Origin of the sequence: Acinetobacter sp. YH12027 (assembly GCF_013420085.1) — a bacterium.
In the GTDB taxonomy this organism is placed as follows: Bacteria; Pseudomonadota; Gammaproteobacteria; order Pseudomonadales; family Moraxellaceae; genus Acinetobacter; species Acinetobacter amyesii.
Window position 1 is genome coordinate 1 of the sequence record NZ_VOYW01000017.1, and the last position, 57,671, is coordinate 57,671.

The following is a 57,671-nucleotide window of genomic DNA, read 5'->3' on the forward strand; positions in this document are numbered from 1 at the left end:
GATTCATATTAAGCTTTACGAGGGCGTTGTATCGTCTGACGAGACGTGTATCAAGATGGGAGATATTAAATTGAAGAGCATGCTCTTCAATTTAACCCAAAACTTGGGATTTGTGTAGATACCTATGGTTACAAGGGGCTTAGCATTGAAAAAATATAGAGGAACAAATAATTTTAAATATTATTTGAAGTCATTAAAACCCACCCATCAAATGAGGGTACGCCTTAGTCTAAGAAATTAAAAAGCCCGGTAATTACCGGGCTTTTTAATTGGTTTTTTAGGAGGAAAGAGACGGGTTTGCTTTACGTTTAGCAGTGATAATATTCACCGTAATTGCGATGATGACCATGATAATGCCTACAATATCTGTAATGGTTTCTGGAATAATCATACACAGCGCACCCACACCTAAAAAAATACGCCAGAACCAGTTGAGATAAGTCTTGAAATAACCTTCAACTGCGGAGCCTAAAGCGAGAATTCCTATCACTGAAGTGACAGTAATACTCGCTATAGTTGTCCATGCAGGAAAGGCAAATTCTCGAGCATTGACTGCAACATTGGTGGTATCAATCATCAGCATGGCAGGGTTATAAACGAATAAAAATGGAACAATAAAACCAGCAAGAGAGAGTTTTAAGGCCTGAAACCCAGTGCGCATTGGATCACCGCCTGCAATTCCTGCACCAGCAAAGGCGGCAAGGGCAACTGGTGGGGTGATGTTTGCAAATAAACCAAAATAGAACACAAACATATGCGCGACTAATACAGGAATATCAAAGTTTGCGAGTGCTGGTGCTGCCATAGTGGCAGTAATGATATAGGCCGGAATAGATGGAAGCCCCATGCCTAAAATCATCGATGCAATCATGGTCAAAAATAAAGTTAGAAAGAGACTACCTGCACCTAAACTCATAATTGAAGAAGTCATTACTGAACCAAAACTTGTCAGACTTACTACGCCGATAATAATACCAACGACAGCACAAGCAGCCATCACAGATAATGATTGTTTGGCTCCATCAACGAGCGCATCTAAAATATCTTTTACGCCCATTCGTGTTGATTTTCTTATAGCTGCTACAAAGATGGTCAGGACGATGGTGTAGACAGCAGCATAGCTCACAGGAATATTTTGAAATAAGAAAAAGACCAGTGCCAAAATTGGAATAAGTAAATGTCCACGCTCTTTTAGAACTTCTTTTACTTTTGGTAAATCAGCTTTAGGTACGCCTTTCAGATCATCTTTACCCGCACGGAAATGAACTTGAGCCATGACGCCAAGGTAATACAATAAAGCAGGTAATAAGGCGGCTAGTGCAATTGTGCCATAACTCACGCCAGTTGTTTCGGCCATAATGAAGGCACTCGCACCCATGACTGGTGGCAAAATTTGTCCACCAACGGATGCACTGGCTTCAACGGCACCAGCAAAATTCTTGTGATAACCAATCTTTTTCATCAATGGAATAGTAAATGAGCCTGTACCAACAACATTGGCAACAGCAGTGCCATTAATACTGCCCATAAATCCACTTGAAATTACAGCAACTTTGGCAGGCCCACCTTGTTTATGTCCAGCCAGCGCCATGGCAAGATCATTGAACAATTTCCCCATACCTGATTTTGCAAGAAAAGCACCAAAAAGGATAAATAAGAAAATAAAAGTGACGGATGCACCAATTGCCGAAGAATATAAGCCTTCGGTTTTTAAATACATATGTCCGAAAATGTCGCTGATGGTATAAGGGCGAGTAATTAATCGATCTGGCAACCAATCAAAGTGACTGATAAATGTATAGGTCAGGAAAATTAAACTTAAAATGGGCAGCATCCACCCCATGACCCGGCGAGTTGCTTCTATGACTAATACCACACTCATAATTGCAAACGCGATATCTAAGGTATTTGGAATACCACCTCGAGTGGTCATAATAGATTGATATTCTTTCCATAAATATAAAAAACTGAAGATGGAAAGCAAAGCCAAGAACCAATCGAGAAGTGAAATATGCTGTCGGGAGCTTGTTTGACGAGCTGGATAGAGTAAAAAAATGAGTGCTAGGCCAATAGCGACATGGGCTGCACGCTGTATTAACTCAGGTAAAGGATTAAACGTAATAAATAAATGAAATAATGAATAAAAGATCGCTACAAATGCAACAAAGTAGGTAACAGATTTGCTCATATTGATTCGAGTAACAGATTCCCGATCAAATTTTTCTAATATGGCTTGTTGTTGTTTCTCATCGAGTTGTTCTAATACAACTTTATCTTCTTTGGAATTCATAGGCATTCTCCAATCCACCAAGACTTCCATTTGGGTTGATATTGAACCGAGATGTTGACCAAACTATAGTCTGGGTAACTTTGAAAAATAGACCAAATTTTTTGGTCAGCGAGGATCGTGCCTTGCATATTTCTAGAAATCACCCAGTTGATTTCATCTATATTTTGATTGACCCGCATTCTAATCACACCATTTTTTTGAAACTCAATGGGATAATTTGAGGGTGTACCTGCACCAAATGAAATCAAATCGGTGTGGCGCAGTAAAAACTTATTCTTTTGACGCTGATATTGTTCAGACCAAGCCGTCTTTTCTACTGAATGCTTCCACTGTAAATCAAATTGATCAGTTGAAATTTTGCATATATCAGTTTCAACTCTAACCTGCGTATACAGTGTTGGATAGCTAGCATAGATTAAGAAGAACAATATAAAAAATGCAGTATAAACTGCATTTTTTTGAAGCTTATTATTTTTTAGCCACTTCATCATAGTAGCGTTTCGCGCCTGGATGTAGAGGCGCTACAAGGCCTTGTTGAGCACCTTCAAGCGTGATTTCTGTTGCTGCTTGGTGTGAAGTTGCCAATTGAGGCAAACTGTCAAAGAAAGTTTTTGTTAGTTTGTAGACATCATCATCCGATATATCTGTGCGAACAACTAATGCATTTTTAATTGCGGCAGTTTGAATGTCCGCAGTATTGCCATATGTGCCTTTTGGAATAATCATCGGTAAGAAATAACTTTGATCTTTAGCTATTTCTTTGACTTTATCTGCATTGATTGAAACTAACTGTAGATCAAAGCTTTGTTGAAGTTCCATGAGTGATGAATTTGGAATGCCACTAGTCAGGAATGCTGCATCAAGCTTGCCACCTTTTAAAGCATCAGCGGCTTCAGCATAGCCTAAATAATCAACTTTAATATCTTTATAGGTGATTCCAAAACCATTCAACAGTGTGCGTGCATTTACTTCTACACCTGAATTTTGTGCACCCACAGCGATACGTTTACCTTTCAAATCTTCGATATTTTTGATCCCTGATTTTTTAGAGGTTACGATTTGTACGTAGTTTGGATAAAGCGCTGCGACTTGGCTGACATTCTCAACTTTACCATTTGCGAAACTTCCTGCTCCGTTCAGTGCTTCTGTTAAGCTGTCACTCATAACAAATGCCATTTCAACTTTATTCTGTTTGAGAAGGTTTAAGTTTTCGACTGATGCACCTGTAGTCTGAGTCTTAGAATTTACACCAAAAGTTTTGTTATAAATTTCTGCAAGACTCGTCCCAATCACATTGTAAGGTCCTGATGCTCCGCCAGTTGCAATGGTTACGAACTTGGTTTGAAGTTTGTCAGATGTAGCATTTTCTGCGCTTTTTCCTTCCGTGGTATTTTTTGAAGTAGATTGATCATTTGAGCAAGCAGTAATACACGCCAAAGTAACCGAGAGTAACGTGAGTTTTGTCCATTGGTTCATAGAAACGTCCTTTTACACATAAATTTTGAATATTGATTTGATGAGTTTTAATTTTAATTTCCACTACTCAATTGAACATAACTTAATCAATTATTTTTGAAAAGTATTTTTTTTTGATTTTTTAGTCTCCAATAAATAATGGTTATGCGTAAGAATGGCATGGAGCTATATCGTTTATTTTAATAATATTTTGTTACGTGTAAAAACTGTAGGGTATACATGGAATCATGTGAAATTTCTTTTATAAATATAAGTTCAAGATATTTCTTTGAATTGTAAGGTGCTCTGAATGACTGTTCAGCTAAGGTTTTGTTTTTCTATTTAAGTTACTGAATTTATAATTAAATAAGGAGTTTTTTATAAGCATTTCTATTTTTTATTTTGCTAATACGAAACAACTGAATTAATCTTCGCGGATTAAGTTTGAGGTCAAAGTATGATTTCATGGTTTTTTATTGGTCTAGTTATCAGTATTTTGTTAACGCCAGGACCAACCAATACCTTACTCGCATCTTCGGGTATTCAAGTTGGGCTACGTAAATCATTCCGACTCATTCCAGCGGAAGCCTTTGGTTATCTTATTTCGATTAGCCTATGGGGTTTTCTCATTGGTAAAATTTCCGTACATCTGCCTTTACTGCCGACCATTTTAAAACTGTTTAGTGCTGGCTATATTCTATTTTTGGCTATGCGATTATGGCGTACAGCAACTGTTGCTGAAAATTTTAATCAAAAGGGCATTCGTGCACGCGAACTCTTTGTTGCGACGTTATTAAATCCTAAAGCACTATTATTTGCATCTGCGATTTTTCCTGCATTGGCTTGGCAAAATGCGCAGTATTATGTAGCTCACATGCTGATCTTTTTGTTGTTGATCGTTCCTATTGCATTTTTTTGGACCTTCCTTGGTTCAGTTTTGGCATCGAATAAAATTAGTTGGCTCAATCAAGCCAATTTACAACGAACAGCATCGCTAGTCTTGGTTAGTTTTTCGATACCACTGAGTTATTCTGCGATTTTAAAACTTTAAATTGATTTGAAAATGACTAAATCCGCTTAGTTCGGCAAAGCTTATTTTCATTAAGTTGGATTTCAGTTAAAGTACCACGCAATAATTGATTTAAGTTTTTGGATAGAGATAAATGGCTATTAAGTCTGATCGTTGGATTCGCGAAATGAGCGAAAAACACGGCATGATTGAACCGTATGCAGAAAACCAAGTCCGTTATGATGAAAATGGCGAAAAGCTTATTTCGTATGGCGTGTCGAGCTATGGTTATGACGTGCGCTGTGCTCGTGAATTTAAAGTCTTTACCAATGTTCATTCAGCAATTGTTGACCCTAAAAACTTTGACGATAAAAGCTTTATTGATATCGAATCAGACGTTTGTATCATTCCGCCAAACTCGTTTGCACTAGCACGTACAGTCGAATATTTCCGTATTCCACGTAATGTGTTAACCGTTTGTTTGGGTAAATCAACCTATGCTCGCTGCGGTATTATTGTCAATGTGACGCCTCTTGAACCAGAGTGGGAAGGTCACGTGACTTTAGAATTTTCGAATACAACCAACTTGCCTGCACGTATTTACGCGGGTGAAGGTGTCGCACAAATGTTGTTCTTTGAATCAGACGAAGTGTGTGAAACCTCTTATAAAGACCGTGGTGGTAAATACCAAGGTCAAACCGGTGTGACTTTACCGAAAGCTTAATCCTTCGGATTTAGTTTAAAAAAAGCGGGCGAATTAGCCCGCTTTTTTGTTGGGTCATTCATCGGAAAATAGACCATTCGGTGGGGAAGTTTTTGCAATTGAGTAATTATTCAGCATAATAAAAAGTTAAGTGACTGGTCTATCACAAGTCTCCATTTAAGGAATAAATGGACAATAACATCAAAGCCAGTTCTCAGGAATAAATATAAGAGAGATGCAGAGCATCTGATAAAAGGAAGGTCGAGATGACTCAATTCACCCAGGCTAAGTTATTCCGCCAGAGTTGCTTAGCAGCCGCAGTCAGCATGTTTGCTGCACCATCTGTTTATGCGCTTCAAGATTTATCAGATGAAGCACTTTCAGCCACAACGGGTGAAGGTGTTGCACTCACTTTAGAAAATTTCAAAATGGTCTTTCAAGGGCCAAATGACCGTTCTACGGCTTCTAGTTATGCGTCTGGTATGGTTGATCCTGGGAAAAACGATACAGGTTTTATTCGGATTATTCCTACAGGTGAAAACTATGAACAATTAGGGCAGCGTGCTTACGATAAAATCTACAAAGCAGCTTATGTTGATGCTTATCAGCAAGGCCGAGTTACGGGCTATAACGGTGTTTATGACTCAACTTTTATAAGTTCTAAAAGCACTTATGAGACCAATAATGCTACACGAGTAACCAATGAAACCATCGCAACATATTCAACAGAATATCGTGGCCGATTAGTACAGTCTTATCTTGAATCACCAACGATGAAGGCATATTATGATCAGCGTTATGCAGATTATTATAATGGTTCATCGGCTGGCTTACCTTTTGAAAACGATGGCACAACGAAAGAATCAATTACACCGTTGTTAAAAGAAAAGTCTCAAGCTGCCGCTTTAAAAAATACCTATGAGATGATTGAGTTACTATACGGTAACAATAGTACGGGTAATTTACCTACTGGGTCTACGTTTTATAAAAATTATGTCTCAGGAAAAATTACACGTTCAAATCTTATTGATCCAACAAAAGATGCTCAGTTAAATGCCAAAGCTGCAGAAACCCTCAATCAGTTGGCAACGGACTATGCCAAGCTTGAAGCTCAAAAGGCGAGTGATTCAGCATTAGCAACGGTGAAGAAAAATGCTGAAATTACAGCAAAACAAATTGCCTCGACTGCGACCGTATCGAGTCTCAGATCGAAAGCAGATGTATTTATATATGGCTTAGCCCTGTCCAACAGTAAAGATAAAAATGGCAAAAGTTCATTAGCAACACGCTATACCGATCAAGGGTTTAATTGGGGCACAGCTGAAAATCCATGGCTTTTCCATGCGGGAAATCAAGATGTTGAACAATTTGCGGCAAATAATAAAGGAAATGTTGGTTACTTAGCCATTGAGGCACCATTAAAGAAAATTGCAGCAGATGATGCATCTAACAATATCAAACTTGGTTTGTGGATGGATGTATTTTCACGGTCTTTGAATTCAAGTAATGTTGTTGATCCGATTACCGGTGCGCCGACCAGTGGCTTGGATAAAGACTATCGTTTACGTACTCAAATTGTTGCGAATGGTTTGAGCTTCAATGGTTCACAAGTTCGAATTTTTCAAACCCTAAAATCAACCAATACCAATTACAACCAAACCTTGGGTTTAGCCAGTCTAATTCGTATTAACACCAACGATCGTGCTGAATCACTCAGTATTAATGATAGTGATTTGGATGCACGTGGTATACGTATTAGTACAGCTGCGCGCTCTGAACTGGATGATGGTACTGCAGCGACACCCGCTATGGATCGTTCTGTCGCTCCGATTTTCCATGAAACGGAAGGTCTATACTTATATAGCCCAAACATCAATTTAGTTTTAGGCAATATGTATCAGCCCTTTATTGTGGGGTCGGAAGGTCGAAATATTATTTTGGAAGTAACACGTATACCTAACGTGCCTTCAATTTACAGTAAAATTTATACCTACTATACAGATATCGCTGGTAATACCACAGGTACATCGGGTTTAACTGCTGCAGACTTTAAAGGTTCAACCTGTAATGTCTATAGTTGTGGCACGGAGTTAAAAGCAAACTCTTCAGATGCGACAGCACTATATCAAGGACGTAATGCAACACACAGTAGCATTGCGATCGGTACAGTAGAGCGCTTGCCTGGTAATCTGTTGAATGCAAAAAGTACGGATACTGCGACAGGTGTGGTGTTTAAAGGTGTCAATGGACAAAGCACGAATTTAGGATCTGTTGCCATAGATGGCGTATTGATTCAGCACTTAAAAATAAGAACAACAGGGCTGTAGGAGAAATCACATGTATAAAATTTTATGCGCTGTTGTTTGTGCTGCACTGACACAAACTCATGCAGGTTTAGTGTCTATGGATAATAGGGAACTTACCGCTGCAACCGGTCAAGGCGGTGCAGATCTCAGTTGGACGCTTTCATTAAACCATCAATACGCCAATGATATGTCGAAAAACAACATTTCTATCATGGATGCGAATGGTAAAACTACTCAGGCTTTTTATGGATATCAATGTTCATCCAATGAGTTTTGTCGCTTAGCTCTTGCACCCAATAATCATGTGGATGCAAATGGTAATAAGAAATGGTTGGTGTTTAAACAGTTTCAAGGAACGTTACAGATCGATCAATTTTCACTAGATGGTGTGACGATTATCAATCGTGAAGGTAATCCACAAACGGCTATGCAGTTGACATTTTATGATAATAAACCATTAAAAATTAGAAATTTAGGTTTTGCTACCTTGGCAGTAGAAACAGGTACGACAGGTAAGGAGGGGTATGAAAATACCAGTACTTATACGACCTATACTGAAAAGAAAGCGGACGGAACGACAACAACTTTAGCAGTACCTGATTTTGATCGTGGTGCAGAACAAGGATTTATGGGTGTTAATGTGCATGGCAATATGCATATGAGTGGAAAGTTAAACATCTTCAGTTTTAACTGCACTGGAAATGGTGCAGGTCGCTGTTAATCAGCTGTGACTGAATATAAGGATATAGTGATGAAAAAAATAACAACTTTAACGGCACTCGCAACCAGTATTTTACTTGCTCAACACACCTATGCTTTTGAAGCAATGACCGACGAAAGCTTGGGTGCAGTTACTGGCCAAGATGGTATTTCGATTACCCATGAAGTTTCTAGAGTCAAAGTCGATCAATTAAATTGGGTTGACCCAACCGACCAAAATAAGATGAAAATGGGTTTGCACAATGTGCAAATAGATGGTGTTGGGCAAAGCACCATTACATCAAAATTAGATTTTGATGTTGGGACTACGGATGCTGGTGTAGGCATGCGTATAGCTGCGAGTGTCAGCCCATTTACGGCTGTTGCACAAAATATTATGTTGCTGTGTCAAGGAACAACGTGCCAAACGCCTACACAAAATTTAGGTTCACTTACGATTGCAACATCTTCACCTTTAAAAGTATTACTTGAAACCAGCAATGGTCTATTTAACCGTAATGATACGGCGTATATGGAATTTCAATTGCAAAATGCCAGTATTAGTCATGGTATGAATGGACATAGCGTAACCTTAAAGGACTTTAACTTTAACTTTGCTGGTTCAGGTTATATGTATGTTGCAGCTGATGAAGGCATTGTTCTCACCACAAAATCCACAGGGAGCAAAGATCATACGGTCAATTTGGGGCGGGTCAAGGACACATCAGATGTGCATAGCTCACGTAGCGATGCCACAAACCCCGGCGTTAATATCGATCTACGTTACGGTACCGATGGTGGTGCACAGCGCAATTTAATTCGTATGGGAGTATCGGGTGCTGTCACTAATGCACGAGTGGCCTTAAATGCCAATCAAGACGGAATTAAAGATTTTGGTCTAGCAACGAAAGCTTCAGGATATGAGTCTGTTGGTTCAGGTGGTTTACATTTAGGAGTGCGCGCGGATTTTACTTCAAAGGATGATCCGAGTCTTGTTGCAGGTCAAGCACCGACAACCTTAGAAATTGGCCATACGGGTATTGGTAGTTATGCCATTGAATTTTCTAATTTAACGTCTTTAGTTGCTGATAAAAATGCCTATATTGATTTTGGCGATATTTATATCAATACCATTCAAGCCAAAAGCCTTGATTTTCTGGTAAATGATAAATTAAAAGCGACATTAGGCTTAACCAATAATGTTTTAACCCAGAATCTGTCAAATCAAACGGCGGGTGGAAATTTTGCACTTGTGGCGATTCGTGGTATGGATTTTCAGTCCATCGCGCGTACCGCACGATTTATTTCTGATAACTCAATTGCTGCAATTGCAAGTAATGACAACAGTTGGGGGATTGGTATCCCGATTTATAATATGAATGCCAATGTTGCATTATCAGAGAAAAAATACAGTTATAAAAATGCGGCTGAAAAATCAGGTATTGGCTATAACCTTGTAATGAGCACAGATGGTTATGGTGTTGATAAAAAAACAGGAACACCAAGTACAACTTCCATTATTTTGATTGATGGTAAAAAAGGTATTAATGGTCAAGAAGTCAATTATTATGCAGGCTTACGAAACATCAATGCCCTTATTCAATCTGATGGTGTGATTGGTTATGAAAATGATGGCATCTATGTACGTGCAGATAATTTATTGATTGCAGCTAATGCCGAGTTAGCGATTGGTCAACTTCCGGGTTCAACCTATAACTGTGCGACTACAGCTTCTGCCAAATGTGGGACTACAGTACCTTTAGATAATTTCTCTAAACGTGATGATGTGTTGACGAATATTGCGTTTAAACTTGATGGTAAAGGTGAGCTATTTATAGTACCGGGCCTAAATGACAGTGCAGAAAATAATTATTTATCTTTTCGTGGAAGCTTTGAATTTAAAGCATTAACAGATGCTGAAAAGAAAGATCAAAAAGTTATGGGAAGCTATTTAAGTTTGATGAATGAAGATGTAAATGCCAGCGGTGTCGTTTCAGCTTCAAGTATCAATATTAATAAAATGCAGGGCGATCTAGGTTTTGATGCTCGAATTAAAATGAAACAAGATTCGGTAGAGTTTGATAATCAGGTGAAATTCAATCCAACCAATAATATGTCTAAAGCGTTTCGTGCAGAAGTTTCGATGTTAACAAATGGCAATATGCAAAAGATGGCGGATATTGCCCTAACAGGTGGAACAATGCGAAGTACGATGGGGATTACTCCACGCTAGTAAAATTAAATCAATAACAAATAAATAAAATAACGAACAGGGAATTTGTTATGAAAAAGAAGTTAATCAGAGGTTTGATCTTCTCGACATTTGCGATGAGTAGCTTATCTCATGCAATGATGGCTTTAGATGATGAAAGCTTATCAAAAGTTGATGGTCAAGCATTACTCTCCATGGAATATACGCAGGGGTATAATTCTGTGGATGAGAGTGGACAAGCCGTAGACCAATCCAATGTCGGCTTTTATAAGCTTGGTTTAGAAGCTGAAATGGAGCTCAATGCCAATATTAAAAAGCTGCAATTGGGTTGTGGTGGTGCAAATGGCTCAGGTGCTTGTGATATTGATATCGATCATATTTCATTGAGTGGATTGCCTGTAAATAGCAATTATACGTCTGATGAACGTGCGGCAACTTCTGCTTTGTTGACCAATCCTTTTATCGAAATTGCAATTAAAGATCCCAAATCAGCTGCAACTCGTGAAGTGATGGGCTTTCGTCTGAGCGCTGAAAAAATTTCTGGGTTAATGACATTAGGTACAGAAAATAGTAATACACCCAATGGTATCAACACCTTTAGTGGGTATATGAAAACCAAAGCGTCTGCGGGTGTTGCAACAACTGCCGAGCGTGTGATGGACTATGCTTCTACGCAGCAATACATTGAAGGGGCTGTTAAGGGGACATTATTTGGTGCTGAAGTTGATCTACCGCTTCACTACAAATCAGATAATTATTCCTTTAATTTAAAATCAACCACAGCACCTTTTACAATTCCAGCCACTGTCGTGAGCGGGAATAGAATTAAGGATAATATTGCGGTATTAAAAGGCACAGGTACAGTTGATCGTCTAGATTTTAGTGGTCCATTAGAAGCTCAGATCTCTCTACTTGGGTTAAATATTAATTTGAATAAAGACGTAACAGGCTATCTTACTGGACTACAAACCGATATTACGGTAAATCAAAGTTTAGGTTTGATCCATGCACTTTATCTAAATAACCCTGCTTCGTTATCCTTACAAGCTCAAAAAATACTCTGGCCTGGTGCTGCAGTTGCAGCAGAAAGAGGGTGGTGGCTGGCGATGGAAGATGAGGTCGATTTGGGGAGTATTACACCTTCAGATAAAGTGGCGATTACGGATGAAGTGTTGAAACAAACGATCGCTGGAATTAACCATGACTTAAGTACCAATGTTCGTAATTGTGGAGATTTAATCTTTGGTTGTGTTGCAGGTTCGGCTTTAGATGTTAAAGAAATTAAAAACCCGTCATTAATTGATTTCCCATTAAACAATTTAAAACTTTCTGGACAGGAGTTTCGTTCTAACTGCTTCGGCGGGCTGAAATTCTGTTAAGGCTTAAAGTATTTAATATAAAAAAATCCCGCACTTAGCGGGATTTTTTTATATTTAGCGCAAATTATTTTGCAATTTTCGCTAAAAGGTCTTCTTTACTGAGGTTGCTTGATTCTTCATCACGGCGACCTTTGTACTCAAATGTACCAGCATCCAAACCTTTCTCACCAATGACAATACGGTGTGGAATACCTGTTAACTCGATATCAGAGAATTTAACACCTGGACGTTCATTACGATCATCTAGAAGAACATCATAACCAGCAGCAGTTAATTCTGCATACAGTGCTTCAGCTGCTTCTAACGTGCGCGGTGATTTATGCGCATTCATTGGCACAATAGCAACTTCGAAAGGAGCAATTGCAGACGGCCAAATAATCCCTTTGTCATCGAAGTTTTGTTCAATTGCAGAAGCAACAACACGGGTTACACCAATACCATAGCAACCCATAGTCACAACGAGAGGTTTGCCGTCTTCACCTAAGACTTTACAGCCAAGTGCTTCAGAGTATTTTTGACCCAACTGGAAGATATGACCAACTTCGATACCACGTTTAATCAAGATTGTACCTTGACCGTCTGGAGAAGGGTCACCTTCAACAACATTACGAAGGTCATAAACTTCGGTGTATTGTGCATCACGTTCCCAGTTTACACCTACAGCATGTTTATCGACTTGGTTTGCACCAGCAACAAAGTCTGAAAGTACAGACGCTGCACGGTCAACAATAACTGTAATGCCTTTTTCGGTTAAGCCTTGAGGGCCACAGAAACCAGCCGTTAAACCTAAGTCAGCCAATTGTGCTTCAGTTGCAAAGGCCAATGGAGCAGCAATTAATGGGTGTTTTTCAGCTTTAATTTCATTCAGTTCATGGTCGCCACGTAGGAATAAGGCAACCACTGGCGCAGCTTTACCTTCTTCAGCAACACCTTGAACCAACAATGCTTTTACAGATTGAGCAGGTTTTGATTTAAGGAATTCAGAAACATCAGCTATGGTTTTTTGATTTGGTGTATCAATAATTTCAAGTGCTTTAGTCGGAGCAGCACGTTCACCAACTAGTACGGCTTCAGCCATTTCTACGTTAGCAGCATAATCTGACTCTGTAGAGAATGCGATGTCATCTTCACCGCTAGAAGCAAGTACGTGGAATTCATGAGAACCCGAACCACCAATTGAACCTGTATCCGCTTGAACTGGACGGAAATTTAAACCTAAACGCGTGAAAATCTTGCAGTAAGCTGCATACATGTTGTCATAGGTTTCTTGTAAAGAGGCTTGGTCAACATGGAAAGAATAGGCATCTTTCATGATGAATTCACGTGAACGCATCACACCGAAACGAGGGCGGATTTCGTCACGGAATTTGGTTTGTACTTGGTAGAAGTTTGCAGGCAATTGCTTATAGCTTTTCAACTCATTGCGAGCAAGATCTGTAATCACTTCTTCATGTGTAGGGCCAAGTACAAAGTCATTGTTATGACGGTCTTTAAAACGTAAAAGTTCTGGACCATATTGTACGAAACGACCTGATTCTTCCCATAAAGATGCGGGTTGAGTGACAGGCATCAGGACTTGAAGTGAACCAGCACGATCCATCTCTTCGCGGATAATCGCTTCAACTTTATTTAATACGCGAACGCCCATCGGCAGCCAAGTGTATAAACCTGAAGCCAATTTACGAATCATCCCGGCACGAAGCATAAGCTGATGTGAAATAACTTCAGCATCGTTTGGGGTTTCTCTTAACGTTGCAAATAAAAAGCGACTCGCGCGCATGGAAACTGTCCTAAAAAATTAAGCGTTAAAGTGGAGAGTATACAATAAAAAATGAGGTGAACATTTTCCAAAGTCACCTCATTTTAGATTTTGTCATTATGACATGATTTTTTTGGCCTGACGTGCAAGGAAGTTTCGGAAATCATCCAAATAGGTAAAAATCACCGGCACAACCACAAGTGTTAGTAGGGTAGAGGTAATCACCCCGCCAATCACGGCATGTGCCATTGGTGCACTTTGTTCACCGCCTTCACCTAAACCAAGTGCAAGCGGAACCATACCCATCACCATTGCACTGGTAGTCATTAAAATGGGACGTAAACGGGTTTTACCTGCTTCAATAATCGCTTCATAACGATCTACACCATGATCCATGGCTTTTTTAATAAAGTCGATGAGTAGAATTGCGTTCTTTGTCACCAAGCCCATGAGCATAATAATCCCGATAATGGAAAAGAGGTTCATGGTTGAATTAAATAAGAATAGGGCTAAGAAAACCCCAATCAATGATAAGGGTAATGAAGCCATAATGGCTGCAGGGTGAATGAAGCTATTAAATTGTGAACCCAAAACAATATAAATAAATACAATAGAGAGGGTAATCGCTGTCATTGCATAACCCGCAGACTCAGCCATATCTTTATTGGCACCTTGCGTGACAAAACTATAACCTGGTGGCAAGTCGAAGTTTTTCTCTATCTCATTGATTTCGGCACCAATATCACCTGCGGGACGACCTGCCGTATTGGCTTCAACCATCACTTCACGTGCTAGATCACGACGGTTAATTTGTGAAGCACCGAGTGTTTCTTCAAAGCTAGCCACACTTGCCAATGGAACCAAGATAGGTAAGCCTGCGGCATCGGTTTTTTGTGATGTGATGTACATGCTTTGAATGTCAGTTGGCAGTCGACGCTGATCTTCAGTGAGTCTTAAATTTACATCATAGGTTTCGCCTTTATCATCCTTCCACGTTGTTACATTATCACCCGCAAGAAGAGGGCGTAATACATTGGCGATTTGATTGACGGATAAACCTAAATCACTGGCTAAAACGCGATTGATATGTACACCTAAGGTCGGTTTAGGTTCTTTGAGTGAGCTTTCTAAGTCGACAATACCGTCGACTTTCGAAATTTCTTTCATGAAGCGGTCAGAAATGCGTTGTAACTCATCTAAGTCTGGTCCTTTAATCGAGATCATAACCGGCTTTTGGCCACCCGATACTGTTTCATCAGCTGAGGCAATCGAGGTAATGGTAATACCTGCTACATGTTTTAAGCGGGTACGGAATTCATTGTTGAGATCCGTTAATGTTTGACTACGCTCCGTACGTGGTGAAACAGTGACACGAATGCTGGCATGGTTTTTACCCCGATCAGTGGCACTATTAATTGCACCATAAGTGGCTTTGACTTCTGGATGTTGGCGAATGATACGATCTACTTGCTTAAGCTTAGCCTGCGAATATTCAAGGGTTGCATCAACTGGTGTTTCAAATTTGATCCGAATTTCACCTTTGTCTGGTACGGGTACAAATTCAGTTCCGATCAGTTTGGATAAACCCAATGCACCAAATAGAGATGCGACAGCGATTAAAAGGGTAATGAGCCGGAACTTTAAAGCAAGCTTGAGTAATTTTTCATAATGATGGCTTAAGTTATCGAGTTTGCCCGAAATCCAGTTAAAAAAGCGTTTGATTTTTCCGGGCTTTTTATTTGGATCGTGGCGCTCTGCCCAGTGAGCAGACAACATCGGGTCAAGTGTGAAACTCACAAACATTGAAATCAGTACAGCGGTACTGACGGTTACACCAAATTGATAGAAGAAACGCCCAATAATGCCGCCCATAAATGCCACAGGTAAAAATACCGCGACAATGGTCAATGTTGTGGCCAATACAGCTAAACCAATTTCTTTCGTGCCGTCGAGTGCAGCGGTGACATGGTCTTTGCCCATATCAGCATGGCGGACAATATTTTCACGAACCACAATGGCATCATCAATCAGGAGACCGATACTCAGTGAGAGAGCCAGTAGGGTCATCATATTGATGGTAAAACCAAAAATCCAAACAAAGGTGAGGGTACCTAGTAGCGAAATCGGTAGGGTTAAACCTGTAATGGCTGTCGAACGAAATGAGCCGAGAAATAACAATACAATGAGTACCGCAAGTACTGCACCTTCAATAATCGTACGTGCCACGTCTTTAATGCTGCCACGAATACCTTTTGAAGAATCAACCACAATTTCTGCGGTCGTGCCTTTCGGCAATTGCTGTTGGATTTTACTTAAGGTTTTACGGGTATTATCAACTACCTCAATCACATTAGAGTCCGAACTTCTCAGAATGTCGACAGCGACGGCTGTTTTACCATTCAGATAAGCACTCGACTCCATTTCAGCTTGGCTATCTTCTATTTCGGCAATTTGTTTGAGATAAATCGGCGCGCCATTTTTATTGGCAACCACTAAATCTCCGAAAGAATTTGGGTGAATAACGCGAGATTTAATTTCGACCACCAATTCTGAATTCTTTTGTTTTAAAGTTCCCCCCGGAACTTCAATATTTTCAGATTTTAGGGTGTTTATAACTTGATCGATCCCAATCCCGAAACTTTGTAATTTTTGCGGATTTACTTGAATACGAATTTGACGCTGTGCATCACCCAATAAATTGACCGTACCGACACCGGGAACCGTTCTAAGCTGGGGCACAATCCGTTGATTCAGATAGGAACTCAAATCACGTAAAGACATGTCCTTCGATTCAAAAACAATCGACATAATTGCACTGGCAGTAGGGTCATAACGTTCTACGATGGGGTCATCAATTTCATCACGAAATTGTGCAGTTACTGGTGCAATTTTATCTCGAATATCTTGTGCAGCTACAGAGGACGAGACATCTAGATTAAATTCGACAATGACCGTGGATAAACCTTCACTGGACTGTGAAATGACTTGCTTAAGGCCTGAAATCGTATTGATCTGATCTTCAAGTTTCTTGGTGATCTCAGATTCGACAGACTCAGGAGAAGCACCCGGATAGTTGGTGTAGACTACAACAAAAGGGAAGTCGACATCAGGAAACTCCTCAACGCCCATACGTTGCCAAGAAGCAAGTCCTAACACCATCAGACAAAACATCATCATGATGGTGAAAACAGGATATTTCACACTAATTCGGGTTAACCACATAACAACAGTCCTGCCTTATTCTTTTAATTTTGGCTGATACTTACATCTTGTTTGATATCTGAATCATTAAATTTAATTCGGCTGATCAGATCACTATTTTGTAAGCCCTGAACAATCGCGGTGTTATTGCTATAACTCTGATTCAAAATTTGTACAGGCACTTTGGCAATTTTATTTTGACGAATGACCCAGACATAAGGTTTATCTTTTAGACTTTGAATGGTGTCGAGTGGAATTTTTTGGCCTGAAATATTATCTGTACCTAAGATGTGACCTTCGACAAAAGCACCAATACTTAATGAAGTAATGGTTTCATTTGGGGCTGCAAAAAATTCAATTTGACGACTGGCTTGATCGGCAATCGGTGAAATTCGGCTGATTTGTGCTGTGAGTAAATTGCTATTACCTTGGATGCTATATTCAATCTTTTGTCCAATTTTCAGTGCAGCTTGCTGATCACTTGGTAATTTGGCTTGAATTTCTAATTGGTCTGGATTGACGATTTCAAAAAGGGTTTGTCCGGCAGCAACTGTTTGTCCCGGTTCAACATCACGTTTGGTAATCACGCCTTGGATAGGGCTATAAATGGTACCATCTTGATTGGCTTTTCGCGCAATATCGACATTGGCTTGTTGAGCACGAACATTTTCCAGTTGAGCTTGGTAATCGACACGACTTTGTTCAAACTCTACTTTGGAAATAAAGCCTTGATTCAGCAAACGCTGTTTACGGTCCATCATCAGTTTAGCTTGATTGGCTTGAGCTTGTGTGGATGCAAGGTTTGCTTGTGATTGAGCAAGACGTGCGGCATTGTCTTGATTATTTAAACGCACCAACACTTGGCCTTTGCTGACACGTTGTCCGACCTCTGCATTAACATTGGTTGCAGTCGCAGTGACTTGGGCTTGAATACTGCTCTGATTGACTGCTCGAATGGTACCTGTAAAGGCTGTTTTTGAAATGGCGTTGCCTTGTTCGATCGTGACCAGATCTTGTTGAATCAATTCAATCTTATTTTCTGGTTTTACACTTTGCTGCGGATCTTCTTTTTGACATGCAGCCAAAGTCAGGCTTATGCAAAGCAGGCTAAGCTTTAAAAATGGGGATGATTGCTGTGCAGATTGCATAATGGTCCTTATATCAGCGGTCTACAAAAGCAATTGAATAACAAGTTTATTCCATCGCTTTTAAACGCGTAATAATTCTGTCGTATTCAGCTTCTGTATTTCGATAGCGAGTTTGTAACGATTGAATGTATTCTTTTTTCGCTACCATATTTTTTTGATTATTATCCAACATTGTTTTTAATTTTGCCGGAACGGTTTCACCTTTTCGAAAATGTTCACGTTCTTGGCGAACAAATAATACACGATCATTTTGTAATTGTTTTAATTGTTCTTGTTCAAACACGATCTGTTTACGTATACCAGTCAGTGCATCACGCTTTTTGATGGCCGCAGTTCGGCTATTGGTATAGGCTTTTTTAAGTTTGATATCTGATGCTTGCTGACGTGCTTGGGCAGCACGCTGAGGAGCTTGTCTAACATCAGCTTCAGCATTGTAGGGGCGGTTACGTTTAATCACTTGCATATTTTGATCAAGTGCTTCATAACCATAGCGGATGTGATTTGGTGTCACATTGGTACTGATGTTTGCTACACCTTTACTGTCATAGTAACGATACCAAGTCGCCTTTTGTGGTTGCTGTATATTGGTTGGTGCAGCAAATAAAAGCGGGGTATAAGCCAACAAACAAGCCGTCAGAATGACTTTTTTTGAGAAATGTTTAAGGCCAATCAAGTGAATTTTTTTTGTAAACGGACTCAACCTTGTACTCCCCAGTTTAAAGTTGACTAAATTACTTATTTTAAAGTAATAATCTTGCTATAATATGCTTAATTAAGACAATTAAATACTATTCCAAGTTAAAAAAAAATCGTTGGTCATCGGAAAGTGTGAAGCAGTTAATAAAAACAAGAAATCTTGTGTGTTTGCGCAGAAAATGTTCATTGAAAACGCAAGTAAAGATATGTTAAAAATGTTCACAACTTGTAAATAATAATGCTGCTAACTTAATTGTTTGTACATCCTCAATGGGTAGGGTCAATAAATGGACGATAAATTCCAAAATCTAAAAGTCATGGTAATTGATGATTCAAAAACCATTCGTCGTACGGCCGAAACGCTGCTTCAGCGTGAAGGATGTGAAGTAGTCACTGCTGTAGATGGTTTTGAAGCACTTTCAAAAATTGCAGATGCGAATCCAGATATCGTATTTGTCGATATTATGATGCCACGTCTTGATGGCTATCAAACTTGTGCCCTGATTAAAAACTCTCAAAATTATCAAAATATTCCTGTGATTATGCTTTCAAGTAAAGACGGTTTATTTGATCAGGCGAAGGGTCGTGTTGTGGGTTCGGATGAATACTTAACGAAGCCATTCAGTAAAGATGAATTGCTGAATGCAATCCGTAATCACGTTACAGCTTAATTAGATTTTTTATTTTTTGGGGAAAAAGCATGGCACGTATCCTAATCGTTGATGATTCACCAACAGAAACTTTCCGTTTTAAAGAAATTTTAGGTAAACACGGATTTGAAGTGATTGAAGCTTCAAATGGGGCAGATGGGGTGACAATGGCTCAAGCTGAGTTACCAGACTTGGTCTTAATGGATGTGGTAATGCCGGGTGTGAATGGTTTCCAAGCAACACGTCAAATTGCACGTGGTGCGACCACCAAGCATATCCCGATTGTCATTGTAAGTACCAAAGATCAGGCAACTGACCGTGTTTGGGGTAAACGCCAGGGTGCTTCTGATTATCTAACTAAACCTGTAGACGAAAAACAATTAATTGATGTGATTAAGCAACACCTCAATGCAGGATAAAGCTCTATGGCAGCAAATGGATTTATCGAATTACTTCGAATCGCAAAACGAGGAAACAAAAACTACGTTTCCACTGAAAATGAAGTAAACCGATGGTCAGGCATTGCTTTTGAGATGATGGGGCAATATTACGTTGCTCCTTTAGGTGAAGTAGCTGAAGTGATCTACCCACCAAAATATACGCCAGTTCCCAACACCCAACCTTGGGTGATGGGACTAGCCAATATTCGGGGACGCTTACTTTCTTTGTCTGACCTAGCACAATATATAACCGGTCATCGAAGTAGTTTTTCACCCACTCAAAAAGTTTTATGTATTAGTCATAATGACCATTATGTCGGTTTGGTAGTCGATCAAGTTTTGGGTATTCAACACTTTAATAAGAAAAGTTATTTTTCTAAAGATAATGAGTTGGATCGAAATTTGCAGGAATATTGTCAGGGGTATTTCCACCAGCATAACCAGCAGTGGAATGTATTTCTCTTCAGTCGTTTACTGCAAAATCCAAAATACATGAACGCATCTATAAAATTTATAAATTAATTGTCGCGCGCGAACGAAAGAAGGCGTAATCGGGGAGAAGCTGAATGGGCTTTAAACTTAAAAAGAAAAATACGGGTGAAAGCACCAGTGGTCGTAAAGGCGGTAATGCTTTTCTGGCAAAACTGCAATCACAGACAGATCAATTATCTCGAGTTTTTGGTGATAGTGAAAAATCCAAACCATTTATTTATGGTGCGATTGGTTCATTAGTACTGGCAACGATTATTTTATTATACCTATTCTATAGCGTTCCTCGCGGTAACCAATTAACGCAAAGTTTGGGTGAACTCCGTCTTCTTTCGCAAACAATTTCGCGTCAAGCAACTGAGGCAACTGCATCAGGTACTGAAGATGCAATGAAAAAATTAATTGCCTCTCAAGATTCGTTCAAAGAAAACTTAGAAACTGTAAAAGACATTCATGCAAATACAGATGCGCTGAAATCTGTAGATACGCAGTGGGCTGAGGTTTCAAAAAGTATTGACTTGATTACTTCGCAACAAAAAATCATTAATAAATTATATGACACGAACATCGCGATTGGTGAAACCATTCCGGGGATTCAGGCGGAATATAACTTGATGGTCGACCAAATGGCACGTCAAGACATGCCTTCGAACCAGGTGGTTATTGCGAAAAACCAAGTATTCATTGCAGAACGTATTTTACGTTCGATCAGCTCGGTGCTTTCCGGTTCTGATAGCTCACGTGAGTCTGCAGATGACTTCAGTGCCGATACTGAAACCTTCGGTTTGTACTTAAATGCCCAATTGGATGGTAGTACAGAGCTTGGTGTACAACGTATTGAAAGCCCTGAATTACGTGAGTCACTTGAAGGTATTAAAGCTGAATATGACGATGTATTAAAATCAGCGGCTGCGACAATTTTGAAAAACTCAACGCAAATTGTGAACGTACGTAAAGCATCTTCACAAATTTTTGCTGAGTCAGACAAATTATTGGACAACTTAAATCAATTGTCTTCTAGCACAGGTCTGAAAACCATTTTACCTGCGGTAATGTTGATTCTTGCCTTAACAGCCTTCTTAATCTGTGTGTTCAAACTTCTTTCTTTACGTGGTCAATCGGATAAATTCCGTGTAACCCGTCTTCAAGAAGAATATGACCGTAACCAGAACGCGATTTTACGTTTACTCGATGAAATTGCCGATCTTGCAGACGGTGACTTACGTTCGTATGCGACGGTATCTGAAGACTTTACTGGTGCGATTGCCGACTCGATTAACTTCGCAATCGACCAATTACGTGACCTTGTATCGCGTATTACAGAAACTTCTCAAGAAGTTGCGCAATATACGGCGAATACGCAGGGTATTACCAACCAGCTTGCAGAAGCATCTGAACATCAGGCGCAAGAGATTGCTGGTGCATCTGCCGCGATTAACGAAATGGCAATGTCGATTGACCAAGTATCTTCGAACGCTGAAGAATCAGCTGTTGTAGCAGAACGTTCTGTACAAATTGCTGCAAACGGTGCAGATGTCGTAAACCGTTCAATTGAAGGTATGGACACGATTCGTGAGCAGATTCAAGAAACGTCTAAACGTATTAAGCGTTTGGGTGAGTCTTCTCAAGAGATTGGTAACATTGTCGCACTGATTAACGATATTGCCGACCAAACAAACATCTTGGCATTAAACGCCGCAATTCAGGCGTCGATGGCGGGTGAAGCAGGTCGTGGTTTCGCCGTGGTAGCGGATGAGGTACAGCGTCTTGCGGAACGTTCAGCGTCTGCAACCAAACAGATTGAAGGCTTGGTAAAAACCATTCAAACGGATACCAACGAAGCCGTAATTTCAATGGAACAAACGACTTCGGAAGTTGTACGTGGTGCGAACTTGTCTAAGGATGCCGGCGTAGCACTAGATGAAATTCAGTCTGTATCGGGTAACTTGGCGAAACTGATTGCAAACATTTCTGATGCTGCAAAACTTCAGTCTGCTTCAGCTGGTCATATTGCGACAACGATGAACGTTGTACAAGAAATTACCTCGCAAACTACCAGTGCAACATTTGATACTGCACGTTCGGTATCTGAATTGGCGAATATGGCTGAATCATTACGTGAATCTGTATCTGACTTTAAACTCCCAGAGTAAGTCAGGCGCAAACCTGGAGTACCTTAGCTGCGGCTAGGGTACTGCACCGATTACAGATAACACATCGATAAGGTGAACTTAACGTCACAGTTAAGTCTTAGGTGATGGTTACAATTAAGTTTGAGCAACCTTCTTGGTGGCAAAACATAAGAAGCCTTAGCTATGAAAGAAATATTAAAAAATTTAGTTGAAACAACTACGCTTCCTGAAGATAGTTATCTTGATCAAGATGCAGAAATTTTAGAGATTTTTGTTGAAGAAATAGAAGAAATCTTTGAAGAACTGGCGGGTTTATTTACAACTTGGTTGGAAAATCCACAAGATAAAGACACTTTAACGACGATTCGTCGTCATTTCCATACCCTGAAAGGTTCAGGTCGTATGGTCGGGGCAAAATCGGCGGGTGAAACTGCATGGGCAGTTGAAGATACGCTGAACCGTGTCATTGCAGGTTCAGTACAGTTAACGCCGACCGTTCAAAAGTTTGCACAAACAGTTTTAAATGTTTATCAATATAAGCTCTATCCACGGTTTAAAAATGTTGCCGAATTGGATGTTGACTTACGTCCATTGGTTTTAATGGGGCAACAATTACAACAAAATATCAGCCTTGAGCCTGCACTCGAAGAATTATTAAAACTGGCAGATCAATTAAAATCTGAGGATGGTGTCACTGGTTTAGAACTGACTGATGTTGAAGCTACAGCACCTGTAGAAGTGCTTGAAAGTACGATCGTTGCGGTTGTTGAATCAGAACTTGCTCCTGAACAAGTGGATGCAGATGCATCTCTGGTCAAAGAGACCGTGAGCATTTTTATTGAAGAAGCTGAAGAACATCTACAAACGATTGATCAGTTCCTCCAATCTGATGACAGTAAATCACAAGACTATAATGGTTTAATTCGCGCGCTACACACCTTACGTGGTAGTTCGTCGATGGCGCAAATCGAAGAGATTTTTGAAGCCAGTTCAAAAGTTGAAAATTTATTTAAAACCTTATTGCAAGATGAAATCGTATCGAGCTCGAAAGAAACTGCTTTATTGATTCAATATGCTGAATTTGTTCGTGATTATTTACACGTGCTGCGTTCAGGAGATAAGGCAAATCTTGCATCTATTTATGAAACCTTCAAAGCCGCTTGGGATGATTATGGTTTTGCTAGCCAAGATCAATTGGCGCCTGAAGATAATCCACAAGGTTTGGTTTCTAAACTAATCGAATTAAATATTGATCAGTTATTGGATGCTGAATTTGAGTTTGATAAACGTGCCCTTGCTGAATTCCCAGACTATATTCAACAGCTCAGTCAACAAGCTTTAGAGTTGATCGAACATACGGATAATCGTGCGTCTGTTGGAATCCATGATTTCACAACTCAACTGCGTGCAGCATATCAGTCTTTAGTTGAAAAGCCTGAATTACTCCATGCTGATTATGGTTATGAGTTATTTGCGCAAGCACATCAAGAGTTTATTCACTTATTTGACACTTTAGCTGCGGGTCAGCGTGTAGTGTTAAGTGAAGATGTTCAACGTTTCTTAAATGAGCTGACTGCATTTGTTCAACAAGACATTGCAGCAGTTGCAGCGACGACAACACTAGAAGCCCATGTAGTTGCTGAACCTGTTGCCACTGTAGAAGATAAAGCCGCTGTTCCAAATACAACAGCAGTAGACTTTGCACAATTAAGTCAGCGTATTCAACTTGATCATCAACAGATGCAAGCGGCGGATGCGAATAATGACTTTGATGAAGATCTTTTAGGGATCTTTATTGAAGAGGCAGAAGAATTATTGGTGGGGATTGATCAAGACCTCAGTACTTGGACACGTGATCAGACCAATACTTCAGCTTTGAATAATTTAATGCGCTATTTGCATACCCTAAAAGGTGGTGCAAATATGATTGCCGCGTCTCATGTGGGTTTAATTTCGCATGAATTGGAGTCGATTTATGAGCGCATTATTCGTCAGCAAATTTCGATTACGCCTGCGTTAATTCAAATTATTCGTTTGGTGCAGGATGATATTTCAGATCGTATTCAAACCATTCGTGACCAAGGGATCGACTACCCAGCGAATAATGTGATCGATATTCTCAAGAATATTCAGTCAATTGTGGCAGGAGAGCGTTCAGAAGCTATTGCATTGGCTTCGGCCCCTATTTCTGCTGAAACTGAACACGCAGCAGTAGAACCAGATGTATCGGTGTCAGAGCCGATGGATGTTGCTGAAGACACAGCAGAAGCAGTGGTTGAAGCTCAAACGACTGCTCACACTGAGTCCGCTGTTGAACATCTTGAACATGCGGTTGCTGAACATGTTGAGCATCCAGATGACGATCTACGTTCTGTCATGGAAGAAACCTTCCTTGAAGAGTCCGAGGAAATTCTTGAACAAGCCGTTCAATTATTAAATCAATGGACTGAACAACGTAGTGACCGTAACGTATTGCTTCAATTACAACGTGCTGCCCACAGTATTAAGGGTGGTGCGCGTATGGTTGAAAATGAACCTGTTGCCGCAATTGCGTATCAACTTGAGACGACGTTTGAGCATTTCGCGGTTCATCATTTCAACTCAAATGCATATGACGGCTTACTCAAAACGACGTTGGCATGGTTAAAAGAAGCGATCTTCAACCACGACTATAGTAATTTTGATAGCATCAAATTGAGCCTAGAATCCATTCAGTATGTGGATGTTACAGTTCAATTACCAAACCGTGTTGCAGAATTAGAACAAGGTATTGTTAGCAAAGGCTTTGAATTTATTCAAGGTGATGGTGTTGAACCGCCATCTATGTTGGGTGAATGGTCTGAAGCCAATTCTTCTGATAACAGCAATGAGATGATTCGTATCTCGGCTGATCTCGTCGAGAAGATGATTGACTTATCAGGCGAAAACTCGATTAACCGTTCACGTATTGAGATGGACTTAGGTCAGCTAGGCAATACCTTGAATGAAATGGAGTTAGCAATTAAGCGACTTGCTGACCAGTTACGTCGAATGGATGGTGAGCTTGAGTCACAAATTATTGCCAAACATGGTTCTGAAAATTCACGCTATGCGGATTTCGACCCATTGGAGATGGACCAATATTCATCGATTAACCAATTGTCAAAATCTCTAGCCGAATCTGCGTCGGATTTGGTTGACTTCAAGAGTACTTTGGCAGAAAAAATCCGTGATGCAGAAGGTTTGTTATTACAACAATCACGTATTCAGTCAGAAATTCAAGAAAGTCTGATGCGTACCCGTTTGGTGCCATTTGATCGTTTGTTACCACGTTTACAACGTATTGTGCGTCAAACCTCTTCGACCTTGAACCGTCCTGCAGAATTGATTGTTCAAAATACAGAAGGTGAATTGGACCGTACGATCTTAGAGCGTTTGGTGACGCCATTTGAACATATGCTGCGTAATGCGGTCGATCATGGTTTAGAAGATACCGCGGAACGTTTGGCTTTGAAAAAGCCAGAAGTAGGTAGCATCGTCTTGAACATTAGTCGTCAGGGTACCGATGTACTGGTGTCTTTCAGTGATGATGGTAAAGGGATTGATGAAACCAAAATTAAAGACAAAGCCTTAAAACTTGGTTTAATCAAAGCGGATCAGTTCCTCGATAAACAAGAAATCTTGCAGTTGATCTTCCATCCAGGTTTCTCAACGGCACAAGCGGTAACGCAAATTTCAGGTCGTGGTGTTGGTCTGGATGTGGTGCAAAGTGAAATTAAAGCCTTGGGTGGCCATGTTTCCGTTGAGTCTGAGTTAGGTAAAGGGACGACCTTTACCATTCGTGTACCAACGACGGTAGCGGTCAGCGATGCCTTGATGGTGAAAGCTGGCGATCAGCAATATGCGATTTCATTAGCGCAAATTGAGCGTATTGTCCGTATTGCACCTACGGCACTCGAAACTTACTTCAATAGTAAGGATGACGTGTTTAAAATTGACAACACCAATTACAAACTACGGTATTTATCAGAGTTTGTGGGTAATCAGCCAATTCCACGTTTAAATAATGTCGGCCATTCATTGCCTGTACTACTAATTAAAGGCAACAGTGGTCAAACCATTGCTTTATTGGTCGATCAGCTGGTGGGATCACGTTCTCAAATCGTGGTGAAACCAATTGGTCAACAATTTACCAGTGTGGGCGCGATTACAGGTGCTACGATTCTGGGTGATGGTCATGTATGTTTGATTTTGGATGGGCAAAATATTGCACGTCAAATTCAAACCACGCAGCGTGTTAAACATTCGGCTGAGCAGCGTGATTTGGGCCGTCAATCCAATGCACGTCGTTTAGTGATGATTGTCGATGACTCGGTGACAGTACGTAAGGTGACTTCACGCTTACTTGAACGTCAAGGTTATGACATCGTGACCGCGAAAGATGGTGTAGATGCAATTGAGCAGCTTGAAAATGTCCGTCCAGACTTGATGCTACTCGATATTGAAATGCCACGTATGGATGGTTTCGAAGTGACAAACTTAGTCCGTCACCACGACATTCACCGTGACTTGCCAATCATTATGATTACATCGCGTACTGGTGAAAAACATCGTGAGCGTGCATTTAGCTTAGGTGTGACTCACTATATGGGTAAACCATTCCAAGAAGCTGAATTGCTTGCCAATATTGAAGCTTTAATTGCAGAAAAGCAGGGGTAATCTATGAGCCAAAATACTGTTTCTCAGGTTGTCAGCGATAAAATTGATCAGCAGGAACTGCAACATCTCATTACGGTTTCTACCGGTTTTATCGATGCGTATATCATCGATTGTCATGGTAAAGAGCCAATGTTGTTGCCACAAAATATTGTTCTTTCAGCGCTCGATAGTGCAACCAATGTTCCTTTTGTTGAATGGCATGAATTGAAATTGCCTGTTTTCTCAGTCAATGATCCTGCAAAAAATCAGGGCGTGGCTTTGGTGATTGAAGGGGATGATGTTGGACAGCGTTTTGCACTGATGTGTAATGAAATGCCGAAAACCATTCGTCTGCGTATTTCTGAAGTGGTTGATGAAGAAAAAACCGTGAAAGACGCCAATATTTTCCAATATGTACGCATGGCCGATCAGGTATTTCATATTCCAAATTTAGCCAATATTCAAAACAGCATTGGGCTTCAAGCGGCTTAGTATTTGTAAAAAACGAGATATAAAAAAGGAACTCCATGGAGTTCCTTTTTTTGACTATGTGGGGAATATTTAAGCCAACAGGTTTTCTAAAATCTTTTCGTAAATTTCAGAAAGTGGTTCCAACTCTGCCACATTGACGTGTTCATTGATTTGGTGAATCGTGGCATTTAAAACACCCAGTTCAAGCACCTGTGCACCTGTAGGCGCAATGAATCGACCATCAGAAGTACCACCACTGGTCGAAAGTTCAGTTTCTGTCCCAGTAACATCTCGAATGGCATCACGTGCGGCATTCACTAACTCACCGACTGGGGTGAGGAATGGAAGACCAGATAAGGTCCAAGAGATGTCATATTCAACACCATGACGATCTAAAATTTCCAAGGTACGTGCTTTGAGTTCATCTGCCGTTACTTCTGTTGAATAACGGAAATTAAACAGTAAATTCATCGTGCCCGGAACAACGTTGGTTGCACCTGTGCCGGCATTAATATTGGAAATTTGGAACGACGTTGCAGGGAAGTATTCGTTACCATTGTCCCACACGGTATCGCAAAGCTCAGCCAATGCTTTTGAAGCTGTATGGATTGGGTTGATTGCTAGATGTGGGTAAGCAACGTGACCTTGTTTACCTTTAACTGTTAAATTGGCATTTAGCGAACCACGACGACCGTTTTTAACAATATCGCCAAGTGTGTTGGTGCTTGAAGGTTCACCCACCAAACACCAAGTCATTTTTTCATTACGCGCTTCTAAAGTTTCAACAACTTTGACTGTCCCATTGATCGAAGGACCTTCTTCGTCAGAGGTAATGAGAAATGCAATAGAACCTTTATGGTTTGGATGTTTCGCAACAAAACGTTCGGAAGCGACAACCATAGCTGCCAACGCTGTTTTCATATCTGCGCTGCCACGACCATATAGTTTTCCGTCGCGAATTTCAGGAAGAAATGGGTCAGAACCCCATGCATCCAAGTTACCCGTAGGTACCACATCAGTATGACCTGCAAAGCAAAATACTGGTGCTTCAGTCCCTTTACGTGCCCAAAGATTATCTACATCATCAAAACGCATATTTTCAATGTTAAAGCCAATCTTGGCTAAACGATCTGCCATAATGTTCTGGCAGGTATGGTCAATCGGTGTCACCGACGGTTGGCGCAGTAGTTCTAGGCTGAGATCAAGAGTTGCTGTTGAGGTCATGCTAAATACAGAAGTCAAAAATGTCGCAATATAATAGGCGAATCAACAAGCGAAGGGAAATTTAGACGTAAAAAAACCCTATTAAAAAATAGGGCTCTTTTATAAATTCTTGGGAAAGAAATTAATTGCGGCGAATTTCTTCCGAAGTTTTCTCAGCAGTATTGGTTACCGCATCTCCAGCTTTAGATACGTCTTTACCAACACCTTTTACTGTATTACAACCTGTCAGTACAAAAGCAACCATAAGTGATGCAGCTAAAATTTTTTTCATTGACTGTATTCTCCATTATGAAAGAATAATTTTTAGAGGGATAAATTATTCTGATGTGAGATTTAGATTAAAAAATAGCCGTATCAAACAGTAGGTGGTTTTTACGGTGGTTGAGTAAATAAATGTAAATTTCTACTAAATGGTGGATTGAGTCTTAAATCGTTTGCGGCAAAATCAAGCGTGGCTGTCTATACATATAATAGCTTTCCTCACTGTCTTTTTTATATAAACCATCTGTCCACCAATGTGCGGTTTTACTTGTCGGTTGCTGCTGCACGCAAATCCATTCATGTCGTTGTAGGCGATAATAGCCTTGACTCGTAGATGGAATGACATGTCCCCATTGACCTATTCTACGTGCAGGATTGACCCAGTTTGGTAATGTGCTGGTACGCTGAATAGGTAAATATAATTGACCCTTTAAAACGCAATAGCGCTGTTGAATCTGCTGCCCAAGTGCTTCATCAAATTGGAATTGTTTTTGGGTGAAATGATTGAGCTTTCGAGCCAAAGTATCACTACGATTTAAGCCATACCAATAGGGTAATTGAAAATCACGCTCGGCTAGATAATATTTTAAAGCAACTTCCCAATGTTCAACTTCACCACTTTCGGTATTTTTTAAAACAAAATCGAGTTCACCTACTGTACGAGGGCCGTCAATTTTTTGAATGCTATGTCCGAGTAACTGGTAGGGATGGTATGGGTGATCGAGAAGCCAAAACCATATGAACATTTCGAAACGTAAACCAAGGCGAGTACTTTTTAATTTTTGTAAAAATTCTACTAATGCACTTGGGTGTTGTTCGAGTTGTTTTAAACGCGGAAGGTAGGCTTCAAAATGTTTTTGCCAAAGCTCGCTTGGATGAAAATGAAAGGGATAGCGGATTTCGAGTTCATTGGGAATTTGCTGTAGAATATTTGGGCTAGCAATACAGAAAGCTAACTGCCGAACTAAGGGCTGTTTAAATTGCAACCATGGCTCAAAATAAGACGATGTTGTCGGGGCTACAGCCATATTGAAACCTTTTGAATAATGTAGAATAACAACGGATAATTGTTAAAAACATCTTATACTACCTGAATTGAAAGTTCAGGGTAGCGGTATGAAGACGTTGTTTTGGCGAAGCTTAGTGGTTGTCTTTGTCATTTTAGGCTTTATAGGGGCTTTATTGCCGGGAATGCCCACGACAGTCTTCTTAATATTAGCGGCATGGGCAGCTTCAAAAGGCTGGCCACAAATGGATGCTTGGTTATTGAATCATCCTAAATACGGCCCAACCCTACGCGCTTGGCGCGAAAATGGCACCGTCCCCCGCAAAGCAAAATGGTTTGCATCGATCATGATGTTTGTGAGTGGTCTGATTATGCTTTTTACTTCTGCACCGATTGCCGTCAAGATTTTCACGGACTTAACCATGTTGATCGTTGGTATTTGGTTATGGACACGACCTGAGCCAAATCAGATGCGGACTATTGAACAATCGCCGCAGACTAAACAAGAAGATAAAGATAAGCAGAAAGAGCAAGAGCATGTCTGAATATACCCAAGATCAAGCCGATATCCTGATTAACTTGAAAGATCAAACTTTAACTTTGCCGAAGCTGAATAAGTTTTACCTCATTTCATCGGGTAAAAATGGCATTGGTGAGCAGGAAAATAGTGGTAAGACCCCACGAGGCTGGCATCAAGTCGCTGAAAAGTTTGGTGGACAACAACCTCAAAATGCAGTTTTTAAAGCACGTCAGTGGACCGGAGAGGTTTACGATGAGCAACTTGCCGCATCACATCCTGATCGGGATTGGATATTATCTCGAATATTATGGCTCAGTGGTTTGGAACCGGGCTTTAATGCAGGTGAGGGCTGTGATACTTATCAACGCTATATTTATATCCATGGCACACCAGATCGCGAGCCTATGGGCATACCGATGTCACATGGTTGTATTCGCATGCGAAACAGCGATGTTGTAGAACTTTATCAATTGATTCCATTAAATGCGCTGGTTTACATCACTGAACATTGAACACGTCGTTATAAGCATAAGCCATGAAAACCGAAGTTCATGGCATCAAAACAAAGATTTGAAAAATTAAAGTGAGTTTGAAAGGCGTTTTTTTGTCAGAAGTAATGCTCGCAAACTAACAGAAAATCGTGTTTGAATGTATTTTGTACACTAGGTTGTTTTAGAATGCCGTGAGTGTGGTGAATTAATCGTCGGTTCGCTGAATGATTAGTTATGAGTCCATCTGAAAAACTGTTTTTTATGTGAATGATGCAGAATATAAGTCCTATTTTTAGTAATAAATTTACAGGTTTATAGCTAAAAAATGTTCAAAAATACTGATTTTTCCGCAATATAACTTATTTTTTAATCACTCAAACAGAAAAAGTGGAAAAGAGTTAGAAAAGCGTTTGACAGACCGTGAGGATTCTCTATAATGCACCTCATCAAACGATGAACATGTTTTGAAAAGGGCGCTTAGCTCAGTTGGTAGAGCGTCTGCCTTACAAGCAGAATGTCGGCGGTTCGATCCCGTCAGCGCCCACCAAGCCTTTTCAGCGTTAAGATATTTAGAGTGCAGCGGTAGTTCAGTTGGTTAGAATACCGGCCTGTCACGCCGGGGGTCGCGGGTTCGAGTCCCGTCCGCTGCGCCACTTTAAATCTTAATTCGTTTGAACCACAATAGCGACATTGTGTAAGTGCAGCGGTAGTTCAGTTGGTTAGAATACCGGCCTGTCACGCCGGGGGTCGCGGGTTCGAGTCCCGTCCGCTGCGCCATTTACATGATAGACCTTTTGAGGGCGCTTAGCTCAGTTGGTAGAGCGTCTGCCTTACAAGCAGAATGTCGGCGGTTCGATCCCGTCAGCGCCCACCATATTTTTTGCGATGCAGCGGTAGTTCAGTTGGTTAGAATACCGGCCTGTCACGCCGGGGGTCGCGGGTTCGAGTCCCGTCCGCTGCGCCATTTCAAAGAATATAATTGTTGTACCCTTTAAGGGCGCTTAGCTCAGTTGGTAGAGCGTCTGCCTTACAAGCAGAATGTCGGCGGTTCGATCCCGTCAGCGCCCACCATATCTTTAAGATATAGGTTGTGTTTCGAAAGAAACTACGTGATGCAGCGGTAGTTCAGTTGGTTAGAATACCGGCCTGTCACGCCGGGGGTCGCGGGTTCGAGTCCCGTCCGCTGCGCCATTTATCTTAAAAATCTCTGTTCAAGAGAATGCCTTTAGAAAAATCTTCGATTTTTCTCTTGCGCTCAGACAAAGCTTCGCTTTGTTGCTCTTCGCTCAGGGCGCTTAGCTCAGTTGGTAGAGCGTCTGCCTTACAAGCAGAATGTCGGCGGTTCGATCCCGTCAGCGCCCACCATATTCTTCTATAGAAACTTCTTTCTCCAAAAGCTTGCCTAAATTTTCTGATTTACATAGAATCCGCTCTATAATAATTTTAATATTGTATGTGATCTATGAGAAATCCATATCAGCGCAAGGCAGCGTCTAAAACTCAAACTACAAATTACAATCCTCAAGAAACCTATAAACAATTTATTGAAAATATGGTCGCTCAAGGTGGCGTGATTGCGTTATATCTAGATGGTTGGGCACTTTGTGCGACACCTACTGGTCAACGTTCCTTTGCCATTTGGCAAAACCGAGGTTTGGCACGTTTATTAATTAAAGACAATTGGTCCAATTATGAAATTCAGGAAATTTCATTAAAAGACTTTATCGAAAAAGTCATTCCGTTTTTACGTAGCGAGAGTACTACGGTGTCTTTAGATTTGACCCCGGAAGGGCAAAATATTTTGGTTGCACCTGAAAAGATGCTGTTAGATATTAAAAATTATTTATATCAAGTCTATCAGCAGCGCCCAGAAATCTTTGAAAACCTTAAAATTCCTTTGCCACGTAGCATTCGTTTAAATTAATGGTTTATTTACAGCATAAAAAAGCCCTTGTTCACTAATCGAACAAGGGCTTTTTTTAATATTCGTTGAGTACAAAACCGCTCAAAAAGGCAAAATATTCTCGTAGCCAAGAATTGTAGCGGATGTACAGCGGTGTAGGTGCTGCAATGGTATACACCCGTGTATAGCCTAACTTCTGTGCAATTGCTTTTGCACGTGGTAGATGAAAGTCACTACTGGCAATCGCAATGGGTGCATCAAGAGAAATCTGATGTCGTTTTAAAATCATTTTACTGTTGATCAGATTGAGTTCTGTGCTGGTACTTCTGCTTTCTTCATATATGCGTGCGGCTGAAATGTCATAGTGTTGAAGTAAATAGCGCTTCATGACAGAAGATTCGGTCATTTTTTCATTAAAGCCTAAACCACCCGTCATGATCATAATAGTATTGGGCTGTTTCAAGGCATACGGTGCTGCAGCATCGAGACGCGCCTTTAAGGTCGGAGAAGGTTGACCATTTTCAATACCACTGCCTAAAACGATGATGGCTTGGACAGAAGTGAAAGACTTGGATTGCTGGCTATTGAAGTGTAAATACGCAAAAAACAGCAAAAGGCTCAATAGCCAAAGCCAAAACAACCACCATGTAGCACGCCAGAGCCTTTTGAGTTTAGGGTATTGATCTAAAATATTGTGGATTTGGCTTGCAAATAGTCCGGATAAAATAAAAATACACCCAATGACTAAGGGTAAAAGGATGCCTAAATGAATTTTATCTAATGTAAGTAACCAAATAGCATCTACGCAGAGCAGCACACCTACACAAAGCAGTAGTATTCTTTTCATTCAAAAAATTAAAGTAGTATCCGTATTTGGCCTAAGTATAGCGTGAAAAAAACCAGACACGAGGTCTGGTTTTGAGTTGGGGCTATTTATTAGTAAACATCTTATTAGTAAACATCACGGCGGTAACGTCCAGCTTGGCGCAGTTCAGCAACAATATCTTCACCTAATATATCAATTAATGCGTGGTCAACGTCAGTTGCCATACCATTGATACTACCGCAGACGTAAATCACGGCACCTTGTTCTACCCATGATTTTAATAAGGTCGCTTGGTCACGTAGCTCATGATGCACATAGCGTTTCTCCGTTTGATCACGAGAGAAGGTGAGGTCTATGCGTTGAACTAAACCGGTGTTTTGCCATGCTTCAATGACGTCTTGATAAAAGAAATCATGTGCGCGTTGGCGCTCACCAAAAATCAGCCAGTTTTGCGTATAGTCTTGACGAACTCGTGTATGTAACAGGCTGAGTAAACCAGCAATACCTGTACCGTTACCAATACAAATCACAGGACGATTATCTGCAATCAGGTGGAATGATTCATTGGTGCGAATACGCAGTTGTAGTGTGCTATTGATCGCAGCATGTTGTGTTAACCACCCTGAGCCTAAGCCGAGCTCACCATCCGCATTGGATTGCTGACGCACCACTAAGCGTAATACTTGCTGACTTGGAATACTGGCAATCGAGTATTCACGAGTTGGAAGCGGTGGAAGCTGTTCAAGCAAATGATCAAGGTTGGCAAATGGTTCAACATCCGTATTTAGGTTACGATCCCATAATGCATCTTCAATACGTTGCTGAGTAGAATCAACCACTTGCTGACTTTGTATTTGGTACTTTTGCATGAAGTTTGCAATACGTTCAGCACTATTACCTGGTTGAATCTCTGCAATATCACCCGCTTGCCAATTGGCTTCATGTTGCGGTTTTAACTCAATATTAAATGCAGGTGCACCTAAACTGTTCGGGTTGAGTAAATCACGTTTGGTCAATGTCCATGCATCAAAAGTTTTTTCAATTTGCATGTGCTGAAGTTCAAGTTTAGTCGCTTTGGCTAAAGCGCTATTCCATGCTTGAATGGCTTGGGTGTCGCCATTATTGACTTCAATCGTGTTAAACAGGGGCTTCGCAGCATTACTCTGCATCCAACGATGAATCGCATGACCAAAGCTACAGAAAGTATCCGGATATTCTTCTGAACCTAAAGCTAATACGGCAAACTGAACATGACTCAAATCGAGGCCTTGTGCCATCAGTTTACGTTCAAAGCTTGAAGCAAGGTCAGGTGCTTCCCCAGTGCCATAGGTACTTGCAACAAATAAAACCTGAGCGGCTTGCGTTAAGTCATCTGCTGAAAGTTGCTGAACAGCTTTCACTGTGACAGGCTGACGAGCCTCTTGTAAGCTTGTTGCTGTACGCCATGCCAATTGTTCAGACTGACCTGTTTGTGATGCATAGCAAATTAACCAAGGCTGTGCATTTGGGTCGATGGTAACTGGTGCTAAGCTTTGACGGGCTTGCTGTGTCAGTTTTTTCTGTTTACGACGTTTGAGATAGAGCATCCATCCTGTGACAAAGAACAGCGGCATCATGAGGGATGCAATAACCACAAAGAACTGATAAATCGGTCCGAAGAAACTACCGCGATGTACAGGCAACATGCTGGTCATGATTTTTTCATTTAGCTTTTTATCTTCGTATAACTCGATATCGGTAAGAGCATCCGTTTTGTAGTTATAAGTCGCTTTGTTGCGCGCACGCTCATGTTGAGGGACGGCATCCACAAAGTTAATTTCTAATTCACCATTGGCTTTTTTCGGAATATTAAAAGTGACACTTGAGTATTCACGACCAATATTTTGATTAAAGCCATTCCAACTTTGCGTAAGGGCAATATTCACTTGTTCTGGTTTTAGACCACGTTTTTCTCCGCGACCTTCAGCACCATGTTTATTTTCTTGAGCGCCGTGTTCAGAGGGACTCGACGTTGCAGGATTTCTTTCAGAACGTGCTTGGTGTTCGCCATGAGTTTGTTTTGCCTCAGTGGCTTGTTTTTCACCACCTTGCTTTGCACCTGCCTGTTCAGCAGGTTGTCCATTCGGTTTTGGACGTTCTTGTAACTGGGGCTGTGGACGTTCAACGCCCATGACTTTAAACATGCCATTACGCCACCAATCATAAGACCAGTACAGACCTGTACATGCCAAAATGAGATAAAAAACAATCACCCATGTGCCGACGACTGCATGTAAATCCCATAGGAAATTACGTCCTTTGAGTTTCGGTTTTACTGCAAGCCATTGTTTTACAGAATGTCTTTTTGGCCAACGCAGATACAAACCACTCAATACAAAATAAATCAGCATCAGTGTACATGCGCCGGTAATTTGTTTACCTACAGGGCCAACGGTTAAATTACGGTGAAGTTGTTGTACAAACTGGAAGAATTTTTGACCTTTGATTTCAGGTAAAACTTCGGCTGTATAAGGGTTAACCATCATGTTATAGCCACGACGAGCACCTTCTTTGACAATATTCACGGTACTTGAGGCGGTAGCATCTGATGCAATAGAGATGCTGTTAATTTTCATGTCAGGATCAGACTGACTAAAGTGCTGATAAAGCTCAGCAGGGGTTAGTTTAGGCTGCTGTTGAGCCTGAACCACATAACTGTCCTGATTGATTGCTTTAAGTATTTGCTGTTCATAGGAATAAATGGCACCTGTAACCCCCATGAGCGAGAGTATTAAGCCGGCACTAATCCCCAAGAACCAGTGAATCTGGAAAAGGGTTTTCTTAAACATGATGGATTTAATATTGATAAAAGGTTGCTGAATTGCGACGAATTATAAACGATGATGTAGTAGAGAATGTGGAAAAAGTAAGTAATATTCATTCTCATTATTGTAATTATCAATGATTATTCGAAAATTAAACTGATAAAAAAACCTCCAAAAAGCGGAGGTTTTTTATACATAAATGTCTGTTTGGCTTAAATAGCTTTAGCAGGGCCTACAGTTTCATTTAAGTGTTTACGAATGGTCGAAAATGGAAACTTCTTGCTATCCATACGTTTAGGCAAGATGTATGCACCGTCTTGACCCTTCACTTTAAAGTTTAAAAGGATGAAGTCTTTAGTGTCATACCATTCATGAATGTCTTTCCAACCGACAGTCATCGTCCCCATGTTTGCGCCCATACGTTGCTGCATAGAGATCCCGTGCGGCTGAACACCCATACGAATGCCTTTAATTTCTTGTACAGGGACTTCGTTCAGTTTGCGTTTCGCATACCACTCGATACCGAATTTACGCACAAGGAAGTAAATCACAACACAGACAATAGCTACCCAGCAAAATACTGTTGAATAGTTCTTAATAAAGATGAGGCCCAAGAGTGCCAGTGCAAGAATTGCACCCATAATTAGCCATGCTTTTTTGCCAATTTTGAAGTTACTGCGAGACAGAACAAGTTGAGCATAACGTTGTTCTTCTTCAGAAATTTCATAAGCCACTGGCTCTAGCGTGTAGGCATATAAATTTTTTGCGGTCATAGTGAAAGTAACAGATTTAAAACTGTAAAAAGTTTAGCATTATTTATACCAATTCAGTGAGTATATTGTTCCAAAATCATCCAAATTATAGCGAAGCCAGTTCAGTCGATGCTTGATCATGCTCATGACTGAGATTTTGTTTCAATTGGCTAAATTGGTTCAACACGTTAAACATCAACGAAAGCTGTTGTAGCACGATTAAGGATTTTTGATCTTCCTTACTATTTTGTGACAAACGCTGACGGATTTCTTGCAACATATTTTGCGCAGATAAGTCTGGAACTTCGTCACGCAGCAATGCACCTTGAATGTCATCTGTGGCTTTATCCAATAAGGTTAAGACCTGTTGGTCTTGAATTTTTTCACGATGCGCACCTAAGGCCGCGATATAACTAATAAAGGTGTGATTGAGACACAAAAACTCAAAGGCTAAAGCTTTTTGAGTCGGATCGGTATCGGGTTCGGTGGCTAATGTGGAAATCAGTGATGCTACTTCTGCATCGGTATTATGTGCTGCACGACGGACCACACGATAATTCAAGCCGTTATTACGACCAGATTTGTATTGTTCAACCACTTCGGCCAAATAATCACACTGCGCTTGAATAGAGCGACTGATGGTCCGAGGTAGGCGACGGAACTTCCAGTCTGGGAAAATGAAACTCACACCAAACCATGCCAAGGCACAACCAATCAGTGTATCAATCATACGCGGCATAGCTGCGGCAAAACCCATGCCATCTAAGTTAAAGTTGATCAGCGCCAAAATGGTAATAAATGCAGTGGCTTGTGCATATTGCTTACTGCGTAATTCAAAAAACAGCACGCCACTTAAAATGAGTAGCAGTAACTGACCTTCGACAGAAGGAACAAAATATAAAATCGCATAACCTAAAATAATCCCGACCAATGTGCCAATGATACGTAAATAGAGGCGGCGCTTGGTGGCGTTAAAGTTTGGCTGGCTGACAAACAGGGCAGTCAATAAAATCCAATAGCCATAACTGATATTGGTCACTTGGACAAAAATATAACCAATAAATAAGACAGTCGATAAACGCACAGCATGACGGAACAGCACCGATTCAGGGCTCAAATGTTGTTTGAATCGAATGACGATGTCGTCCCAACCTTTTAAATCATCATCTTTTAAACGATTTTCAATCAGGGCTTGTCGGTCAATATAACGCTCGGTTTCGACATTACGTAATTGCGCATCGATGCCTTTTAGGTTTTGGTATAAAGCAAATAAAGAGTTGATCCAGACTTCATCGTATTTTTGTTCTTCACGCAGCTTTTCGAGTGACAATTTTAGATTGTGGAACGCATGTTTAAAACGTTGATTATGATGATAAGGTTTTCGCTGTAAGATACTGATACTCAAATCTTTACAAGCTTTACCTTGAATCGAAAGCACGCGTTGAAAGCGAAATAAAATATCACTATGTTCAAAAATACGGGTCAATTTTTGATAATCAATATGCGCGGAATCGGCACGTTCATGAATGTCTTGCGCGACAAAATAATATTGCAGGCTACGACGCGTATCTTTTTGTCCACGGTCACCTTTTAAACGCGTTAATAAGGCCGTTTTCATATCGTTGAAAATGCCAATTAATTTGCCATTTTCGAGCGATAGCTCAATCAAACTTTGCTGGTAACTTTCTGGTGTCATATCGACATCAAACAAGTTAGATTTTGCAAATAAGAAGTCACCTAGAGATGAATAGCTTTGCGCCAATTTGTCCTGAACTTGACGTACAGGAAACAGTAGAAAGCTCAAAGTCGAAAGCAGTCCATACCACATCGCACCGATGACCAATAAACCTGCTTGTGTATACCAATTTTCAAAAAGTTCGACCCCTAGCATGGAATACACGGAGATCACCAGACAGCCATAAGAAATAGTGGCATAGCGACGACCCAATGAACCCAAAAGAATCCAACCAATACAAGAAACGATCAGCCCCAATGCAAATAAAATCGGATGCGGGAACAACAGATAAATGGATACCGCAGTAACAAAGAACCCAATATAAGTATAAATTTGATTGAGCACGCGGACTGAAAAGCGGTCATCGATATCACTTAGACCTGCGGCAACCACACCCAAGGTGAGGGGAATGGTCATCAATTGCTGATCTAAAAAATATGGGACAAAGGCTGTTCCTGCGAAGGCAATGACCATGCGCAAGTTATACATAAAGGTCGTGTTATAGGTTGCTTGTTTCAGTCGTGCGAGCCAGGCGTTCAAAATTTTTCCTTTGCTAAAGCGATGGGGCAGTAAGCAATGTGTATCGTGTGAATTTTCACATTGAAGCCAAGAAATAATACTATGTGCAGTGTAAACTTGTCTGCAAAACTTGCTTGCGATAAATGAATTATTCTTATGAAAAGGGTCGAATCACAAAAGGAATTTTCTCAACGCTGGATTGTCTTGTTGGCGTTGCTCACTGCTTTAGGTCCACTTTCAATCGATATGTATTTACCGGCTTTGCCTCAAATGGCTGACGATTTTGGTGTCACAACCCAACAAGTAGCCAATAGTCTTCCAGCGTATTTCTTGGGTTTGGCGATTGGGCAGTTAATTTACGGGCCGGTCAGCGACCGCATTGGGCGTAAAACACCGCTATATTTCGGTTTGGTTTTATATATTTGTGCCAGTTTTCTGTGTGTCTTTGCCAATAGTGAATGGAGCTTGATCGCGGCTCGCGTTCTGCAAGCCTTGGGTGGCTGTGTCGGTGTGGTGATTGCTCGTGCCGCAATTCGTGATCGCTTAAGTATGCAAGCTTCTGCTCAAGCCTTTGCCAGTATGATGATCGTGACAACAATTGCACCAATCATTGCACCTACTTTAGGCGCATGGGTTTTGCAGGTGTTTGAATGGCAATACATATTTGCGGTATTGGTGCTTGTCGGTATTTTTTGTCTTTTCTGTGTACATTTTTTCTTTCAAGAAACCCTGCCCGTCGAGCGACGTTTAAACTTAAGTTTAAAGCAAGTCTTAGGTTTATATGGTGCGATTTTACAGGACGAAACTTTCCGTAAACCGATGCTCACAGGCTGTTTTTCTGGCGCAATTTTATTTTGTTATATCAGTGGCTCATCTGCCATTTTAATGGATGGTTATGGTCTGAGCCAACAGCAATTTGCTTATGTATTTGGTGCGAATGCTTTAGGGATTATGGTGTTTTCGACCCTCAACAAGAAACTTGCAAATCGACTGGATGTTCGCCATCGTTTGCAATTGGGTAATGCACTTCAATTGTGTGGTGTGCTGATCTTATTGGCGGCAGGATTATTTAATCTTTCCTCTATCATTGTTGTAATGTTGGGCATGTTCTTATGTGTTGCTTCAATCGGCTTCACTGGTCCAAATGCGATGGCATTGGCGATGTCTGAACAAGGCTCACGAGCTGGCACAGCCAGTGCAATCATGGGAAGTATGCAATTTGCCTGTGGTCTATTGGCCGGAGTGTTTTTGAACTTTTTAGTATGGTCAGCGCTAATCAATATGGCTCTGATTATGCTGCTATTTGTGGTTGTTGCAATGTTCACCATGCGTAGTTTAAAAGCTTCAGCCATGGGTTGAACTAAATGCAGGTGATGACGTTTAGCAGGTCTGACTTAAACGTCGGTCATCAACGTACGTGTATTATTGATCAAATATCCGCGTCACTCATTATAAATGTTCATCATTCATAACTTTCAATGAGGGCGCTATTTATCGCACCTTGAGCTCAATTGCTGTTTGCTCGAAATTTATCTCTAAACCATCATCCACTTGAAAATAAAAAGTGAAACGGTGGATCGCTGTTGTCCCACTCGAATGAAATAGAGCAACTGATAAATAAGTATTATTTGCATTAAACACAGTGCTTTATGCTGAATCACTATCTATCGAATGCCTCTATCGGTAATGTGTCGGATTTTATCGTTTTTATGACATACCTATAGAGTATGGATTTTTACCTTTAAGGTATGGGTATTGAGCTTTTTTGCCATCTGAATCGGCTAAGTCTGAATTTTAACTAAATATTTCAGTCTATTTTCAGTGATGGATTCAGCGTTTTTGCTTTTTGCTTTCAAGTATTTCGTTATTAAGGGCTGCAAGTTGGGACTTTAATGCGACTAAAGCACGGATATGCAGCTTGAAATTTGTCCGCTCAAATAGGCGAATAACAAAGCGCCCAGAGTTAGGGCATACAACAATGACAGGACAATAGAGAGCTTAGGATGAAAACTCAAACTGTATTCCACCCAATGAAAACCCTTGTTGTTGCCATGAGTTTGGCTACGGTCTCAATGGCTCATGCAGGCAGCAATACTTCTGAAATTGAACAATTACGTGCAGAAGTCGCAGAACTAAAAAGTTTGATTAAAGCGCAGCAGCAAGTTCAACAACAGCAACAAACAGAGATTCAGCAAGTTAAAGCGCGTCCTGTTGCACCACCGCCACCAGCTACTCCAGCGGCAAGCTTGAAATCTAAAGCAGGTGCAGATGTAAATCTTTACGGTTTTGTTCGTGGTGATGCGAACTACATCATTGAAGGTGCGGATAACGACTTTAACAGCGTACATACATCAACTGGTGCGACAAAAGACAAATTGCGCGCGACTGCTAAAACAACGCGTTTTGGTTTAGATTTTACCGCACCAGTGGGTGGCGATAATAAAGTCGGCGGTAAAATTGAAGTCGACTTTGCAGATGCGAGTGGTTCAAATGATGGACTTCGCTTACGTCACGGTTACTTAACCTTTAACAACTGGTTATTTGGTCAAACGACATCTAACTTCTTATCTAGCCATGCACCAGAAATGATTGATTTCAATACAAACTTGGGTGGTGGTACTACACGTATTCCTCAAGTTCGTTATAACTACAAATTAGCTCCAGATACTCAATTATTTGTTTCTGCGGAAGAAGGGGATAGTAAAGGGACTGTTGCTGCAGATCCGACATATCGCCTTCCAAACTTAACTGCCAAAGTGACTCAAGGTTTTGCAGCAGGTAAAGGCACAGCTTCAGCTCGTGCATTGGTTGAAAACTACAAATCTAAAGTTGCGGATGATACAGAAACAGCTTGGGGTGTAGCAGCGGGTGCATCTTATGCAGTGACTGATCAATTGAAATTGAATGGTGATGTCTCGTATACGGAAGGCAACAGCAACTATTTATATGGTTCTAACTCGGCTTACTCTGTGGTAGATGGCAACATCGAGCAAAACAAATTCACTGCTGTACAAGTGGGTGCAACTTATAAGTTTAATGAAAAACTACGTTCGACTTTAGCTTACGGCGCGCTATTTGCGGATGATGGCAGCGCGTATGCGAAAGATGAATCTAACTCAAATGCGAATGAAGAAGCACAGCAAGCTTGGTTAAATGTGATTTATACACCAGTGAAACCAATTGATTTAGGTGTTGAATATGTGAATGGTAAACGTGAAGCGTTTACAGGGAAAACATATAAAGATAACCGCGTTGGCTTAATGGCTAAATATAGCTTCTAAGCTCAAATCATCGATCAGAATCGATCAAAAAAGCCTGACTTAGTTCAGGCTTTTTTGTTTAAACAGAGGATGTATTAACACAAATGAACTCACAGCACTAAACAGATAGATTCATTAAATCGCCTGAGTCATGATGTCGTACTGGTTAAAGCAGGCGTTGAACCACGTACAGTATATGGATTACGCTTAAATCTTTAATATTTTATATAGATTAAAAATGCGAATGTATTTAAATAAAAACAATTAGATATAACTTTAAATTATAGGAAAATTAACTTTTTGTAATAAAAAATACTGAAATTTTATTGTTCAGGCTGCATAATGTGCGACTTTTCAGAAATAGTGCGAAACAGTACAGACATACACAATGTTCTGTCATTAAATTTGCTTCATTTGAGGCTGTTTCTCAATTTAAAACTTTTAGCGATTTGTTAGTCATTTTGAGTTGATTTTTAAAGCTCAGACTTACTTATTTGAATCAGATGATGAATATTTTTCAAACTCTTTAGCTTGAGTCGTTTAATTGCATTATTGATTTGAAATTACAAAATGTAGTTGTATTTCAGACCATAAAGGCAGCTAATGCTGATAGAAGAGCTTTAAAAATATTCAAATAATTTTGGACAAATTATATGGAATTTAGTTTTAATGCGTTTTATACCTTAATCGCAGCGGTAATTGTGCTTTTGTTGGGACGGTTTCTTGTTAATCGTATTGGTTTTTTAGGCCGATATAACATTCCAGAGCCTGTTGCCGGTGGTTTAGTTGCAGCGATTATTTCTTTAGTAGTACACAGTCTTTGGGGCTATAGCATTACAACGAGTAGTGAATTACAAACCAGTTTTATGCTGATTTTCTTCGCTTCTATTGGCTTAAGTGCAAACTTTGCCAAATTAAAAGAGGGCGGAATCGGCTTGGTCATCTTTATCGTCGCTGTTGCTTCATTCATCATGGTGCAGAACCTCGTAGGTATCAGTCTTGCGACGGTGCTAGGTATTGACCCTCTTATTGGTTTGATTGCAGGTTCTATTACCCTTACCGGTGGTCATGGTACTGCAGGCGCATGGGGTGAAATTTTAGAAGTTCAACATGGCATTCAAGGTGCATTAGCCTTAGGTATGGCAAGTGCGACATTTGGTTTGATTATTGGCGGTATTATCGGTGGTCCACTGGCGAAGCTATTAATTAACCGCTATCAACTTGCAACGCCTCGTACTCATGAACAAATTGAAAAAAGTGATAACACTCCTCTAGCAGATATTAATTCAACAGAATATGTACCGTTTGAATATCCGCATCGAGTTCGCCTTATTACAGCCGATAATGCAATTACCACATTAGGTTTATTTGCAGGGTGTTTAGCATTTGCGGACTTCATGACAGGTTTTAGTAAAGGTACTGTATTTGAATTACCGACATTTGTTTGGGCACTGGCTGGCGGCGTAATTTTACGAAATGTACTGGAAGGTATTTTCCGTGTACAAATTTTCGACCGCGCTATCGATGTATTTGGTAATGCATCTCTATCTTTGTATTTGGCGATGGCATTGTTGTCATTAAAGTTATGGCAATTATCCGATCTCGCTGGCCCACTTGTAGTCATTTTGGGTGCACAAATGCTGACGATGGCTTTGTATGCTGCTTTTGTGACTTTCCGTGTCATGGGTAAAAACTATGATGCTGCTGTTTTATCAGCAGGTCACTGTGGTTTTGGTATGGGTGCAACGCCGACGGCTGTGGCAAATATGCAAGCGATTACAAATATGTATGGCCCTTCACATAAGGCATTCTTAATTGTGCCGCTATGTGGTGCATTCTTTGTTGACTTAATTAATGCGACGGTTATTCAATTAATTCTCAAATTTTTCGCTTAATTCTACAAAGGCTCTAATTTAGAGCCTTTGTTTTTGTATTCGCATTTTAGGTATTGATTATGGATGAACAATTAAATGCAACTCTCATGGGCTGGGTCAAAGTTTTTAATGATCCGCTTTGGGATTTCTTAGTCGTATTCTTAGTGGCGGTTGGTATTTTCTATACCTTAATCACTGGCGCAGTTCAGATTCGTCTATTTTTTCATAGTATTAAAGTGATGAAATCTAGCCGTAAAGAAGGCGATGATGAACATGGGATTACACCATTCCAAGCCTTTGTGACGGGACTGGCCAGTCGTGTCGGCGTAGGTAATGTCGCAGGTGTTGCAATTGCGATTGCAATTGGTGGGCCAGGTGCAGTGTTTTGGATGTGGTTTACCGCATTTTTAGGGATGAGTTCAGCATTTGTGGAATCTTCACTTGCACAGCTCTTTAAAGTGCGTGATACGCAAAATCAGCAATTCCGTGGTGGACCAGCGTATTACATTACACAAGGTTTAAAGCAAAAGTGGTTGGGTGTGGTTTTTGCCATCGCGCTGATTTCAACCTATGGTTTTGTCTTTAATGCGGTGCAAGCCAATGCGATTACAGGTGCGACCTCACATGCGTGGGGCTGGGATAAAGCCAACATCATTTTAGACTTAGGTGGTTTCGGTTTTGAAATCTCTTGGGTGGGCTTATTCTTGGTGCTCATAACTGCGCTGATTATTTTTGGCGGGATTAAACGGATCGCCAAAGTTGCAGAAAGATTTGTGCCCTTTATGGCTTTGCTTTATCTCGCAGTTGCTTTCTATGTTGCATTTGCTAACTTTGCGATTCTCCCAGATATTTTCCAGTTAATTTTCAGTAAAGCCTTTGAATTTGATGCAGCAGCAGGTGGTTTTTTCGGTGCTATGGTTTCTATGGCAATGATGCAAGGGATTAAACGTGGTTTATTCTCCAATGAAGCCGGTATGGGTTCTGCACCCAATGCTGCGGCAGCATCAGACGTTAAACACCCAGTCAATCAAGGCTTAGTTCAAATGCTCGGTGTATTTGTCGACACATTTGTGGTGTGTACCTGTACGGCCATCATTATTTTGGCGTCCGGTTTGTATGAAAATGCAGGCTTTGAAGGCGTTGCTTTGACGCAAATGGCGCTTGAAAGCCAGATTGGCGCATGGGGAGATGACTTCCTTGCTATTATCTTGTTCTTATTCGCTTATTCTTCAGTAATCGGTAACTATGCTTATGCTGAAGGTAATGTGCAGTTTATCAATAACAATCCTAAGGTCATGTTTGTATTCCGCGTATTCGTCCTCATGATGGTGTACTTTGGTTCAATCATGAGTGTGCCTCTGATTTGGAACTTAGCGGATCTCTTCATGGGCGTGATGGCGAGTATTAACCTCTTTGCAATTTTATTGCTGACTCCATTCTTATTGATGTTGATGAAAGACTACACCTCACAGTTAAAACGTGGTGTAAAAGAGCCAGTGTTTAAGATGGATGAACATCCAAAATATAAGGATCGTGTTAATTCCGATATTTGGTAAAGTCAAAAATTAACTTTAAAAAGCTCCGTTATCGGGGCTTTTTTTGCTAGACAATGTTTTGGATCTTGATGTGGAAATTCTGCTAGACACTGAAATTTTGACAGCCAATGACTTTCTAGGTTGTATGTCAATATAATGTGCATCGGTCAGAGGCATTAACGAATAATAACAGTGACGTGAATGTGGACTGATTAGACTACTTTTTCTCTTCAAATCTCGAGTTGCATTTGGAATATCTCTCAATGAAAAGCATAACTGTTTTGATGACTGCATTCGCAATCAGCCTTGTAGGTTGTCAAAGTGTGGGCTCAAAAAAGGTCAGCGCTGAAATATCCACACAAATTCGAACTTATACAGCAGCACCTGCTCAAGTGGCGAATAACCGCATTGACTTTAAAAAAGTGAAAAAGCAGGAAAAGCGTCCGATTGTTGCTTTGGTTTTAGGGAGTGGTGGGGCACGTGGTTATGCACACATTGGCGCCATTCAGATACTTGAACAGCAGGGAATACACCCAGATTTCATTGTTGGAACCAGTGCGGGTAGCATTGTGGGTTCAATCTATGCATCAGGTAAAAGTGCCAATGAGTTAAGAGATATCGCCTTAAATATGAAAGCCAATGATGTTCGAGAAATACGCTTGGACAAAAAAGGCTTTTTTGACGGTAAAAAAGTTGAAGATTATATCAATGAGCAAGTTGATGACGTGCCTTTAGAGTTGCTAAAAACCCCAATGTATGTGGTGGCAACCGAGTTAAAGAATGGCAAAAAAGTCGTGTTCAACTATGGCAATACGGGGCAGGCTGTTCGTGCTTCGGTGTCGATTCCAAGTATGTTCATTCCCACGATTATTGAAGACACAGAATATGTTGATGGCGGATTGGTCAGCCCTGTTCCTGTGGACGTTGCACGCGATTTAGGGGCAGATATTATTATTGCGGTGGATATTTTGGCACGACCAATTCATACCGAAACGTCGAATGTTTGGGGCTTGTTTAACCAAAATATCAATATTATGCAAAATCGTTTAGCTCAAGAAGAGCTCAAGCGAGCAGACATTGTGATTCAACCTGATTTACGTGAAAAAGCACATATATTTGATGTGAAAGGGCGTGAAACGACGATGCTTGCAGGTGAAGAGGCGACCTTAGAAAAACTTGGAGAGATTTCTCGGGTTTATGCTGAACATCAATACAGCAAGGGGCATCATATTCCTTATTTAGCAGCCAAAGATTAGGCAGGTACGATCAGCAAATTGATATGCATCCTGTTCACCTCTCAGGGTGCATTTTTATTTCAGCAAAGCATTTTAATTTTTGCTCTCAGCTTTTCCCATGCTCAATAGTATCCAGTAATCATTAATATATTGGATGTTGATTGGTTTTAGGTCTTAATCACAAGATTTGCCAAATATAAAAATCGTAATGATAAGAAAATATACAGTTAATTATTTGAAATTAATTAAGAAAATCATATTAATTGGTTTTACGTAGATTTTAAGAGTATATACCTATATTAGCGTTTTTATTCATGTGCTTACGTTTACCAATACTGTTGAAGTGTTTAGAATATCATCAGGTTATTAATACTTAAAACCAATAAATATTTTAAAGGTGGCTGTAGATGAAAACGCTTGATGTAGGACAAAAAGTAAAGCTTGCGATGATGGAAGATAACGTATTTATTGTCACTCATGTACATGTAGATAATTCTTACACGCTAGAAAGTACCAATGATGGTGGACAAAAAACCAGCTATGACAACGTATCTTTCGAGATGTTAAAAGTCTTAGAAGATTAAGTTTAATGCCGTGCTATGTTGAATCGATGGAACAACGCGTTTTAATGAATATGTTTTAAATATAAAACACAGCATAGCTTGGATTAAAAAACTGATAGATAGCGTGATAAATACTTGTTTATCGGGTGTATATCGTTATCGATATATATTTTACTGAATGATGGTATGATCACTATAAATAATAATGATGGTTTTTTTGCCGATTTGAACATTTAATTTTGATTAAAATCTATATAATAATCACATTAATCATTGTTATATCACGAGTCTAGAGAAACAAGATGTCCCCATTAGATCAAATTGCGAATGCACTAGACGACCAGTCAGAATTATCGATGTCAGTTTTAATGACTCCTGACATGGCGAATTTTTCGGGTAATGTGCATGGTGGAACGATTCTAAAATTGTTAGACCAAGTCGCGTATGCTTGTGCAAGTCGCTATTCTGGTAGCTACGTGGTGACACTATCAGTTGATAAAGTAAATTTTAAAGAACCAATTCACGTGGGTGAGTTAGTGACTTTCCTTGCAAGTGTGAACCATGTAGGTCGTACTTCTATGGAAATTGGTATTCGTGTTGAAGCGCAGAACATTCAAAAACGTACAGTGCGTCATACCAATAGTTGCTATTTCACAATGGTTGCTGTTGATGATCAAGGTAAACCAAAACAAATTCCGGCATTGAATCTAGATAATGACTGGAAACGTTGTCGTTTCGAAGCTGCGGAACATCGTAAAGTGGCACGTTTACAGGAAAATCATCATCCTTCTTGCAGTATTTATAAAAAGTCGACACAAAGCTAATCGCTTTGGTGGCTGAATATTTGAAAAGATCGCTTTGGCGATCTTTTTTTTATTCTGAAATTCGTCTGGAGAGTGCAGTTGGGATTTGAATTCCGAGTGTGCGACTAAAGTTTATTCTTCACAGCTCAGTTAATGATAGTCATTCAGTCCAATACTGTTTAATATAAAACGATACGTAGCGTTTCGTTTTTAAATTATGAGTGAAACTGAAAAAACTTCTCGGCGTAAGCAATGTATCTTACAAGCGGTCACAGATGCTTTGGCGGAAAGTGATTATCGAAGCATGACCATTGAAGATATTGCCGCTCGCGCAGGCGTTGGAAAATCGACGATTTACCGTTGGTGGAAGCATAAGTCCGATCTGGTTTTCGATGCTTTTAAAGCGCACACCGCCTCGGTGTTTGAACTCGATTTATCACAAAGTTTAGAGTTCAATCTAAATCAACAATTGCTCAAATTATCACGGGCTTTAAATCAGCACGTGGGTCGAGCATTGCTAGTGGTTTTGGCAGAGCATCGTGAAGCAGCAGGTGAGTTTTTTAAACAGTATTTGTTACCTCGACGTGAAGCGACACGTGAGCTGATCCAATTGGCCATTCAACGAGGCGAAATTCGCGCGGATTATCCTTTCGAACTCATGTTGGATATGTTGTATGGCCCGATTCATTATCAGATCATTTTCTTTAACACTCAGCCAGATGAAGACTATATCAAGCGACTGGTGCAGTTGGCGCTAAACCCGATTTTTACGCAGTCCCAAGCCACGCGTAGCAGCGAGGCAATGACCTCATGACTACTCAACATCAGGCATCGTTATGGAACAAGTCTTTTGTTTTTTGTCTGTGTAATAACTTGTTTTTATTTAGCTATTACTTTGCGCTGCTGACCATATTACCCATTTATATTATGAAAGAATTGGGTGGTTCGATTCAGCAAGCGGGTATGGCTTTAACGCTGTTTTTGGTGTCATCCATTGCGATTCGTCCCTTTTCCGGCATGATCATTGAGCGTTTTGGTAAAGCCAATTCTGTACGTATTTCAGGCTTTATTTTTGTCGTTTTTGCGCTGAGTTATTTGTGGATTGACAGCATGTGGTCGTTGTTGGTCATTCGTTTTTTACATGGTTTTTGGTTCAGTATATTAACCACGGTCAATGTTCCCATCGTAAATGATTACATCCCAGATCATCGAAAGGGTGAAGGCATGGGCTACTTTGTCATGTCGACCAACTTAGGCGTGGTGATCGGGCCATTTTTAGCGCTGAGTATGATTCAATTCAGCAGTTTTAGTACCTTATTTGCAGTATTAGCCTTATTGGTTGCAGTGGGCTATATTTTTACGTGGTTAGTTCAAATACAAGAATACGTACAGCATAAATCAAGTGATCAAGCGAGCCAATCCGCAGCCATCCAATGGCGTGATGTGATTGAAACACGAGTACTTGCCATCAGTTTTGTGGCACTACTAACTGCGTTTGCATATTCGAGTGTGATGAGTTTTATCACCGCTTATGCAGAGTTGAAGCATTTACTCGCTTATACCAGTATCTTTTTTATTGTCTTTGCTGTGTCGATGTTGATCGTCCGTCCTTGGGTTGGCAAAGTTTATGATCGCAAAGGCCCGAGTGCAGTCATCTATCCATCCTTTATTTGCTTTGCCATTGGTTTGGTGATTGTGAGTTTTCTCACGAATCAATGGGTGCTTTGGATATCGGCCGTTTTTATGGGCATCGGCTACGGTTCAGTTTTCCCATGCCTGCAAACGGTCGCGATTCAAACGGTAGAAAAAGCCCGAATGGGACATGCAATATCCACCTTTTTTGCCTTGTTTGATATTGGCCTTGCTGTCGGTTCGGTCATTATGGGTGTGCTGATTGCATACTTTGGATTTCAGGCAACCTATTTATTTTGTGCAGTGATGGTGCTGTTCACTTTGTGGATGTATCGTCTATTCGTGGCAAACCAATTTAAACGCAGTGCTTTAGGAGCTGAATAATGGAATTACGACATCTACGATATTTTGTTGCGGTTGCCGAAGAGCTAAATTTTACTAAGGCTGCGCAGCGAATGTGTACTGTGCAACCTTCTTTAAGTCAGCAAATTAAAGACTTAGAACAGGAAGTTGGGGTGCAATTATTGATGCGAACCAACCGAAAAGTTGAGCTGACTGCAGAAGGTCAGGCCTTTTTAAAAGAAGCGCGTTTGAGTTTAGAGCATGCTGAAAAAGCCATGATAGATGCGCGTCAAATTGCGCAGCTCAGTAAAGAACAACTGAATATCGGCTTTGTTCCTGTGGCTGAAATGAAGGTCTTTCCTTATATCATGCCGAATATCCGTGCTCAGTTTCCTGAGTTGAAAATTCATTTTCATAGTTTAATGGATGTCGATCAGATCAGTGCAGTACGTAAAGGAGAGATTGATATTGCCTTTACCCGTTATGTCGAAGAAAGCCCTGATATAGAATCTGTTCAGATTTTTACTGAGCCTTTGGCGTTGATTGTACCGAAAAATTCGCCTGTAGCAGAACAGCGGCATATCAGCATTAAAAACATGAATAATCAGGATTTTATTATTAGTGATGAACATTCATCACCTGAGCTATACCGAATTATTCAAGATTTCTTTAAGCAAAATAAACTGAATGTGAACTTGGTGCAGCATTCGACCAATATTTTGTTAAATGTCAATTTGGTCGGTATGGGTGTCGGTTGGAGTTTAGTACCGTCTTATGTCATTCCATTGCTCGGTGATAAAATATTGGTTAAAAGTACAGTTGAACCCTTGCCGACCATTGGTCTGTATGCGAGCTATCGAAAAGATCGTAAAAATGATGCGATCGAGTTGATTTTAAAAGTATTAAAAGAGCAGTTCTATATGGGCTTTTTCTAAGCCTTTAAATATTGCCCTAAGATTTAAATGAAAAAATCTCGAATTAAGAGTTTCGGGATTTTTTTATTTATCGTATTTTTAATCAAAGACTCAATGATACATAGCCTTTGTCACTCTGATTTATTTAAACCATTTTTGTAAATAGGGTTTCATCACGCGGTAGGCAATCAAACCGATGAGTATAATCAGATAGAGTGGCCAAATCGTAATGAGAACAACCAACAGGCTCAACACAAATTGCCACCCTTTTTGTATACCGTACCATGCTCTTTGCCAGAAACTATCGCCATTTAACTGCGCAACAGCATCAAGGTTAATATCGATATGTTCACGGACAGTGGCAGGTTGAGTAAAGCTAATCACAATCGTGCTATAGCGGACACGATCTTGAACTTCTAAGCGGGTCAGGCGTGAGATTTCATTGACTTGCGCTGCTGCTACATGGTCGGGCACGACCTGTGTTTGCGACATTTTTTCTTCGAGTAGTTTTAGCTCATAGCGTTTTGCTGAATATTGCTGACGGTTCAAAAAGTGCATAAGGGGCAACAGTTGATTGACGAAATATGCAGCTTTTTCACTTGGCACACGAATGATCATTTCCGCTTGCGGATTCACTTTTTCAAAGATTTTAATTTTGCCGTCAGCAATCGGGTAGGATTGACTCTCTTGCACCACAAAGTCGATATTTTTCTGTTCAATAAAGCCACCTAAACTTAGCGTGAGTTTTTCAATTTCTAAGGCCGTTTTAACCACATCTTTCGACTCAAAACTGACATTGGCTTCTCGAACCATTTTACGAGAGGCTTCGGCTGGGTTGACCTGCTCATTTATAATAGTTTCAGGTTTCTGTGTTGTTGCAGGCGTGGTAGACGGCTCATTGGATGTGCTTTCCGCTGCTTGATCTTGCTGTGTACTGACTTGAGCAGGTTGTGCATCTGCGCTGGCTTCAGTTGCCATTTCTTCGGTTTTCTTGGAACAGCCTGAAATTAAAATCACCGTAAACATGGCAATTAAATATTTATTTTTCATCGATGTAGAGCTCAATTGTTTGATTATCAGAAAGTCGGAGTAAATACTTTTTGCTTTAAATATAAATTCAAATTTAGGGTAATTATTAGTCGGGCGTATTGTATCGGAAAGTGTTTAAAGCAGGGATGAACGCAACATAAATCTACATAAAGCCGCGTATAGTAATAGACAGAACAACAAGGATGAAAATAAGGATATCTACAATGAACCCAACAGTGAAACTCTACAGCAATCCACGCTCACGCAGTAATACCATTCTGCCTTTATTGAAAGAATTAGACATCGAGTCAGAAGTTGACATTATTGAAGTGCCATATGAAGAGATGCATCAAGCAGCATATCTCAAGATTAACCCCATGGGCAAAGTTCCTTGCTTGGTCGATGGTACTGCTGTGATCATTGAGACCGCAGCCATCTTTAGTTATTTAGCCGATAAATTCAATGAAAAAGGTTTAGCACCCGCCTTGGATGATCCAAAACGGGGTGAATATTTGAAATGGATGTTTTTCTGTCATGGTCCGTTGACTGAATATATGGACATGAAAAATGTCGGCATTAGCACTGAGTTGATGGATGAGAAACGTGGCAGTTTGAGTTTTGGTAATGAAAAAATACTTTTAGATTTTATTAAAACAGGGCTTGCGCAGGCTCATCCATATCTGTTGGGGGATAAAATTAGCGCAGCAGATTTGTATTTGGCTTATTGGATGGTGTATGCCATTTCATTCAAAATATTGCCATATTTAGATGAATTTAAACCTTTTATTCAGCTGATTCAGCAACGTGAATCGGTAAAAGATGTGCATTGGTTTCAGTCGGTTTAACTTGGATGCTTATTTGATTGTTGGCTGAACGTGGTGTTGCTATATGTCTAATCATGTAACTCTTTCTTTGGAACTACAAAGAAAGAGTTTTAAATATCAATCACTAAGATGGTAAAGCGATTTTAATTATTGCCTAGATAATGTATGGCAAATGTTGAGCTAAATTAAATAGACTCAATCATTGTTGGGTCTATTTAAAAAATCATGGGCTTCATCATCAGATAGAGGTGGGCCTAAATCTCTTTCAAGTTTGGCATATATTTCAAGCAGTCTTTTTTGATGTGGATCCATATCTAAGGCACGATGCTGCTGATATGTTAATTGATCATCAATCCAATCATAATCTTGAACCGCAGCCCCTGCGAAACTGGTTTTCAAATGGAGTTTGTAATAACCAGAAAAGTTATGTTTCTTGGTATCTAGACAGAGATACGCGAAGGTAGACCAACCACTTTCGGGAAATTTAAGGCGAGTTCGGCAGGGCTTCTTTTCTAGTGTAAATGTGGGTGAATAGACTTGGCCTTTTAGAATGATATTTTTATCTTGACCAAAATATTGAGTTTGTAATGCAAATAAAGCAAGAATCACTGTGGTGAGAAAAAAGCTGGCAATAACTGCATAAAAAAATGAAATGTATAAATGGAAGGACAAAAAATTAGATTCTTCGTTTTTGTTCACATCTTTTTCTAAGCCTAATAAATAGCAATTCAAAGAAATAAGAAAACAGAGGCAAAAAACGAAAATAGGTAACCAACTATTGGCATGAAAATGATGTATCTCTACGAAAATGAGTGAACAGATAAAAATAAAACCTAACAAACTATAAATGAATAATTTCTGAAATCTTTTTTGCATTTTGCGAAGCTTATAATTATGTATTGAACGATTATAGCATCTGATGTTTATAGTGATTGTAGAAAAAAATCACCATGCTTTATGCATGGTGATTTTTAATTCTTGCAGATCTATTTAGATTATTAAGCATGCAATTTTGCAAACAATTGTTGGCTCACGCTATCTAAATTTTGTGGAATTGCAATCGCTGCAACAAAGCGGTCTGGGCGAAGAATCGTAACAGATTCAGTGGTTTTACCAAACCAACCACGAATATCAGTACCAATATCACCAATCGTAATTACATTGTCGTACTTGGTGCGATTTTCATTGCTAAGCTGAACAGCAGGCAATACTTGGATAAATTTAACGCCCAATTTTTGCCATTTTTTTATGGTCGCATCTGACAGACCCCATTTTGGATCGACGCCCCAAGCAATGATTGCAAAGTCGTTACCGATGACTTCATCAAGTAGGACTTTCTCACCAGATTCAAGTTGAACATGTGGTTGAATGAACATTTTACCCACAGGTGAGTCTTTAACACCGTTATTGATCAATGCACCATCGTTGTACTTCGGCATTGGTTTGAAGCGCATTTCCAATAGATATTGCTTGATCGGTTTGATGTAATTGAGCGCATAGGCAATACCATCACGCACGAAACCTTGCCATTTTTTTGGTGGCGCAAGGACATGACCCGCCATTACAGAAAGATCAATCATCGCTTTGGCATGATCTTTACGTTCAACTTGGTACGTATCTAAAAGCGCAGGGCCAGCTTTGCCTTGTACAACCATTGCAACTTTCCACGCAAGGTTGAATGCATCACGCATACCACTGTTATACCCTTGACCTTGCCATACTGGCATGATGTGCGCAGCATCGCCTGCAAGTAAAATACGGTCTACACGGAATTTATCTGCAATACGGGCATTGTGGGTATAAACACGCTGACGAATCACTTCAATACCATCGGTCGTTGGAAGCACTTTCGACAATAATTTGGCAATGTTTTCAGGTTTGCTTAATTCTTCTTGAGTTTCACCAGGCATCACCATAAATTCGAAACGACGAATACCGTGTGGAAGCGCAGCAGATACATAAGGACGCACAGGGTCACAGCATAGGTAAATGTGTGGCGTTGCAAGTGGGTCGTTATTGATGTCGATCACGATCCATTGGTTCGGTGCAGTTTTACCATCGAAGCCGATGTTGAGGGTACGACGTACCACTGAGTTACCACCATCACAAGCAATCAAATACTGCGCTTGAATTTTTTCAGCTTCACCGTCTTTATTTTGAATATTTAGCGTTACACCATTGGCATCTTGGCTAAAATCAGACAATTGACGAGAGAATAAAACATTTGTGGTTTCGTACTGTTTTAAACCTTGTAGCAGTACATTATCGACTTGCGGTTGAATAAAGGCATTACGACGTGAGAAACCAAATTCACGAGTGAGCGGTTGAATGTCAGCGAAACAACGGCCTTTAGGGGTTAAGAAACGCATCGCGTGGTTCGGTGTCGTATGCGGTAACACTTGGTCCACTAAACCTAATGATTGGATGGTACGTAATGATTCATCATCAATACCAATCGCACGTGGGTAGTCAATCAGGCTGTCCAGTTGTTCAATCACAGTGACTTTGACACCTTGCTTACTTAAGTAGTTTGCAATGGTTAAGCCGACAGGACCTGCGCCCAGAATGGCAACTTCCGTTGTGTAATTTGCTTTATTGCTCATGCGTAAACATCCAATCACTTCACATATGCCACTATTAAGTTCTAAACCGAGGCTTTCAACAAGCTAGGCATAAGTCGAAACGATGAATCGAATTGTCGTGTTTTTTGCAGGGTTTTATTTTAAGTGGATGATATATATTTATTTATATGAAAATCATCAATCATTTTGAATGATTTATCGATCATTAAAATCTATTAATCAGTGGCTTTGAGCATAAAAAAGCCGAACCATTTTTCAATGATCCGGCGACTTTAATTCATTTAGCACAACATTTTATTAGTGAGGGATAAATGTTGAGCAGCAGACTAAATGAATTTAGCGTGTGGAGTACGCTATCCGTCTATTACTGAGCAGGTTGAGCTGGTGCAGAACCTTCAGCATTTGCTTCTGAAGCAGGTTGAGCAGCAGTACCTTCAGCAGCAGTTGTTTCAGTCGCTGGCTGTTCTTGAGTGCTAACCACTACTTTTTCTTGTTCAGGCGCTTCTTGTTTATCTTTGCTCGCAGCAAAACTTGTTGCAGCTGCAGCAGCTAGAGTAGAAGCAAGTAAAATTTGAGTTAATTTCATTTTGAGCATCCTTATATATTTTAGTAAGTCCTGAAAAGATCATCACGTCCATCAGGAGAGAACTCATGCTAAATCGAGAAAACCGAGTGATCAATGCGAGCAACAAAGTGAAACAGACTGGTTAACTGGATGAATACATAACCTTCCATCCTGTGTTTTAAATGTTAAAAAATATCGGAATCTTCATTTAACTTTGCAAGAAAAAATGACCAAATCGGCTTCATGATTCATTCATTGTTTACATGATGATTACATCGATGTCGTAAATAAGCAGAATCCAGAAATTTCGATAAAATCCAAATGTAAGGATTCTTTTCGATATGACCATTTTTTTTAATATAAGGGTTAACTTTGCCAATAAAGTGTGACCAGATATGTCATGCATTCATGCAAATGGAATAACAGGCTGTTTAACAGCCAGATCATCATTCAATGCCTCGGATACTAGGCTGATCTATGCTTTAGAAAAATGAAGACAGAGAAATGAACACTAAGCTTGCAGCATTTTTTTGAAATCATTATGGTAAAGGCCATTAATCATTGGCTATTTATTTGAGTGACTCACTTTTGAAATTAGTTTCTACCCACGGTGCGATTCCTGTTCATATTATTTCTGGCTTTTTAGGTGCGGGTAAAACCACAGTTTTACAGCAGTTATTGAAGCAAAAGCCAGCGGGCGAAACTTGGGCCGTACTGATGAACGAGTTTGGACAAATCGGGGTCGATCAACAGATG

The 57,671-nt window shown here is 40.3% G+C and carries 45 protein-coding genes and 8 tRNA genes (1 of these 53 running past the window's edge); 35 read left to right on the forward strand and 18 right to left on the reverse strand.

Annotated elements, in window-relative coordinates; genetic code table 11:
* Nucleotides 1-277: 277 nt before the first annotated feature.
* From FTT94_RS07860 to FTT94_RS07870, 3 genes are read right to left on the reverse strand one after another with little or no spacing between them, the layout of a single operon-like run.
* Nucleotides 278-2,290 (reverse strand): TRAP transporter permease, encoded by a 2,013-nt coding sequence (locus FTT94_RS07860; RefSeq protein WP_168379309.1) that lies wholly within the window; start codon nucleotides 2,288-2,290, stop codon nucleotides 278-280.
* On the reverse strand, nucleotides 2,287-2,781 hold the full coding sequence (locus tag FTT94_RS07865) for a DUF1850 domain-containing protein (protein ID WP_227591861.1): 495 nt from the start codon (nucleotides 2,779-2,781) through the stop codon (nucleotides 2,287-2,289). Before FTT94_RS07865 ends, FTT94_RS07860 begins: the two co-directional genes overlap by 4 nt.
* Complete coding sequence (locus tag FTT94_RS07870) at nucleotides 2,759-3,766, reverse strand: TAXI family TRAP transporter solute-binding subunit (protein WP_180170558.1); 1,008 nt, start codon at nucleotides 3,764-3,766, stop codon at nucleotides 2,759-2,761. The genes FTT94_RS07865 and FTT94_RS07870 overlap by 23 nt, the downstream gene beginning before the upstream one ends.
* A gap of 436 nt (nucleotides 3,767-4,202) precedes the next feature.
* Here FTT94_RS07870 and FTT94_RS07875 point away from each other — a divergent pair, with 436 nt between their 5' ends.
* The 6 genes from FTT94_RS07875 (at nucleotide 4,203) to FTT94_RS07900 (ending at nucleotide 12,053) form a co-directional block, all read left to right on the forward strand.
* Nucleotides 4,203-4,796: a LysE family translocator gene (locus tag FTT94_RS07875; protein ID WP_078192265.1), complete on the forward strand. Its 594-nt coding sequence runs from the start codon at nucleotides 4,203-4,205 to the stop codon at nucleotides 4,794-4,796.
* Between the two features lie 112 nt (nucleotides 4,797-4,908).
* Nucleotides 4,909-5,478, forward strand: coding sequence for a dCTP deaminase (gene dcd / locus FTT94_RS07880; RefSeq protein WP_005008040.1), 570 nt, complete (start codon nucleotides 4,909-4,911; stop codon nucleotides 5,476-5,478).
* Nucleotides 5,479-5,723: 245 nt separating this feature from the next.
* Nucleotides 5,724-7,784: a hypothetical protein gene (locus tag FTT94_RS07885; RefSeq protein ID WP_180170559.1), complete on the forward strand. Its 2,061-nt coding sequence runs from the start codon at nucleotides 5,724-5,726 to the stop codon at nucleotides 7,782-7,784.
* A gap of 10 nt (nucleotides 7,785-7,794) precedes the next feature.
* Nucleotides 7,795-8,484, forward strand: a complete 690-nt coding sequence (locus FTT94_RS07890) for a hypothetical protein (protein ID WP_180064934.1) — start codon at nucleotides 7,795-7,797, stop codon at nucleotides 8,482-8,484.
* A 30-nt stretch (nucleotides 8,485-8,514) separates the two neighbouring features.
* Nucleotides 8,515-10,695 carry a DUF6160 family protein gene (locus FTT94_RS07895; protein WP_180170560.1) on the forward strand — a complete coding sequence of 727 codons (2,181 nt, stop codon included), beginning with the start codon at nucleotides 8,515-8,517 and terminating at the stop codon, nucleotides 10,693-10,695.
* Between the two features lie 50 nt (nucleotides 10,696-10,745).
* Nucleotides 10,746-12,053, forward strand: a complete 1,308-nt coding sequence (locus FTT94_RS07900; RefSeq protein ID WP_180009837.1) for a hypothetical protein — start codon at nucleotides 10,746-10,748, stop codon at nucleotides 12,051-12,053.
* A gap of 64 nt (nucleotides 12,054-12,117) precedes the next feature.
* Here FTT94_RS07900 and FTT94_RS07905 read toward each other — a convergent pair whose 3' ends face one another.
* The 4 genes from FTT94_RS07905 to FTT94_RS07920 all read right to left on the reverse strand — a co-directional run bounded on the left by FTT94_RS07905 (nucleotide 12,118) and on the right by FTT94_RS07920 (nucleotide 18,801).
* Nucleotides 12,118-13,833: a proline--tRNA ligase gene (locus tag FTT94_RS07905; protein ID WP_180048961.1), complete on the reverse strand. Its 1,716-nt coding sequence runs from the start codon at nucleotides 13,831-13,833 to the stop codon at nucleotides 12,118-12,120.
* Between the two features lie 96 nt (nucleotides 13,834-13,929).
* The gene (locus FTT94_RS07910) at nucleotides 13,930-17,034 is read right to left on the reverse strand and encodes an efflux RND transporter permease subunit (protein ID WP_180170561.1); all 3,105 of its coding nucleotides are present in this window, start codon (nucleotides 17,032-17,034) and stop codon (nucleotides 13,930-13,932) included.
* 23 nt (nucleotides 17,035-17,057) lie between these two features.
* The gene (locus FTT94_RS07915) at nucleotides 17,058-18,161 is read right to left on the reverse strand and encodes an efflux RND transporter periplasmic adaptor subunit (RefSeq protein ID WP_180170562.1); all 1,104 of its coding nucleotides are present in this window, start codon (nucleotides 18,159-18,161) and stop codon (nucleotides 17,058-17,060) included.
* A 46-nt stretch (nucleotides 18,162-18,207) separates the two neighbouring features.
* A complete protein-coding gene (locus FTT94_RS07920) occupies nucleotides 18,208-18,801 on the reverse strand; it encodes a hypothetical protein (RefSeq protein ID WP_373686025.1) in 594 nt (197 codons plus the stop codon).
* 343 nt (nucleotides 18,802-19,144) lie between these two features.
* Between FTT94_RS07920 and pilG the strand changes: the two genes are divergently transcribed.
* The 6 genes from pilG to FTT94_RS07950 all read left to right on the forward strand — a co-directional run bounded on the left by pilG (nucleotide 19,145) and on the right by FTT94_RS07950 (nucleotide 27,737).
* On the forward strand, nucleotides 19,145-19,528 hold the full coding sequence (pilG, locus tag FTT94_RS07925; protein ID WP_078191060.1) for a twitching motility response regulator PilG: 384 nt from the start codon (nucleotides 19,145-19,147) through the stop codon (nucleotides 19,526-19,528).
* Nucleotides 19,529-19,557: 29 nt separating this feature from the next.
* A complete protein-coding gene (locus tag FTT94_RS07930) occupies nucleotides 19,558-19,926 on the forward strand; it encodes a response regulator (protein WP_078191059.1) in 369 nt (122 codons plus the stop codon).
* A 6-nt stretch (nucleotides 19,927-19,932) separates the two neighbouring features.
* A complete protein-coding gene (locus tag FTT94_RS07935) occupies nucleotides 19,933-20,469 on the forward strand; it encodes a chemotaxis protein CheW (protein WP_180170564.1) in 537 nt (178 codons plus the stop codon).
* Between the two features lie 44 nt (nucleotides 20,470-20,513).
* Entirely contained in the window at nucleotides 20,514-22,589 is a 2,076-nt protein-coding gene (locus FTT94_RS07940; RefSeq protein ID WP_180034510.1) for a methyl-accepting chemotaxis protein, read from the forward strand.
* A 162-nt stretch (nucleotides 22,590-22,751) separates the two neighbouring features.
* Complete coding sequence (locus tag FTT94_RS07945; protein ID WP_180170565.1) at nucleotides 22,752-27,266, forward strand: Hpt domain-containing protein; 4,515 nt, start codon at nucleotides 22,752-22,754, stop codon at nucleotides 27,264-27,266.
* Between the two features lie 3 nt (nucleotides 27,267-27,269).
* Nucleotides 27,270-27,737 (forward strand): hypothetical protein, encoded by a 468-nt coding sequence (locus tag FTT94_RS07950; RefSeq protein ID WP_180144922.1) that lies wholly within the window; start codon nucleotides 27,270-27,272, stop codon nucleotides 27,735-27,737.
* A gap of 69 nt (nucleotides 27,738-27,806) precedes the next feature.
* On the opposite strand, the gene dapE is transcribed toward FTT94_RS07950, so the two are convergent.
* The 3 genes from dapE to FTT94_RS07965 all read right to left on the reverse strand — a co-directional run bounded on the left by dapE (nucleotide 27,807) and on the right by FTT94_RS07965 (nucleotide 30,229).
* Nucleotides 27,807-28,940, reverse strand: a complete 1,134-nt coding sequence (dapE, locus tag FTT94_RS07955) for a succinyl-diaminopimelate desuccinylase (protein WP_180025835.1) — start codon at nucleotides 28,938-28,940, stop codon at nucleotides 27,807-27,809.
* Between the two features lie 121 nt (nucleotides 28,941-29,061).
* A complete protein-coding gene (locus FTT94_RS07960; protein ID WP_078191053.1) occupies nucleotides 29,062-29,211 on the reverse strand; it encodes an entericidin A/B family lipoprotein in 150 nt (49 codons plus the stop codon).
* A 154-nt stretch (nucleotides 29,212-29,365) separates the two neighbouring features.
* The gene (locus FTT94_RS07965) at nucleotides 29,366-30,229 is read right to left on the reverse strand and encodes a DUF1853 family protein (RefSeq protein ID WP_180170566.1); all 864 of its coding nucleotides are present in this window, start codon (nucleotides 30,227-30,229) and stop codon (nucleotides 29,366-29,368) included.
* Between the two features lie 88 nt (nucleotides 30,230-30,317).
* Here FTT94_RS07965 and FTT94_RS07970 point away from each other — a divergent pair, with 88 nt between their 5' ends.
* The 11 genes from FTT94_RS07970 (at nucleotide 30,318) to FTT94_RS08020 (ending at nucleotide 33,142) form a co-directional block, all read left to right on the forward strand.
* On the forward strand, nucleotides 30,318-30,752 hold the full coding sequence (locus tag FTT94_RS07970) for a YbaN family protein (RefSeq protein ID WP_180039707.1): 435 nt from the start codon (nucleotides 30,318-30,320) through the stop codon (nucleotides 30,750-30,752).
* Nucleotides 30,745-31,239 (forward strand): cell wall-recycling L,D-carboxypeptidase ElsL, encoded by a 495-nt coding sequence (gene elsL / locus FTT94_RS07975; protein WP_078192250.1) that lies wholly within the window; start codon nucleotides 30,745-30,747, stop codon nucleotides 31,237-31,239. Before FTT94_RS07970 ends, elsL begins: the two co-directional genes overlap by 8 nt.
* 450 nt (nucleotides 31,240-31,689) lie before the next feature.
* Nucleotides 31,690-31,765, forward strand: a tRNA-Val gene (locus tag FTT94_RS07980).
* A 29-nt stretch (nucleotides 31,766-31,794) separates the two neighbouring features.
* Nucleotides 31,795-31,871, forward strand: a tRNA-Asp gene (locus FTT94_RS07985).
* 47 nt (nucleotides 31,872-31,918) lie between these two features.
* Nucleotides 31,919-31,995 (forward strand) — tRNA-Asp (locus tag FTT94_RS07990).
* A gap of 21 nt (nucleotides 31,996-32,016) precedes the next feature.
* Nucleotides 32,017-32,092 (forward strand) — tRNA-Val (locus tag FTT94_RS07995).
* Between the two features lie 13 nt (nucleotides 32,093-32,105).
* Nucleotides 32,106-32,182: transfer RNA gene (locus FTT94_RS08000), tRNA-Asp, on the forward strand.
* Between the two features lie 31 nt (nucleotides 32,183-32,213).
* Nucleotides 32,214-32,289 (forward strand) — tRNA-Val (locus FTT94_RS08005).
* 43 nt (nucleotides 32,290-32,332) lie between these two features.
* Nucleotides 32,333-32,409: transfer RNA gene (locus FTT94_RS08010), tRNA-Asp, on the forward strand.
* Nucleotides 32,410-32,507: 98 nt separating this feature from the next.
* Nucleotides 32,508-32,583: transfer RNA gene (locus FTT94_RS08015), tRNA-Val, on the forward strand.
* 97 nt (nucleotides 32,584-32,680) lie between these two features.
* Nucleotides 32,681-33,142 (forward strand): DUF2750 domain-containing protein, encoded by a 462-nt coding sequence (locus FTT94_RS08020; protein ID WP_180170567.1) that lies wholly within the window; start codon nucleotides 32,681-32,683, stop codon nucleotides 33,140-33,142.
* Between the two features lie 55 nt (nucleotides 33,143-33,197).
* On the opposite strand, the gene FTT94_RS08025 is transcribed toward FTT94_RS08020, so the two are convergent.
* From FTT94_RS08025 to yccS, 4 genes are all read right to left on the reverse strand, one after another.
* Nucleotides 33,198-33,968, reverse strand: coding sequence for a YdcF family protein (locus FTT94_RS08025; protein ID WP_180170568.1), 771 nt, complete (start codon nucleotides 33,966-33,968; stop codon nucleotides 33,198-33,200).
* Nucleotides 33,969-34,072: 104 nt separating this feature from the next.
* Nucleotides 34,073-36,775, reverse strand: a complete 2,703-nt coding sequence (locus FTT94_RS08030; protein WP_180170569.1) for a sulfite reductase flavoprotein subunit alpha — start codon at nucleotides 36,773-36,775, stop codon at nucleotides 34,073-34,075.
* Between the two features lie 188 nt (nucleotides 36,776-36,963).
* The gene (locus tag FTT94_RS08035; RefSeq protein WP_078191438.1) at nucleotides 36,964-37,524 is read right to left on the reverse strand and encodes a YcxB family protein; all 561 of its coding nucleotides are present in this window, start codon (nucleotides 37,522-37,524) and stop codon (nucleotides 36,964-36,966) included.
* 85 nt (nucleotides 37,525-37,609) lie between these two features.
* Nucleotides 37,610-39,778 (reverse strand): YccS family putative transporter, encoded by a 2,169-nt coding sequence (yccS, locus tag FTT94_RS08040; RefSeq protein WP_180170570.1) that lies wholly within the window; start codon nucleotides 39,776-39,778, stop codon nucleotides 37,610-37,612.
* 135 nt (nucleotides 39,779-39,913) lie between these two features.
* On the opposite strand from yccS, the gene FTT94_RS08045 reads away from it, so the two are divergent.
* The 10 genes from FTT94_RS08045 to FTT94_RS08090 all read left to right on the forward strand — a co-directional run bounded on the left by FTT94_RS08045 (nucleotide 39,914) and on the right by FTT94_RS08090 (nucleotide 51,936).
* Nucleotides 39,914-41,116, forward strand: coding sequence for a multidrug effflux MFS transporter (locus FTT94_RS08045; protein ID WP_180170571.1), 1,203 nt, complete (start codon nucleotides 39,914-39,916; stop codon nucleotides 41,114-41,116).
* Between the two features lie 644 nt (nucleotides 41,117-41,760).
* Nucleotides 41,761-43,038, forward strand: a complete 1,278-nt coding sequence (locus tag FTT94_RS08050; protein WP_180063252.1) for a DcaP family trimeric outer membrane transporter — start codon at nucleotides 41,761-41,763, stop codon at nucleotides 43,036-43,038.
* A gap of 632 nt (nucleotides 43,039-43,670) precedes the next feature.
* On the forward strand, nucleotides 43,671-44,912 hold the full coding sequence (gene gltS / locus FTT94_RS08055) for a sodium/glutamate symporter (RefSeq protein ID WP_180170572.1): 1,242 nt from the start codon (nucleotides 43,671-43,673) through the stop codon (nucleotides 44,910-44,912).
* 59 nt (nucleotides 44,913-44,971) lie between these two features.
* The gene (locus FTT94_RS08060; RefSeq protein ID WP_180025826.1) at nucleotides 44,972-46,447 is read left to right on the forward strand and encodes a sodium:alanine symporter family protein; all 1,476 of its coding nucleotides are present in this window, start codon (nucleotides 44,972-44,974) and stop codon (nucleotides 46,445-46,447) included.
* Nucleotides 46,448-46,689: 242 nt separating this feature from the next.
* Complete coding sequence (locus tag FTT94_RS08065) at nucleotides 46,690-47,682, forward strand: patatin-like phospholipase family protein (protein WP_180170573.1); 993 nt, start codon at nucleotides 46,690-46,692, stop codon at nucleotides 47,680-47,682.
* Between the two features lie 386 nt (nucleotides 47,683-48,068).
* The gene (locus tag FTT94_RS08070) at nucleotides 48,069-48,245 is read left to right on the forward strand and encodes a hypothetical protein (RefSeq protein WP_171263721.1); all 177 of its coding nucleotides are present in this window, start codon (nucleotides 48,069-48,071) and stop codon (nucleotides 48,243-48,245) included.
* A gap of 281 nt (nucleotides 48,246-48,526) precedes the next feature.
* Entirely contained in the window at nucleotides 48,527-49,048 is a 522-nt protein-coding gene (locus FTT94_RS08075; protein WP_078191431.1) for an acyl-CoA thioesterase, read from the forward strand.
* Nucleotides 49,049-49,244: 196 nt separating this feature from the next.
* Nucleotides 49,245-49,841, forward strand: a complete 597-nt coding sequence (locus tag FTT94_RS08080; RefSeq protein ID WP_180021243.1) for a TetR/AcrR family transcriptional regulator — start codon at nucleotides 49,245-49,247, stop codon at nucleotides 49,839-49,841.
* Nucleotides 49,838-51,043: an MFS transporter gene (locus tag FTT94_RS08085; RefSeq protein ID WP_180170574.1), complete on the forward strand. Its 1,206-nt coding sequence runs from the start codon at nucleotides 49,838-49,840 to the stop codon at nucleotides 51,041-51,043. The genes FTT94_RS08080 and FTT94_RS08085 overlap by 4 nt, the downstream gene beginning before the upstream one ends.
* Entirely contained in the window at nucleotides 51,043-51,936 is an 894-nt protein-coding gene (locus FTT94_RS08090; RefSeq protein ID WP_078191428.1) for a LysR substrate-binding domain-containing protein, read from the forward strand. The genes FTT94_RS08085 and FTT94_RS08090 overlap by 1 nt, the downstream gene beginning before the upstream one ends.
* Before the next feature lie 120 nt (nucleotides 51,937-52,056).
* On the opposite strand, the gene FTT94_RS08095 is transcribed toward FTT94_RS08090, so the two are convergent.
* Nucleotides 52,057-52,965: a DUF4349 domain-containing protein gene (locus tag FTT94_RS08095; protein ID WP_180170575.1), complete on the reverse strand. Its 909-nt coding sequence runs from the start codon at nucleotides 52,963-52,965 to the stop codon at nucleotides 52,057-52,059.
* Between the two features lie 215 nt (nucleotides 52,966-53,180).
* Here FTT94_RS08095 and FTT94_RS08100 point away from each other — a divergent pair, with 215 nt between their 5' ends.
* Nucleotides 53,181-53,789 carry a glutathione S-transferase family protein gene (locus FTT94_RS08100; protein ID WP_180170587.1) on the forward strand — a complete coding sequence of 203 codons (609 nt, stop codon included), beginning with the start codon at nucleotides 53,181-53,183 and terminating at the stop codon, nucleotides 53,787-53,789.
* A 174-nt stretch (nucleotides 53,790-53,963) separates the two neighbouring features.
* Here FTT94_RS08100 and FTT94_RS08105 read toward each other — a convergent pair whose 3' ends face one another.
* The 3 genes from FTT94_RS08105 to FTT94_RS08115 form a co-directional block, all read right to left on the reverse strand.
* Nucleotides 53,964-54,644, reverse strand: a complete 681-nt coding sequence (locus tag FTT94_RS08105; protein WP_180170576.1) for a hypothetical protein — start codon at nucleotides 54,642-54,644, stop codon at nucleotides 53,964-53,966.
* A gap of 122 nt (nucleotides 54,645-54,766) precedes the next feature.
* Nucleotides 54,767-56,371 (reverse strand): bifunctional 3-(3-hydroxy-phenyl)propionate/3-hydroxycinnamic acid hydroxylase, encoded by a 1,605-nt coding sequence (locus FTT94_RS08110; protein WP_180170577.1) that lies wholly within the window; start codon nucleotides 56,369-56,371, stop codon nucleotides 54,767-54,769.
* 343 nt (nucleotides 56,372-56,714) lie between these two features.
* Nucleotides 56,715-56,936, reverse strand: coding sequence for a hypothetical protein (locus FTT94_RS08115; protein ID WP_078191424.1), 222 nt, complete (start codon nucleotides 56,934-56,936; stop codon nucleotides 56,715-56,717).
* A 567-nt stretch (nucleotides 56,937-57,503) separates the two neighbouring features.
* On the opposite strand from FTT94_RS08115, the gene FTT94_RS08120 reads away from it, so the two are divergent.
* Nucleotides 57,504-57,671: the start of a GTP-binding protein gene (locus tag FTT94_RS08120; RefSeq protein WP_180170578.1), read on the forward strand. Its footprint extends 846 nt past the window's final position; only the first 168 of its 1,014 coding nucleotides appear in the window; its start codon is at nucleotides 57,504-57,506; the stop codon falls past the right edge of the window.

Excerpts from the sequence above, each read along its gene's own strand:
- FTT94_RS07860 (WP_168379309.1), bottom strand. The coding sequence starts at position 2,290 with ATGAATTCCAAAGAAGATAAAGTTGTATTAGAACAACTCGATGAGAAA.
- FTT94_RS07865 (WP_227591861.1), bottom strand. The coding sequence starts at position 2,781 with ATGATGAAGTGGCTAAAAAATAATAAGCTTCAAAAAAATGCAGTTTAT.
- FTT94_RS07870 (WP_180170558.1), bottom strand. The coding sequence starts at position 3,766 with ATGAACCAATGGACAAAACTCACGTTACTCTCGGTTACTTTGGCGTGT.
- FTT94_RS07875 (WP_078192265.1), top strand. The coding sequence starts at position 4,203 with ATGATTTCATGGTTTTTTATTGGTCTAGTTATCAGTATTTTGTTAACG.
- dcd (WP_005008040.1), top strand. The coding sequence starts at position 4,909 with ATGGCTATTAAGTCTGATCGTTGGATTCGCGAAATGAGCGAAAAACAC.
- FTT94_RS07885 (WP_180170559.1), top strand. The coding sequence starts at position 5,724 with ATGACTCAATTCACCCAGGCTAAGTTATTCCGCCAGAGTTGCTTAGCA.
- FTT94_RS07890 (WP_180064934.1), top strand. The coding sequence starts at position 7,795 with ATGTATAAAATTTTATGCGCTGTTGTTTGTGCTGCACTGACACAAACT.
- FTT94_RS07895 (WP_180170560.1), top strand. The coding sequence starts at position 8,515 with ATGAAAAAAATAACAACTTTAACGGCACTCGCAACCAGTATTTTACTT.
- FTT94_RS07900 (WP_180009837.1), top strand. The coding sequence starts at position 10,746 with ATGAAAAAGAAGTTAATCAGAGGTTTGATCTTCTCGACATTTGCGATG.
- FTT94_RS07905 (WP_180048961.1), bottom strand. The coding sequence starts at position 13,833 with ATGCGCGCGAGTCGCTTTTTATTTGCAACGTTAAGAGAAACCCCAAAC.
- FTT94_RS07910 (WP_180170561.1), bottom strand. The coding sequence starts at position 17,034 with ATGTGGTTAACCCGAATTAGTGTGAAATATCCTGTTTTCACCATCATG.
- FTT94_RS07915 (WP_180170562.1), bottom strand. The coding sequence starts at position 18,161 with ATGCAATCTGCACAGCAATCATCCCCATTTTTAAAGCTTAGCCTGCTT.
- pilG (WP_078191060.1), top strand. The coding sequence starts at position 19,145 with ATGGACGATAAATTCCAAAATCTAAAAGTCATGGTAATTGATGATTCA.
- FTT94_RS07930 (WP_078191059.1), top strand. The coding sequence starts at position 19,558 with ATGGCACGTATCCTAATCGTTGATGATTCACCAACAGAAACTTTCCGT.
- FTT94_RS07935 (WP_180170564.1), top strand. The coding sequence starts at position 19,933 with ATGGCAGCAAATGGATTTATCGAATTACTTCGAATCGCAAAACGAGGA.
- FTT94_RS07940 (WP_180034510.1), top strand. The coding sequence starts at position 20,514 with ATGGGCTTTAAACTTAAAAAGAAAAATACGGGTGAAAGCACCAGTGGT.
- FTT94_RS07945 (WP_180170565.1), top strand. The coding sequence starts at position 22,752 with ATGAAAGAAATATTAAAAAATTTAGTTGAAACAACTACGCTTCCTGAA.
- FTT94_RS07950 (WP_180144922.1), top strand. The coding sequence starts at position 27,270 with ATGAGCCAAAATACTGTTTCTCAGGTTGTCAGCGATAAAATTGATCAG.
- dapE (WP_180025835.1), bottom strand. The coding sequence starts at position 28,940 with ATGACCTCAACAGCAACTCTTGATCTCAGCCTAGAACTACTGCGCCAA.
- FTT94_RS07960 (WP_078191053.1), bottom strand. The coding sequence starts at position 29,211 with ATGAAAAAAATTTTAGCTGCATCACTTATGGTTGCTTTTGTACTGACA.
- FTT94_RS07965 (WP_180170566.1), bottom strand. The coding sequence starts at position 30,229 with ATGGCTGTAGCCCCGACAACATCGTCTTATTTTGAGCCATGGTTGCAA.
- FTT94_RS07970 (WP_180039707.1), top strand. The coding sequence starts at position 30,318 with ATGAAGACGTTGTTTTGGCGAAGCTTAGTGGTTGTCTTTGTCATTTTA.
- elsL (WP_078192250.1), top strand. The coding sequence starts at position 30,745 with ATGTCTGAATATACCCAAGATCAAGCCGATATCCTGATTAACTTGAAA.
- FTT94_RS08020 (WP_180170567.1), top strand. The coding sequence starts at position 32,681 with ATGAGAAATCCATATCAGCGCAAGGCAGCGTCTAAAACTCAAACTACA.
- FTT94_RS08025 (WP_180170568.1), bottom strand. The coding sequence starts at position 33,968 with ATGAAAAGAATACTACTGCTTTGTGTAGGTGTGCTGCTCTGCGTAGAT.
- FTT94_RS08030 (WP_180170569.1), bottom strand. The coding sequence starts at position 36,775 with ATGTTTAAGAAAACCCTTTTCCAGATTCACTGGTTCTTGGGGATTAGT.
- FTT94_RS08035 (WP_078191438.1), bottom strand. The coding sequence starts at position 37,524 with ATGACCGCAAAAAATTTATATGCCTACACGCTAGAGCCAGTGGCTTAT.
- FTT94_RS08045 (WP_180170571.1), top strand. The coding sequence starts at position 39,914 with ATGAAAAGGGTCGAATCACAAAAGGAATTTTCTCAACGCTGGATTGTC.
- FTT94_RS08050 (WP_180063252.1), top strand. The coding sequence starts at position 41,761 with ATGAAAACTCAAACTGTATTCCACCCAATGAAAACCCTTGTTGTTGCC.
- gltS (WP_180170572.1), top strand. The coding sequence starts at position 43,671 with ATGGAATTTAGTTTTAATGCGTTTTATACCTTAATCGCAGCGGTAATT.
- FTT94_RS08060 (WP_180025826.1), top strand. The coding sequence starts at position 44,972 with ATGGATGAACAATTAAATGCAACTCTCATGGGCTGGGTCAAAGTTTTT.
- FTT94_RS08065 (WP_180170573.1), top strand. The coding sequence starts at position 46,690 with ATGAAAAGCATAACTGTTTTGATGACTGCATTCGCAATCAGCCTTGTA.
- FTT94_RS08070 (WP_171263721.1), top strand. The coding sequence starts at position 48,069 with ATGAAAACGCTTGATGTAGGACAAAAAGTAAAGCTTGCGATGATGGAA.
- FTT94_RS08075 (WP_078191431.1), top strand. The coding sequence starts at position 48,527 with ATGTCCCCATTAGATCAAATTGCGAATGCACTAGACGACCAGTCAGAA.
- FTT94_RS08080 (WP_180021243.1), top strand. The coding sequence starts at position 49,245 with ATGAGTGAAACTGAAAAAACTTCTCGGCGTAAGCAATGTATCTTACAA.
- FTT94_RS08085 (WP_180170574.1), top strand. The coding sequence starts at position 49,838 with ATGACTACTCAACATCAGGCATCGTTATGGAACAAGTCTTTTGTTTTT.
- FTT94_RS08090 (WP_078191428.1), top strand. The coding sequence starts at position 51,043 with ATGGAATTACGACATCTACGATATTTTGTTGCGGTTGCCGAAGAGCTA.
- FTT94_RS08095 (WP_180170575.1), bottom strand. The coding sequence starts at position 52,965 with ATGAAAAATAAATATTTAATTGCCATGTTTACGGTGATTTTAATTTCA.
- FTT94_RS08105 (WP_180170576.1), bottom strand. The coding sequence starts at position 54,644 with ATGCAAAAAAGATTTCAGAAATTATTCATTTATAGTTTGTTAGGTTTT.
- FTT94_RS08110 (WP_180170577.1), bottom strand. The coding sequence starts at position 56,371 with ATGAGCAATAAAGCAAATTACACAACGGAAGTTGCCATTCTGGGCGCA.
- FTT94_RS08115 (WP_078191424.1), bottom strand. The coding sequence starts at position 56,936 with ATGAAATTAACTCAAATTTTACTTGCTTCTACTCTAGCTGCTGCAGCT.